The sequence below is a fragment of the Acidobacteriota bacterium genome (assembly GCA_035529075.1).
Taxonomy (GTDB): domain Bacteria; phylum Zixibacteria; class MSB-5A5; order GN15; family FEB-12; genus DATKXK01.
In genome coordinates this window covers 1-44,422 of sequence record DATKXK010000017.1, presented here as the reverse complement: position 1 = coordinate 44,422, position 44,422 = coordinate 1, and the positions used below count along the sequence as shown (strand labels likewise).

34 protein-coding genes are annotated in these 44,422 nt (G+C 59.2%); 8 read left to right on the top strand and 26 right to left on the bottom strand.

Features of this window, described 5'->3' with window-relative positions; translation table 11 throughout:
- The 5 genes from VMY05_11685 to VMY05_11665 form a co-directional block, all read right to left on the bottom strand.
- On the bottom strand, positions 1-1,176 hold a 1,176-nt coding region (locus VMY05_11685), incomplete at its 3' end, for a putative Ig domain-containing protein (protein HUV31733.1).
- A 21-nt stretch (positions 1,177-1,197) separates the two neighbouring features.
- Positions 1,198-3,900 carry a T9SS type A sorting domain-containing protein gene (locus tag VMY05_11680; protein ID HUV31732.1) on the bottom strand — a complete coding sequence of 901 codons (2,703 nt, stop codon included), beginning with the start codon at positions 3,898-3,900 and terminating at the stop codon, positions 1,198-1,200.
- A 61-nt stretch (positions 3,901-3,961) separates the two neighbouring features.
- The gene (locus VMY05_11675; GenBank protein HUV31731.1) at positions 3,962-6,397 is read right to left on the bottom strand and encodes a cohesin domain-containing protein; all 2,436 of its coding nucleotides are present in this window, start codon (positions 6,395-6,397) and stop codon (positions 3,962-3,964) included.
- A 550-nt stretch (positions 6,398-6,947) separates the two neighbouring features.
- Positions 6,948-9,602: a T9SS type A sorting domain-containing protein gene (locus VMY05_11670; protein ID HUV31730.1), complete on the bottom strand. Its 2,655-nt coding sequence runs from the start codon at positions 9,600-9,602 to the stop codon at positions 6,948-6,950.
- A 331-nt stretch (positions 9,603-9,933) separates the two neighbouring features.
- The gene (locus VMY05_11665) at positions 9,934-11,169 is read right to left on the bottom strand and encodes a hypothetical protein (protein ID HUV31729.1); all 1,236 of its coding nucleotides are present in this window, start codon (positions 11,167-11,169) and stop codon (positions 9,934-9,936) included.
- Between the two features lie 1,354 nt (positions 11,170-12,523).
- On the opposite strand from VMY05_11665, the gene VMY05_11660 reads away from it, so the two are divergent.
- Together VMY05_11660 and VMY05_11655 are read left to right on the top strand one after the other, a co-directional pair.
- Entirely contained in the window at positions 12,524-13,432 is a 909-nt protein-coding gene (locus tag VMY05_11660; GenBank protein ID HUV31728.1) for an alpha/beta fold hydrolase, read from the top strand.
- A 109-nt stretch (positions 13,433-13,541) separates the two neighbouring features.
- Positions 13,542-14,732, top strand: coding sequence for an FprA family A-type flavoprotein (locus tag VMY05_11655; protein ID HUV31727.1), 1,191 nt, complete (start codon positions 13,542-13,544; stop codon positions 14,730-14,732).
- Between the two features lie 47 nt (positions 14,733-14,779).
- On the opposite strand, the gene VMY05_11650 is transcribed toward VMY05_11655, so the two are convergent.
- From VMY05_11650 to VMY05_11570, 17 genes are all read right to left on the bottom strand, one after another.
- Positions 14,780-15,679: a DUF58 domain-containing protein gene (locus tag VMY05_11650; protein HUV31726.1), complete on the bottom strand. Its 900-nt coding sequence runs from the start codon at positions 15,677-15,679 to the stop codon at positions 14,780-14,782.
- Between the two features lie 2 nt (positions 15,680-15,681).
- Complete coding sequence (locus VMY05_11645; protein ID HUV31725.1) at positions 15,682-16,320, bottom strand: hypothetical protein; 639 nt, start codon at positions 16,318-16,320, stop codon at positions 15,682-15,684.
- Positions 16,321-16,374: 54 nt separating this feature from the next.
- The gene (locus VMY05_11640; GenBank protein HUV31724.1) at positions 16,375-17,388 is read right to left on the bottom strand and encodes a MoxR family ATPase; all 1,014 of its coding nucleotides are present in this window, start codon (positions 17,386-17,388) and stop codon (positions 16,375-16,377) included.
- Between the two features lie 431 nt (positions 17,389-17,819).
- Positions 17,820-18,245, bottom strand: coding sequence for a polymer-forming cytoskeletal protein (locus tag VMY05_11635; GenBank protein HUV31723.1), 426 nt, complete (start codon positions 18,243-18,245; stop codon positions 17,820-17,822).
- Positions 18,232-19,011, bottom strand: coding sequence for a M23 family metallopeptidase (locus tag VMY05_11630; GenBank protein ID HUV31722.1), 780 nt, complete (start codon positions 19,009-19,011; stop codon positions 18,232-18,234). The genes VMY05_11635 and VMY05_11630 overlap by 14 nt, the downstream gene beginning before the upstream one ends.
- Before the next feature lie 2 nt (positions 19,012-19,013).
- Positions 19,014-19,862, bottom strand: coding sequence for a ParB/RepB/Spo0J family partition protein (locus VMY05_11625; GenBank protein HUV31721.1), 849 nt, complete (start codon positions 19,860-19,862; stop codon positions 19,014-19,016).
- Positions 19,859-20,617: an AAA family ATPase gene (locus tag VMY05_11620; protein HUV31720.1), complete on the bottom strand. Its 759-nt coding sequence runs from the start codon at positions 20,615-20,617 to the stop codon at positions 19,859-19,861. Before VMY05_11620 ends, VMY05_11625 begins: the two co-directional genes overlap by 4 nt.
- Positions 20,618-20,701: 84 nt before the next feature.
- On the bottom strand, positions 20,702-21,307 hold the full coding sequence (locus tag VMY05_11615; protein HUV31719.1) for an RsmG family class I SAM-dependent methyltransferase: 606 nt from the start codon (positions 21,305-21,307) through the stop codon (positions 20,702-20,704).
- The gene (gene mnmG / locus VMY05_11610) at positions 21,304-23,175 is read right to left on the bottom strand and encodes a tRNA uridine-5-carboxymethylaminomethyl(34) synthesis enzyme MnmG (GenBank protein HUV31718.1); all 1,872 of its coding nucleotides are present in this window, start codon (positions 23,173-23,175) and stop codon (positions 21,304-21,306) included. The genes VMY05_11615 and mnmG overlap by 4 nt, the downstream gene beginning before the upstream one ends.
- 178 nt (positions 23,176-23,353) lie before the next feature.
- Positions 23,354-24,748, bottom strand: coding sequence for a tRNA uridine-5-carboxymethylaminomethyl(34) synthesis GTPase MnmE (mnmE, locus tag VMY05_11605; protein HUV31717.1), 1,395 nt, complete (start codon positions 24,746-24,748; stop codon positions 23,354-23,356).
- 3 nt (positions 24,749-24,751) lie between these two features.
- Positions 24,752-26,482 (bottom strand): membrane protein insertase YidC, encoded by a 1,731-nt coding sequence (yidC, locus tag VMY05_11600; GenBank protein ID HUV31716.1) that lies wholly within the window; start codon positions 26,480-26,482, stop codon positions 24,752-24,754.
- A gap of 51 nt (positions 26,483-26,533) precedes the next feature.
- Positions 26,534-26,800, bottom strand: coding sequence for a membrane protein insertion efficiency factor YidD (gene yidD, locus VMY05_11595; GenBank protein ID HUV31715.1), 267 nt, complete (start codon positions 26,798-26,800; stop codon positions 26,534-26,536).
- A gap of 290 nt (positions 26,801-27,090) precedes the next feature.
- Positions 27,091-27,243 (bottom strand): 50S ribosomal protein L34, encoded by a 153-nt coding sequence (gene rpmH / locus VMY05_11590; GenBank protein ID HUV31714.1) that lies wholly within the window; start codon positions 27,241-27,243, stop codon positions 27,091-27,093.
- Between the two features lie 183 nt (positions 27,244-27,426).
- Positions 27,427-28,515, bottom strand: coding sequence for a glycosyltransferase family 4 protein (locus VMY05_11585; GenBank protein ID HUV31713.1), 1,089 nt, complete (start codon positions 28,513-28,515; stop codon positions 27,427-27,429).
- Complete coding sequence (locus tag VMY05_11580; GenBank protein HUV31712.1) at positions 28,512-30,086, bottom strand: lipid II flippase MurJ; 1,575 nt, start codon at positions 30,084-30,086, stop codon at positions 28,512-28,514. Before VMY05_11580 ends, VMY05_11585 begins: the two co-directional genes overlap by 4 nt.
- The gene (locus tag VMY05_11575) at positions 30,083-30,619 is read right to left on the bottom strand and encodes an NUDIX hydrolase (protein HUV31711.1); all 537 of its coding nucleotides are present in this window, start codon (positions 30,617-30,619) and stop codon (positions 30,083-30,085) included. The genes VMY05_11580 and VMY05_11575 overlap by 4 nt, the downstream gene beginning before the upstream one ends.
- 31 nt (positions 30,620-30,650) lie before the next feature.
- Entirely contained in the window at positions 30,651-31,823 is a 1,173-nt protein-coding gene (locus VMY05_11570) for a M24 family metallopeptidase (protein HUV31710.1), read from the bottom strand.
- A gap of 102 nt (positions 31,824-31,925) precedes the next feature.
- Here VMY05_11570 and VMY05_11565 point away from each other — a divergent pair, with 102 nt between their 5' ends.
- Both VMY05_11565 and VMY05_11560 read left to right on the top strand, forming a co-directional pair.
- Positions 31,926-32,471: an ATP-binding protein gene (locus VMY05_11565; GenBank protein ID HUV31709.1), complete on the top strand. Its 546-nt coding sequence runs from the start codon at positions 31,926-31,928 to the stop codon at positions 32,469-32,471.
- Positions 32,472-32,534: 63 nt separating this feature from the next.
- Positions 32,535-34,748, top strand: a complete 2,214-nt coding sequence (locus tag VMY05_11560; GenBank protein ID HUV31708.1) for a hypothetical protein — start codon at positions 32,535-32,537, stop codon at positions 34,746-34,748.
- Positions 34,749-34,790: 42 nt separating this feature from the next.
- Here the strand turns inward: VMY05_11560 and VMY05_11555 are convergent, their stop codons facing one another.
- Positions 34,791-35,999 (bottom strand): TIGR00300 family protein, encoded by a 1,209-nt coding sequence (locus tag VMY05_11555; protein HUV31707.1) that lies wholly within the window; start codon positions 35,997-35,999, stop codon positions 34,791-34,793.
- Between the two features lie 107 nt (positions 36,000-36,106).
- On the opposite strand from VMY05_11555, the gene hflX reads away from it, so the two are divergent.
- The 3 genes from hflX to VMY05_11540 all read left to right on the top strand — a co-directional run bounded on the left by hflX (position 36,107) and on the right by VMY05_11540 (position 38,011).
- Entirely contained in the window at positions 36,107-37,213 is a 1,107-nt protein-coding gene (gene hflX / locus VMY05_11550) for a GTPase HflX (GenBank protein ID HUV31706.1), read from the top strand.
- A 47-nt stretch (positions 37,214-37,260) separates the two neighbouring features.
- Complete coding sequence (locus VMY05_11545) at positions 37,261-37,617, top strand: response regulator (GenBank protein HUV31705.1); 357 nt, start codon at positions 37,261-37,263, stop codon at positions 37,615-37,617.
- 199 nt (positions 37,618-37,816) lie between these two features.
- Positions 37,817-38,011: a CDGSH iron-sulfur domain-containing protein gene (locus tag VMY05_11540; GenBank protein HUV31704.1), complete on the top strand. Its 195-nt coding sequence runs from the start codon at positions 37,817-37,819 to the stop codon at positions 38,009-38,011.
- A 58-nt stretch (positions 38,012-38,069) separates the two neighbouring features.
- On the opposite strand, the gene VMY05_11535 is transcribed toward VMY05_11540, so the two are convergent.
- On the bottom strand, positions 38,070-38,603 hold the full coding sequence (locus VMY05_11535) for an ECF transporter S component (GenBank protein ID HUV31703.1): 534 nt from the start codon (positions 38,601-38,603) through the stop codon (positions 38,070-38,072).
- A 23-nt stretch (positions 38,604-38,626) separates the two neighbouring features.
- Positions 38,627-39,232, bottom strand: a complete 606-nt coding sequence (locus tag VMY05_11530; protein HUV31702.1) for a methyltransferase domain-containing protein — start codon at positions 39,230-39,232, stop codon at positions 38,627-38,629.
- Positions 39,233-39,418: 186 nt separating this feature from the next.
- On the opposite strand from VMY05_11530, the gene uvrA reads away from it, so the two are divergent.
- Positions 39,419-42,277: an excinuclease ABC subunit UvrA gene (gene uvrA, locus VMY05_11525; GenBank protein HUV31701.1), complete on the top strand. Its 2,859-nt coding sequence runs from the start codon at positions 39,419-39,421 to the stop codon at positions 42,275-42,277.
- A 113-nt stretch (positions 42,278-42,390) separates the two neighbouring features.
- On the opposite strand, the gene VMY05_11520 is transcribed toward uvrA, so the two are convergent.
- Positions 42,391-44,422: hypothetical protein (locus tag VMY05_11520; GenBank protein ID HUV31700.1), on the bottom strand; the 2,032-nt coding region annotated here is incomplete at its 5' end.

Sequence of the window (44,422 nt, the reverse complement as noted above, 5' to 3'; positions counted from 1 at the left end):
AATTTCAGAGTCAACCGCCGCGCTATCGTCGGTGGCGTAGAACGTGACAAAATGGTCACCGGCCTGAGTGAAATCAGGCGTCCAACTAAACGTCCCTGTGCCATTAAGGTTATCTATAAATGAGGCTCCGGTCGGCAATGCCGAGGTCGTAAGCACCGGGATTGTCAGGTCGGCATCAGTCGCCGAGACGCCAAATGTCAGTAACTGCCCTTCATCTATTGACCTGGCGCCTATCGAAGCCAGCACTGGCGGCAGATTCACCTGGCCGACCGCGATCGTAACAATTTCAGAATCAACCGCGGCGCTGTCGTCAGTGGCGTAGAACGTGACAAAGTGGTCGCCGGCCTGGGTATAGTCAGGCGTCCAGCTGAATGTCCCGGTACCGTCAAGGTTGTCTATAAATGAGGCGCCGGTCGGCAATGTCGAAGTCGTGAGCACCGGGATTGTCACGTCGGCATCGGTCGCCGAGACACCGAACGTCAGTAACTGGTTCTCATCGGTTGACCTGGGACCGATAGCCGTCAGCACTGGCGCAAGGTTCACTTGGCCGACCGTGATCGTCACGATCTCCGAGTCAACAGCAGCGCTATCGTCGGTGGCGTAGAACGTGACAAAATGGTCCCCGGCCTGAGTGAAATCAGGCGTCCAACTAAACGTCCCTGTGCCATTAAGGTTATCTATAAATGAGGCTCCGGTCGGCAGAGTCGAGGTCGTAAGCACCGGGATTGTCGCGTCGGCATCAGTCGCCGAGACACCGAATGTCAGCAACTGCCCTTCATCTCTTGACCTGGCACCTATCGAAGCCAGCACCGGCGGCAGGTTGACCTGATTGACCGTGATGGTCACGAGTTCCGAATCCACATCGGGCGTCACAGCGTCGCTTGCATAGAAGGTGACGGGGTGGTCGCCGGCCTGAGTGAAATCAGGCGTCCAGCTAAACGTACCGGTACCGTCAAGATTGTCTATGAATGAGGCCCCGGTCGGAAGAGTCGAAGTCGTGAGCACCGGGATTGTCTCGTCGCCATCACTGGCCGAGACACCGAATGTCAGCAGTTGGTTCTCATCGGTTGACTTGTTGCCGATGGGATCGAGTTCCGGAAGGGCTATCTGCGCCGAAACCGCGGCAGACATCAGCAGCAACCCGAAGGTGAGGATTATCCGTTTCGTCCATGTCATTGTCATATTCCTCCCGGTGCCCTACTTAAGGAACAGCATCTTCTTGGTCTGGTTCTCGTCACCCACCTTCAGCCGGTACAGGTAGATGCCACTGGCGACTCGTCGGCCGAGATCATCGGTGGCATCCCAGACAACCTCGTGTTCTTCGCCGGTGTCCATCGGACCGTCAATGAGTGACCTGACATGCTGGCCAAGAACGTTAAAGATCGTCAGCTTGACGTGTGCCGCGTGCGACAGGGAGAAGGCGATCCTGGTTTCGGGATTGAACGGGTTCGGGTAGTTTTGCTCCAGGACAAAGGTGCCGGGCAGGCCGGATATGCCCGAGCGGTCAACGCCGCTAACATTGACGGACGCCGCCGAAGCCGTGGAGAGCATGGCGTCCGTAACGCGAATCCTGGTTCTGTCGCCGGACTTGATATCAGTGCGCGCGATTGCCGGTATGTACACCAGATCAGCCCCGCCCGCCTGGATCAACTCGTCTGTTTTCAGCGGGGCCATGTGGTACAGGACGATTGTCATCCTGCCGTTGCCGTTGTCCTTGTAACTGAGGGCGAACCTTTCGTTGTCCCGAGTCAGACTCGGCGCCCCCAGGCTGACCGCCGATGGATCGTAACTCACTTCAAGCTGGACACCGGCTAACTGTTCCGGGATCCCCTCCGAGGCGACCGTGACAATGTCCGAGGAGCCCCGGGCCATGTCTTCAAAAGCGAGCAGAATAAGAGCCGTGTCACCCGGGAAGGACGGTGTCGGCGACGGGGCCAGGGGTATACCATATATAAGGTTCACGACACCGACCAGGTCAAAGACGTTGACCGAGTCGTTCTCGATGACATCAGCCACGTCAAACTGACGCCTCGTGAGCAAGAACGTCTCAATGATGGAGGAGACTATGCCCACGGCGTCGTCGACGTCGATAAATTTATCCAGGTTCACGTCACCCGGGTTGTCTATCTCGACAACCCCCGAATCCGTCACCAGGGGCAGCGATCCGATATTCGGGTCAGGACTGACCGATTCCCGGCCGTTCTGGAGGTATATGGTGTGCGTCGACCACGGGACGGCGTCTTCGTCGAGGGTCATCACCGCCCACAGGATGGCGGTGGTGGTGTCGGAGCCGACCGGCTCGTTGGCAAGGCCGAAGGCGAGCACCCGCACTTCTCCCGGCACCTGGCCGATGTTGTCATAGACGACGTACTCGGGGATTCGGCCGGTCGTGACAAACGAATCGACGGTCACGATGGTCGAAGGGTACAGCATGTCAAACTGCACGCCGTAGACCGTCTTCGAGGTGACCAGGTTGATCGGGAAATAGATGCCGCCCGTTCCGCGCAGGCCGCCGACGGGTTTCTGCCCCGGCGCCGAGGTGGAGAACAGGCGGTCAACCTGCAGCTTGTCGACCATAATAGTCACCGACCGGGTGGTCGAGCCGTCCTTGTCCTCGGCCGTGAAACTGACGACAAACGATCCCTCCTGGTTGAAATCGGGCGTGAAACTGAACGTCCCCGAAACGGACCCGATCCCGATCACCGGGTTGGTTGGAGCAAACGCGGCGTTGTTCGGCAGCGAACTGGCCGTCAGAGTCACCTGATCACCGTCGCCCTCCGCTGCCTCGACCGTGAACGAAACGGTCTCGCCCTGGTTAATCCGGTAGGAGACATCCGCCGGAACGAACGTAATCACCGGGCCGTCTCCACCGCCCCCCGCGGATACCGTGACGGTGGCGTAGCTCGTCGCCGTCTTCCCCGTGTTCTGCTTGGCCGTGGCGGAGTACTGGTAGCTGCCCTCGGTCGTCGGCAGGGTGACCGGGAACGTGCCGCTCATCGTTGGCGTAGCGAGAAGAACCGCGCTGGACGGACCGTACAGGATAACCGTATCGGCGTTGGTCGCCAGCCAGTTGAGATTGGACTGGCCGCCGGGTGACACCGTGGTCGGGAAAGCCGTAAGCGAGATCGTCGGATCGTCCGTCGGGACAAAGCCCGTGTCGGCGCGGAAGAACATCGGCGTGCTCGTATTGGTGGTCGGAAACACCTGGAACGTCTGCGTCTCCACCCCGGTGAACCACGCCGTGGTCAGCTGGGTGGAATTGCACCCGTCAAAGTACGTTGTGTCGGGGATGCCCAGGGGGCTATCGACAACAAAGATATCGATTTCGAAGAGTATGAATTCCGCCAGCGCATGATGCGGCATGTTCTCGTCCACCATGAACCTGAGCGAGAAGATGGCGTCAGCCCCGCCCGCCAACGAGTCAATCTTGGTAAACTGCGGCAGGAAGTTGCACGCTATTACATCCTCCTTGCCCTGGAAGAAGCTAGCCGTGAAATTCGTGACCGTGTCTATTATGTCATTGAACGGACCGGACGTGTCGGTCTTCAGAAAACGGGGATCGTGAATAACGTAGTCGACAAAATTGCTGTCGACACTCCAGACAATGCAGTTGCCCAGCGTATCAGCTTCCGAGCAGGTTGAGTCCCGGATGAACACCGGCGTCAGCCAGGTCGTGTCAAACTGTATCAGAATCTGGAAAGCCGTACAGATGGAGTCGTTTTTCATTCTGATCGGCATGTCAACTATCTCACCCGGCTTGCCCTCCGTGGAGACCACACGGACCGTATCGATAGTCGATTTGGTCAGATCATCACAGCCCAGGTGGTCCTGTGCTCGGGACAGACCGGTAAACGCCAGAAGTATCAAAGCCGTCAGGATAGGAATTTTCAAACGTCTCATCGTCTCGCTACCTCGGTATATTAATCGTACATCTTTCTCATTTCATCAGGCACATTGCGGATCATTTCAAAAGCACCATCTTCCGCGAGAGCGATACGTCCGCGGACTCCAGGCGATACAGGTACACGCCCGAGGCCGCGGGCCGGCCGGACTCATCAGTGCCGTCCCAGGTCACCGTGTAGGTGCCCCGCGGAAATTCCTTGTCCAGAAGTGTCTTTACACTGCGGCCCAGGACGTTGTACACGACGAGCCGCACGTTGCTCGGCGCGGGCACCTGGAAGCCGATACTCGTTGTCGGATTGAAGGGATTGGGGTAGTTCTGGCGCAAGGCGAAGTCCACCGGGAGGTCGCCGGTCTCCTTCTGGACAGCCACCGACACGTGCCGGCCGTCCGCCGAGGCCAGGTCGACTACTGAAATCTGCACTTCGCCGGCCCCCTCGAGCGCGAAGAGGTCGTGCGATCCCGCCGGCAGCACGTCGCCGTTCAGGCTGTACATGATAAACCTGATTTCGCCGCCTTCCTCCCGGAAATCCAGCGTCATGTTGTCCTTGACAACGTCGAGTGCTTCGACTTCCGTGCCTTCGCCGGCCTCCAGTGAGATAAACAGCCCGCCAACCGCAAAATCGGTTTCATACGCCAGCACCGTGCGGTCACTATCCTTGCGGATCATCACCGTACCGTCAAGGTCCTCTGTCGATGCAGGCTTGCCGGCCTGGCCGGCTATCAACATGTTGATCAGCGCCACCAGATCGGAGACGCTGGCAACGATATTGTCACGATTGACGTCGGAATTCGCATACTGCAACGCATTGAAGCTATAGGTCTGCGGGTCAATGAAGTAATTCGTAAAGTAAATAACGTCGCTGATCTCCGCCGCCAGCCCATTGAGGTTGATGTCACCGATCCGAACGTGATCCAGGCCGGCAATGGCGATCCAGCCGTCCTCGTAAATAATGTCATCCTGCTCGATCTTCTCGCCGGACGAATCGGCCAGCGTGTTGTCGTCCCTGGTATAGATGTCGAGAAAACGGAAACGGATCGGGATGGTCATCCCGGCGTAGGCCAGGTTGCCCGTCACCCGGATCTTCGCCAGAGCGATCGCTCCATCACCGGCCGCAAGCGGCGGCGTGCCGCCGCCCTGATCGGCAACGCCGATGATACGAACGTTGCCGGCGATACCGTTGTCATCATAGGTGATCGAGTAGTACTCCAAGCCGTCCGCCCGGGTACCTTCCTTGGTCAGGTCCAGAAGCGTCAGCGTGGCCGGATCGTAGTTAAACAGAACGTTGAAGCCGCTGACCGGCAGCATATTGCCCAACTGCACGTGATAGTCAACAATGTCGCCCGGGTAGACCTCCATGGTGTCCAGCCGCAGCGAATAGACGGGCGCCGCGTGCACCGTTACCGTAACGAGGGCGGTATCCGAAAAGCCGTGCGCATCGCTGGCGATAAACGTGACGACGGACGTCCCGGAATCGGTAATGGGCGCCGTCCAGCTGAACTGGCCGGGATTGTCGCCGTCAAATGCGGCACCGGACAGGGAACTCGCCCAGGCCCAGGAGACCGTCTCAAAATCGGGATCGGCGGCGCTGACGGTGAAGAAAAGGCTGCCGCCGGCGGTGATCTCAACCTCGGCCGGAGCACTTATCACGGGAGCACGATTCCGGTTAACTACCTCCACGACAGCCTGCTGTTGAGCCGAAAGGTTACCGTCGCTGGCCCAGAAGGCCAGTTCGAACGGGGAGCCGTCTGCGGAATTCGGGCCTACAAAACCGGGTGACCAGATCAGCCAGCCGCTGCCGTCGCCGTGATCGACAAAAGCGGCTCCGGCGGGCTTGGACGTAACGGCTATAATCAGCTTGTCGCCATCCGGATCCGCCGCTGCCACTTCAAGGTCCAGCGTATCTCCTTCCAGAACATAGTGCTTTTCAATAGCGTCAAAGACAGGAGCCCGATTGGGGCCGCCCACGACCACCTTGCCGGGCACAAAAGCAGGGTGGATGATGGTGGCATCATCGAACCCTACCAGCACCAGATCGCCTCCCGGGGGATAGTACAGCGAGTCTATTGTCGTGACCGTCCCGGGAACAGCGGAGTCAGCCACCTTGAAAGTCGCGGTGAAAACGGCACCGTCGCCGGCGCCAATCGGATCTTCGAGAATCTGGATGACGGCCACAACGAAATGGCCGTCGATATCCTTGATTTCCTCCGGCTTGGTAATTTTGTTTTCGATGTAATCGACGCGAGAGCCGGAAAAGTCGATGCTGCGGAGGGTGAGCAGCGAGGGATTGTAAGTGATTGGTATGGAGAGAGATCCGAGCTTTTCGTCGTTTCGGACCAGGAACCGGACCGAAACGTCCTCTCCCGGACCGGCCTCAGCCGAATCAATGTAGACCAGATCGGTGGTACCGAAAGGGTCATATTGGGCTGAGGCCGAACCGGCAAAAAGGATCAGCAGAATAGTGCCCAGTAATGCTTTATAGTACCTCGAATTCATAAACTCCCAAACACTGCTTAGCAGATTTCTCCGCTTCCGGTCGAGCAATAATCAGACCGGAATATCTTTCCTATTCCGACAATCTGAGTCCATCCTGGAGTCGGTTTTTGTCGGTCGGCTTCGGGCCGAATCGGTTCTGACTATGTCCTTATAAGCGTCAGAACTCCAAAGGGTTATCGGAATTCACCCGCTATTTGCATCGACTCTTAACAACCTGACGATACAGTTCCCCTTGCAGCGACCTGTGAGAAGTAAGGTGAGGTAACCATAAAGCGTGTATCCCGGCCCGGGCTGGTGCGCAACAGTGCAATGGAATGCACATCGGCTGCGAACCGGACGGTACACGAACTCAAACAACAAAAAGGATGACCTGACGAAAGCGTATCAGTACGCTGGCGGCTAGTACTCTGGTCATCCATCACTAGATCCTACGGTCAAACTCTCCAACTACGGTCGTTAGCAAATCCTAAGGTCAGTCGTCCTCCCTCCGGTTATGAATCCCCGGAGAGGAATTCACCTCTCCAGGGATATCGTTAGTCAAATCAATGACTTACTTCAGCAGAACCGCCTTCTTCGTGGCGCTGAAGTCACCTGCTTCGAGTTTGTAGAAGTAGATGCCAGAAGCCAGTGAGGAGGCATCCCACTCAACTGTTACAGTACCAGCTTCATCGTAGCCGGAAAGGACATTGACGACCTGACCGGTCACGTTGTAGATGGTGACTGACCACTCGCCGGCATTCTTCAGATCGAAGGCCAGCATGGTGGTCGGGTTGAACGGGTTCGGATAGTTCTGCGCCAGGCTGTAGTCAGCCGGAACCGGCTTGGCCGAGACCGGCGTGCCATCGTACCTGGCCATTTCCGCGGTGATGATGTCGCCCTCAACGGCAATCACGCCACCCGCAAAGGTCTCACCGATTTCGGTGCTGAAGACCAGGATACGGGTGTTGGTGCCGTCAAAGCGGTAGCTCATCTCCATGTTCTGTGCCAGCAGATCAGGCGTCACCTGACCGGCCACCTGGAAGAACGCAGCGCCCATCTCGGAGTCAACCGAGACAACGCCCGTGGCAGGATTATGCATGTAGGTGGCAGCCTCAGGATTCACCTTCGGATACGGCATGGCGTCTCCGACCACGACACGGATCAGGTACACCAGGTCGGCGATCGAAAGCGGAAGGCCGTCAGCATTGACGTCAGAAGCTGCAATCGAGGCTTCCGGGTGACCAGCAAAGGCACCCAGACCATTGACGAAGTAGTTACTGAACATCACCGCATCGGCGATTTCATTCGCCCAGCCGTTTGCGTTAATGTCACCACGAGCGTCAATGTCCACGCTGCAGATAATGTCAACGCCGCCGTTGTAGAAGTCTACATTCGGAATCGGCGCAACCTTGTCGCCAACCAGGCACTCTTCCTGGGCACCGAGGTAGGTGGGGAACTCCACTGCGAAGCTGTTGATGGGATCCGCGTTGTCGAAATCGTACACCTTCGCAGAGATGTACAGCTCGGTACCATCAAAGTTCGACAGGGTGTTGTCACCGCACTCGATCCAGAAGAACCGGATCGGCACGTACATGCACTCATAAAGCCTGTCGTTGCTGACCAGGAAGATCAGCTGGGTCAGCGTAACCGGCAGCCCGTTGACGAACGGGGTCGGGACAGCGCAGCCGGGATGATACGGGCCATTGTTGGTCTCGGCAATGCCGACCACACGGAGCAGACCGGATGGGCAGCCGTTGCCGCAGTTGCCGTCAGGACCGTAACGGTAGGTGAAATACTCCCAACCGCAATCTACATAGATCTGACCCTCTTTCGCCTGCTGGAAGGACAACGCCGTAGCGTCGTACGCAATCAGCAGGTTGAAGCCGCCGATACCCTGGTTGATGTCGATGCCCTCAAGCGTCACGTCGACAGTGGTGAACTGACCCTGGGGCACACCATCGCCCGTCGGGCCTTCTTCCTTCTCGATCTTGACGATATAAGGAGCACCGGCAATCACGTTCCAGCTGATGGTGCAGTCATCGGTGAGCAGACCATCAGAAACCTGGACCGTGAAGACGATCGGCTGAGCCAGCAAGGCATCCGCGTCATCCGGGGTGTACGACACCAGGCCGTCCACAACAGAGACAACGCCGATAGCGCCGCCCGTGCTGGGGACAGTCCAAACCTTGCCGTCGCAGTCATCATCGGCCGTCAACAGGACCGACTTGAGCTCACCAGTCTGGACAGTGGTGTTGACACCACATCCGCCGGTGATGGTCGGGCCTGCATTAGTGGCCTCGATGTTGATCTCACAGTCCGGACCCCAGTCAGTGTTAGGCCCAAGCGTGTTTTTAGCATGGACCGTAATAGTGCCGATGTACGTCTGCGGAGCAGTGTTCCAGCTCCACACACCAGTGACCGGGTCGATACCGCCGGGGCCGTCAGCAAGCTCGTACTCGATGTTAGCGGGATCTGAATCCGGATCCACAGCAACGAAGGTACGGGTAAGCACCTCGCAATGAGACTCTTCATAGTTGTCGAGATCATTGCAGTTGACGATCTCCGGAGGGAGATCCGGCACTTCGTAGATGACCCAGCACTTGATACCGGACCAGCCCGGAAGGATATCCGGGAAGCCCGGAGTCAGGGCCGCCCATTTCCAGGTGCCACCTGGCGGGGTCCAGGTTGAATCGATGCAAATGTGCTTGCCGTGGTCCGCGATACGACTCTGGATGATGACTTCGAAGGACGTAGCGTCCCAGCCATCATAGATACCTTTGTTCTTGTCCAGACCGACACCGGCATATGCGGTGCTGTCGGCAAGCAGTCCATCAACACCATACTCGTTGATGAAGAACTTGTCATACAGCGCCACAAGGGCCGGGTCCGCCTTGGAGTGCATCACAAACGTATCCACGACCGTCTCAAACACCGGCGGCGGACCCACGTCAATCAGGTTGAACGTAGAATCGAACGTGGTGTCAACATACGGTAGCAGCCACTCGGCGCCGTCCTCGGAATACACCTTGAAGCCATTGGTGATGTTGTAGTGGCAGTAGCTTCCGATGTTGGTCGTCTTCATGAAGATGTGATGCTCCAGACCAGCTTGCAGAGTGTCGACATTCCACTCGCCAGTCACGGACTCAAAACTAACTTCGGTCTGACCGTATGCAAGCCCAAAGCAAAGAACAAGAGCGAGAGCTACGAAGACTGAAAGTCGATTCATTTTAGTCTCCTGTTACTTTGTTAGTAATAATACTTGTACCATCTTTAACAATCCTTCTGGCCCCCCTCGGACCACCGAGCCTGACTGGCTGAAAAGGAGAGCCACCACCTTTCTCCAGCACCGACTCATGAGCAAAGATTGCCAAAGCCTTTGACTTTGAGCGCGTGCAATATACCTCTTTTTGCCGTCCTCCTTTCCTTTCCATTAAGTTGTTTATTACCGGGATTGCCTTTTGGGGCAATCTTTTCTTCGTGTGTGTCCTCCGGCCGGCCCCGGGCGGGTCGGCCGCGCTATGTTTACAGTCTCGAATACGTCAATCCTTACCCCGGCGTCACTGGCACTCCGGGCACGCCGGGTCACCTCCGGGCGGGTCCCCCTCCATAAAGAGGTACCGTATGAAGTACGTGAGGTCACCGACGTCGACGACGCCGTCCGCGCTGCAATCCATATTGGCGATACCCATCGGCTCCGGCGCCTCACCGTCAAGAAACAGGTACGCGATCATAAACGTCAGGTCGCCGATATCGATCTCGTACGCAAGATCACCGTCGAGCTGGCCGCAGACGCCGGAAAGCACGTTGATTGAGCCGTTGAACAGCCAGGTCTTTTCAAAATCGATGTAAAAGACGGTGTCGGTATTGATCGCCATGGAATCGTATTCCTCCCAGGGGAAGACCTTTACCCACTGGGAGCAGGTCGTATAGTCCGGCGGAACCCAGGATTCACAATGATAGTAATCGGTGTCAACGACCAGGGAATCCGACTCGCCCAGCCCGTTGCCGTCGGGGTCCGAGAAGCTGAAATGCTGTTTCCAGGGATCGGGGATGATGGCCGACGTCCGGAGCGTATCCTCAGGGTCGAGATTCTTGATGTCGGCCAGCAGGCGGAACAGGACACCGCCCTGCTGGGGCGGAATCCCGGGAGTCGTGCCGGGAATCGTCAGTCGATCGGCCTGCGCCGTGACCTTGATGTCCTCTCCCTCGCGAATAACCGAGCGGGAAGATACTTCCTCCCAACCCTCAATAAGGGTACCTTCGGTCTCGATACTGCCCACGACCACCTCGACGGTATCGACGAGCATGGAGTCGGCAACCCAGAACCACTCCCAGGCGCTGTCCACCGGCACTTGTGAGGAGTCCACGCAGATCTCGGCCTCGACGGAGTCGCATACCCAGTAGGTGGTTTCGTAGTCGGACGCCACGTAGGAGGTGCAGGTGGGTCCGTCCCACCCCGAGCAGAGCCACCACGTCGTGTCATACACTGTAGCCGAGTCGGATTGGAACTCGCAGATCTCACGATTGCCTATCCTGAGCAGAAGCTCGAAGGCAACGACGCTGTCAAAGGTGTTGGTCATAAAGACGGTGATGACGGAATTCTTCTGACCGGAATGCCCGATCGTATCCCCGACCTCAATAATCAGTTCAGGAGGCGCATCAAGCCCCTCGATCGAAAATTCGGGAGCCTGGGCAAGCGCCTGGGGGCCAAACGCCGCCGTGGATACAAGCAATACCGTCAGCAGTACTTCGATGGCAACGCGATACGGCGTAAACTTCGAGCCGCTCGGCATAGGTACCTCCTTCTTCGCATTAAGACGTCGCTGGTCACTGTCCCTTGCTCCGACGCTCAGAACGGTTCAAGGCAAACCACACATTCAGCCGGCTGACATCCAGCCAACGCGGACGTTGGACAAGATGCCCTGGCACCGGAATCAAACTATGGTCTTACACCGTTAACAATTGTACGTCAGAAAGTAACCTGCTAGTACACCTCAAGCGGCCCCCTCTGCCAACCCGAGATCGAAGTACTCACACTGACTATCTAAAGTCTGTCGGAAAGTGGCTAGTAACGAAAAAGTCGTAACACGCCTTGTCTGAGGTTCTCGACTACTCTGCAGAAGTTCCACCTACCATCCGAGAGTCAATATAGTCCCGACACCCGGTATTGTCAATACCAAAAATCGAGATTTCTCAAAGAATTTAGAGATTCCCCGGCTGCCGAGCAGTTATAAGTTACTAGCAGGTTGCTCTTGTCTCGATCACCTTTCCTCGACTGAAGGATCTTCCAGGGCAATCGTCGGCCGGGCGTCGGGCCAGTCTCCAGGGAAACGTGGATTTTCACGCCCATGTCGGGACCGGCGCGGTCCGAACTCTTGCCAGAAACGATTCGCAAGACCTCCAGAGCAACACCCGTGCCGCTGAACGATTGCGGCACCTCAAAGCGTCGGGCTGACGTGTCGGCGACGCGTTTGCTCGCAACCGTGCCGCAGAGTGCAACGGATTGTACAAATTGTGAACAGGGGGGCCGGCGACAGCCGCCGTTGCCGGTGCACCGGCGTTCACAAAATCGGCACCCGATTATGCCCCGCCGGCCCTGGATGCGCAAACCGCCCGCCAGGGCCCAAAGCCGCCAGACCGCATGCAGTTGGTTGTCCCCTCTGGCAGCCTTTGCCCGGCTGACCGCTGCGGCAGCTCCCGGCTGCGTGCTCCCGGAATTGATCTTAAAAATCGGGAGCACGGCACCCAATTACCGGCAAATCCAGCTCCGTGTCGACCGCTGGAACTTGTTAAAATGTCTACCTTCAGGCAGTTGCGCTGCTCTGGCGGTTCCTTGCTCTCGTGCTCCCGTGTCCCGATTTCGACATGGGAGCACGCGAACCTACAGCTAACCGAACAGGACGGCCATATGCGCGTATCGGGTCTCGAGCCAGGGGAGCTGAATCGGAAGATCGGTCTGTAGATTCGGAGTCTTCCTGCCGACGCGCGTGGGGCGGTCTCCTGCGACACGCCGGACCGAAACGCTGCTCAAAAGTGCCGGCGGCCGGTGATTTGGGCTGCCCGACTTGTCGACCGGTGCATTTTGAGGTTGACTTGACGTTGCGACTACGTAATATGACCGCTTGACTCACGGAGTCGGATGAGCCGATGGCCAAGAAATCCCAGACCGTAAAGGACATTGTTCAGGTTGTTGTGTTCCTGCTCGTGGTAGGTATCCTGCTGACTGGCCTTGTCATCTACCCGCTGAACCGAACCAAGGTGGTGATGGGGCGCGACAACATCGGCGATTTCAACCCGGACTCACTGGCCGTCAACGACGCCGAACCGTTTCTCGCGGCCGGGCTTCGGGTCGACACGTTTCACGTGGAGGCCGACGGGCTGACGAAACTTGCCTGTGTCTACCTGACCGGCGGGGCCTTTACCGGCGACTCCGTTCGCGGTACGGTTATTTTGCTGCATGACGAGCGCACGGATCGGACGGCCGGGCTTCCCCTGGCCAGTTCTCTTGTGGACTCGGGCTTTGCAGTAATGACCTTCGATCTGCGGGCATCCGGCCTGTCCGGGGGAAAGTACCACGGCGACGGCCAGTTGGAGGCCAGCGACCTCGAGGAGATCATCGCGTACCTTGATATCCGCGACCGAGCCGTGCGCCCGATTTGCGCCGTGGGCTGGTCGCTGGGAGGGGATGCCGCCCTGCTGGCGGCACTCGAGGAAGAAAGAATCGACCGCGTGGTGGCGGTCAATCCTTACCTGACCACCGGGCGGATGATCGATGTCTATAGAAGCGAGCGCAATATGCTCTGGCTGCCCTTCTTCCGCTCCATCTTCTGGTGGTGGTACGAAATCCGCTCCAGCTACGCGGTGCCGTACCGCAAGCTGGACGATATCAGGCCGGCCGCCAGCATCTCACTCGTCCTGGCCGACGCGCAATTCCTCGAGGACCGGACGTACGAGCGGCTGATCGAGCTTTCCAGCCCCGAGAAGCTTCGGGTTATCCCCCTGCCCGACGACGAGTCCGCCGCGACTGATCTGATCGTTCAGTTCCTGACGCAGTGATGCCAGGGGCGAACCCGGCCGGTCCGAAAGACGTTACACTCTCCGACTGCCTGTCTCACTGACACTATTGGCTATACTTGCCGTACTTTTGACATGGAGGCTGACGACAATGAGCGCCATACAGATTGCGGACGACGTTTACTGGGTGGGGGTGAAGGATCCCGACCTCAGGACGTTTGACATCGTCATGGAAACGAAACACGGCACGACTTACAACGCGTACCTGGTAAAGGGCCGGCGGGTCGCCCTCATTGACACGGTCAAGCAGCAGTTTGCCGACGACTTTCTTGCCAACGTGCGGCAGATCGTGCCGGTTGAAGAGATCGACTACCTGGTGGTCAATCACACGGAGCCGGACCATTCCGGGGCCGTCTTGGCGCTGCTGGGGGAAAACCCGGACATCAAGCTCATCTGCGCGGCGCCGGCCGTACCGTTTGTGCAAAACATCATTAACGCCGAGGCCGACGTCACGGGCGTGAAGGACGATCACGTCATCGACCTCGAGGGCAAGACGCTTCGTTTCAAGACCATGCCGTACATGCACTGGCCGGATACGATGATGGAATTCCTGGCCGAAGACGGCGTCCTGTTTTCCAACGACGGCTTTGCGGCGCACGTCGCGGCCGATTCAATTTTCGCCGACGAGCTCTCGGTCGACCTCGATCACGAGGTACACTACTACTGGGACGTCATCATGCGGCCGTTCTCCGGCTTCGTGCGCCGGAACCTGGCCAAGCTCGACGGGCTGGACGCAGGCATCCTGGCCGCGTCGCACGGCCCGGTGTACCGCACGGACGCGCGCCGGTACATCGAGAAGTACCGCCAGTGGAGCGCGGACAGAGCCTCGGGAGGCAACCGCGTGGCGGTGTTCTACGCCTCCAATTATGGTAATACCGGGCGGCTGGCCGAGACCATGGCCGACCATCTGCAAAAGCACGGGTTTGAGATCTCGCTGGCGGACCTGACGACCTGCCCGGCCGATGATGCCCGCGACATGATTGAAGCGAGCAGGGCGGTCGTGATCGGCACGCCGACGTTCAACGGCGACGCCGTCAAACCGACCTGGGACCTGCTTAACCTGTTCTCGACGGTTGACCGCACCGGCAAGAAGGCCGCCGTCATCGGCTCGTACGGCTGGGGAGGCGAGGGAATAAAGCTCGTCGCCGAGCGGCTGGCCGGGCTGAAACTAAAGGTGTTCGAAGAGAACTACCGGGCGCGCCTGGTCCCCTCGGAAGACGACATGGCGGCACTGTCCGAGTATGCTTCCAGGGTGGCGCAGTTCTTCACGGAAGGCAAGTAGACACAGCGTTCATTGATCACGTACCGTAGTCGCGGGAGAACGGGGCCTCAGTACAACCGCTCCCGTTTGGCCAGAAACGCATACAGCGCCTTGTCGAACGGCGTGCCCGTGTCGATGGGGTGAAAGTCGATGTTCGACTGCCGGCAGGCGCCGGCGATTTCGTCCGTGAACTCCCTGACCCGACGGGCGTAGTGTTTCCTGATCTGGTACGGCGAGGTCGACAGTTCCTCACCGGTTTCCATGTCCCTGAAGACGGCTTCGCCGCCGAACCTGAAATCGCGTTCACGAGGATCGAGGATGTGAAAAACGATGACCTCGTGCCGGTTGTACCGGAAATGCCTGAGCCCCGAGATGATCTCCCCGGCGTCGTCAAGCAGATCAGACAGGACAATCACGAGCCCGCGCCGCTTGATGCGTTCAGCCATTTCGTGCAGGGCGGCGGCCACGTTCGTCCGATCGGTCGGCCGCTGGTTGGCCACTTCGCTCAGCAGCACGTGCAGGTGGCCGGATTTCGACCGGGGAGGGATGTAGCGACGGATGCGCTCATCAAACGTGACCAGCCCCACCGCGTCGCGCTGGCGAAGCATCATGTACGACAGGGCGCCGCAAACCAGACCGGCGTAGTCGAGCTTGGCCATGCGATCCCCCGAACGGTAGGCCATCGACGCCGAACAATCCAGCAGCAGGTAGGCTTTCAGATTGGTCTCTTCCTCGTACTGCTTGATGTAGTGGCGGTCCGTTTTCGCGTAGACCTTCCAGTCGATATCCCGGATGTTGTCGCCCGGCATGTACTGGCGGTAGTCGGCAAACTCGACGGAAAACCCGTGGTACGGTGACTTGTGCAGACCGGCGATGAAGCCTTCCACGACCATCCGGGCGCGCAGTTCCATCCCCTTGAGTTTGGAAACCGTCTCCGGCTGCAGGTATTGGCGGTAATCGGCCGGCATGGCTACATCGCGCCCTTTGAGGCGAGATCCCTGAAGATGCGCACTGCCATATACAGAATGACCAGGAGAATCGCGGCGCCGCTCACCGCGAGCGCGGCGTCGAATATCCAGTGAACCTGCCGGGCGCTCAGTCCTGCGGCGTACACCGGGATGGACAGGCCGAAAACCCAGTACACGACTTTCTTGGTCCCGGCGCCGGCCGATGAAAACAGATAGACCAGGCCAACACCGAAAAACAGCAGGGTCAGACGACCGGCACGCGCGTGAGCAAGGCGGACATCGTCCATCACTGCGTTTTCTCCGCCTTCGTCCGACTCATCGGCCTCGGGTAAGGTCGCATATTCAAGCACGGCCTGAAGTTCAGAGCTGTCGAACGGCTGGTCCTCACCGGCATGTTCCGTATCCCAGATCGGCGCCCGCACGGAGGCACTGTCGGACTCGATCTCGTCTATGTCGTCGGCGATCTCCGCCTCATCTACTTCGGTCGTGTCAGCCCGATAACAATTCCATCCCTCCCGTCCCTCGTCGGCCATGAACAGCCACACCGCCGAAAGTACAACACACAACACAAGGGCCGTGAACAAGGCTACGAACAACCTGGCGTAGCCGGGAAGAGCTGCAAGACGTAACCCGTTAATCATGGCCTCGCTTTCCATCCTGAACTTGAATGCCGCTTCTGAATGCCTTGCCTCGACTCATGCGGCGGTCGGCACGCTGATGGCATCAAGGATGCGGCGAATTAACTCCATGCTGTCCACACCGTCGGCCTCGGCGTTAAACGAAGTGACGATGCGGTGGCGAAGAACGGGGTAAGCGGCAAAACGGACGTCGTCAGGGCCCGGCGTCGGGCGGCCGTCGAGGATAGCGCGCGTCTTGGCGGCAAGGATAAGATACTGAGAGGCTCTCGGGCCGGCACCCCAGTTGACCCAGTTCTTTACGAATTCAGGGGCGGCCGGATCGTGGGGTCGGGTGGTGCGAACGAGATTGACCGCGTACTCCACCAGGTGATCCGAAACGGGCACCCGTCGAACAAGCTCCTGAAACCGCACGATCTGATCCGCCGAGAGCACCCGGTCCAGGTCATAGGACTGCACGGCGGTTGTCGTCTTGACAATCTCGCGCTCTTCATTCGGAGCCGGATAGTCAACCATGACATCAAACATGAAGCGATCCAGTTGCGCCTCCGGCAAGGGGTAGGTACCTTCCTGCTCGATCGGATTCTGCGTTGCCAGCACAAAAAACGGTTCGTCCAGCTTGTACGTCTGGCCCGCCGCGGTTACCTCGTGCTCCTGCATAGCCTGAAGGAGCGCCGCCTGCGTCTTGGGAGGCGTTCGGTTGATCTCGTCGGCCAGAATAATGTTGGCGAAAACCGGACCCTTGACAAAGCGAAAGTGACGCTTGCCGCTGGCGTGGTCCTCCTCGATGATTTCCGTGCCGGTGATATCCGACGGCATCAGATCCGGCGTAAACTGTATGCGATTGAACTCGAGATTGAGAATCCGGGCCAGGGTCGATATCAGCAACGTCTTGGCCAGACCCGGGACTCCGATCAGGAGACAGTGACCGGACGACAACAGGGAGATGAGCAATTGCTCGATGACCTTCTCCTGGCCGATTATGACCTTGGCGATTTCCTGCTTGATTTGGCGATACACCTCGTGCAGCTCTTCGACGGCACTCAGGTCAGACCTGGAATCGACAGATGACATCAAATCCTCCGATGAATCACTCGCCGGCTGTTCGGGCGCAGTAAATGTTATCAGGATCCGTTGACGCCCCGAGACAGCCTGCTATCTCATTGACTGTAAATATATTAACGCAGGCCGTCCGAGCGCAAGCTCCAAAGCCGAGCATCAGCCGTGACCGCTAAAAAGCCCCCGAGGACGAGCGACCACCGCCGAACAGCCATCCGGCTGTCGTATTTGTCTGTAAGACAGCAACTTAGGGGGCAGCACGGAATTCAACAATCAACACAGCCTTGCTAACGTTTTTCAGAACAAAAAGTTAACCAGGACGAGAGAATGTGGATAAGCGACCCGGTCAGTCTTGGATGCGAATCACGTAAGATTTGACCGCACAAACAGTTGTGCTATTATCCACAATGGCCCGGGTTTTTCCACAGAGCGGCAAAGACTGTGGATTACTCCAGATTCTTCTTGCTCGTCACAAGCGGCTCGGGCTGCTCGGCCGGCTTGGGAAGGAACCCCAGGTCCGGCTTTGAGTCCTTCATGTTGCAGGCGCCGCAAAAGACCGCCCCCTGTTCGATCACCAGTGACTTGGTCTGAATGTCGCCATCCATTTCGCACTTGGCCTGCAACTCGATCTTCTCGGACGTCTGGATATTCCCGACCATGTGTCCGGCCACAATGGCGGTATTAGCCTCGATGTCAGCCTCGACGTGACCGGTCGCACCCAACGTCACGCAGTCGGAGCAAATAATCTTGCCCTTGACCGTGCCGTCGACGCGCAAGGCTCCCTTGATATCAAGGGTACCGGTTATGATCGTATCCTTTCCGACAATCGTGTTCATATGAAGGTCTACCTCACTGTTGTTATTTTTTTTCATACAGGTTTTCCAGCGGATTTAGAGGTTCATCATTTACCCTGATTTCATAGTGCAGGTGCGGTGCCGTCGATTTACCCGTGCTTCCGGACAGCGCGATCCGGCTTCCCACCAGGATTGCCTGGCCGGGTAAAACGAGCAGCTCGCTGTTATGACCATAGATCGTGACCACGCTGTCACTGTGTTTCAGGACCACCATGTGGCCATATGTGGAATCGTAGTCGGCGTACGCAACCACCCCGCTGGCCGTGGCCAGCACGGGCGTGCCGACGGCGCAAACGATGTCCACTCCGGGATGAAAGTGATCCTGATCCTCAACCTCGAACTCCTGGGTGATGAATCCTTGTATCGGCAATCCTTCGGGCAACGTCCAGTCGCGGGTGGTCGATCGTGCCACGATAGCTTTTCCGGTCTTGTCCAGCTGGGCGAAAATCGTGGAATCACTCGGCAGCTCGGGAAACTCGTAGTCGATCCCCGCCATGCCGGCCAGCCTGCTGACCACTTCCCGCGCCTGCTCTAGGTTCTGTTCCAGCAAGCCTACCTTGTATCGGTATCGGCGCAAGTCCTCGTTTTCTTTCATCACGGCTTCGGTTATGGCGGCACGCGTCAGAACCTTACCGTAGAAAAGGAAGAAGACAACGATACCGGCCAGTATAGCGCCGATGGTAATCAATATCGTCTTGAGCAGCCAGCGGCGGATGCGGAACCCCGTGCGGGCGTCGGTGCCGTCGGGCACAAGCATGACTGTAACGTATTTGCCGCGCGCCATGATTATGGGCTGATCCTCCGCAACAACTCCCACAGGCGGCCAAGATCATCCTCGCCGTAGTATTCAATCTCGATACGGCCCCGCTTGCTTCCGGGAATGATCCTGACCGAAGTAGCCAGCATCTGTTTGAGTCGGGACTCGATCTCAGCCACCGCCGGGCTGGGCCGACGCGGCAGACGACGGCCGCGTTTCTTCCTGCGCGTTTGCCGCTCCACCTCCCGCACGCTGAGCCGGTCAGCCACGATCTGCCGCGCCAGTTCGAGCATCTTAGCTTCGCCTTCGACAGCCAGGATGGCGCGGGCATGACCCTCGGTGAGTTCCTCCGAGCAGATCATCCGCTGGATGGGCACCGGCAGCGACAGGAGCCTCATCTGGTTGGCGATAGCCGCGCGGCTCTTGCCGACACGAACCGCCAGTTCGTTCTGCGTCAGGCCGCATTGAGTGATCAACCGCCGGTAGGCCTGCGCCGTTTCTATGGGGTTAAGATCTTTGCGATGGATGTTTTCGATCAAGGCCAGCTCCAGCATGCGATGGTCCTCGACGTCGTTCATTACGAGCACGGGGACCTCTGTCATATCGGCCATGCGAGCCGCACGGTAGCGACGCTCCCCGGCGATGATGACGTAGCCCGAAGCGTTCTTCTTGACAATGAGCGGCTGGAGTATGCCGTTCTGCCTGAACGATTCGGCGAGTTCGGCGAGGCGTTCTTCATCGAAATCGTGTCTGGGCTGCATGGGATTCGGGGCGATCTCATCAACGGTAACCATTCTGTATTTCGCCTGCTCGCCCGAGGCCGGGCCGCCGCCCGGAATCAACGCGTCGAGCCCCTTGCCGAGTACAACTTTGCTCACGAAGCCATCACCTCCTTTGTCAGGGCCAGGTAGTTCTCCGCCCCCGTGGACAGGATATCGTACAGGATAATCGGCTTGCCGAACGACGGCGCTTCGGAGAGACGCACGTTGCGTGCGATCACCGTCTCGTACACTCTGTCATCGAAGTGCCTGCGCACCTCCGCCGACACCTGCCTGGAAAGGTTCAGTCTGCCGTCATACATGGTAAGAAGGACGCCCTCGATCGTCAGTTTGGCGTTCAGATGCCTCTGCACCAGTCGTATGGTGTTCATTAACTGACCCAGCCCTTCCAGGGCGTAGTATTCACACTGAATGGGTATGATGACAGAGTCTGCCGCCGTCAGCGTGTTGACGGTAAGCAGCCCCAGTGACGGCGGGGAATCGATGATGATGTACTGGTACTCCTGGACGATGCTGCCAAGAGCCTTCTTCAGCCGCATCTCACGGGACATCAGGTTGATCATCTCGACCTCGGCGCCCACCAGCGAGATCGATGACGGCACAATGTTGAGATACTGGAGCTCTGTTGTCCTTACTGCGTCCCGGATACCCTTGTGCCCGATCAGCACATCATAGACTGATATGTCTATGTTGTTCTTGTCCAGGCCGACGCCGCTGGTTGAATTGGCCTGGGGATCCATGTCAACCAGTAGCGTGCGCTGTTCTGCGGCCGCCAGACAGGAACTGAGGTTGACGGCCGTGGTTGTTTTTCCCACCCCACCCTTCTGGTTGGCAATGGCCATGATCTTATTCAAATAACGCTCCTTGCTATTCGACGTGACCGTGAGCACATAGTATCCCGGGAGCACCGGTGAAGCAACAAAAACTTCGCGGTCTCCCTATGCCTTGCTAAACACCGTGAAGCTCTTGACTGTGTGGGCGTTACCTGCGGAATAGGTGAACGTCTGAACAAGGTCGTCGTCACATTCAAACTTGGGAGTGGCATAGTACACGAGCCGTCCGCCTGAGCTGAGGACCGTGCGGATACGAGCCAGAAGGGCCGGCGTAAGCCTGACCAGGCGCACCGTCACCAGGTCGAACCGGTCGGCGAAGTCGGTCTGCTCAAATGAGGAAGCCATGATGTGGGCCTTAAGGTCCAGGGCAAGCATGATGCGCCGCAGAGCGGCGGCTTTCTTTTGCGTTCGTTCCACAAGCACGGCCTGGGGACCCACGACACCGCACATGAGAAACGGGACAGCCGGGAAACCCCCGCCGGAGCCAATGTCAAGATACCGCTGTACCGGGCTCGACAGAACAGCCAGTGGAAGAAGCGATTCGGCCATCAGCCGGTCCAGATCGCGCGGCGATGTTTCACGTGAAACAAGGTTCAGCCGCTCGTTCTCTTTCATGAGCTCGGCAAAGTAGCGATGACGGGCACAGGCGGGGTCGTGCTGCCGGAGTACGGCTTCGATATCGAACGTAAGCTGGCTGCTCCGCAGGATCATGAGCGAAGCGCCTTGTGTTTTTTCAGGTGTACCGAGAGAACGGCAAGGTCGCCAGCCGTGACACCCTCTATGCGTCCGGCCTGTCCCAGTGAACGCGGGCGGTAACGATCGAGCTTCTCCAGCGCTTCCCGCTTCAGACCACCCAGCGACTTCCAGCCAAAATCTTCCGGAATAGTCTCGGCTTCAAGCCTCTTGAACTTGTCTATCTCACGTTGCTGCTTGTCGATATACCCCTTAAAGCGGATCCGGACCGCGGCACGTTCGAGAACCTCCCGGTCGCGGGAAAACCGGCCGTCATGAGCGATCAGTAAAGGCAGCAACTCGGGAATGCCCACTCCGGGCTGCTTGAGAAGAGCTTCGAAGGTGACCTTTTCCTTCCTGGTGAACCTTCGGCCGACTTCCCCCAGATCACTGACGCTCACGGTGGTTTTTCTCAGGGTGGTCATTTCTCTTTCCGTAAGCTCCTGCAGGCGGCGGAAACCGAGATATTCCTTCCTGTCGATCAGGTCGAGACGCTCCGCATGCTCGAACAACCTGTCACGGGCATTATCTTCACGCAGGGCAAGACGATACTCCGCCCTCGAAGTGAACATTCTGTAAGGCTCTGTAATAGAGTGCGTTACAAGATCATCTACCAGAACCCCGATATAGGCTTCAGAGCGGTCCAGGATGAAGGGCGGTTCCTTATTAATGTATAGCACAGCGTTACAGCCAGCCATGAGTCCCTGGGCGGCAGCCTCTTCGTATCCCGAGGTGCCGTTTATCTGGCCGGCCAGAAACAGCCCGCCGACGGGTCGGCTCTCCAGCGAGGGCTTGATCTGGTAAGTCGGGCAGTAGTCATACTCTATGGCATACCCCGGTCTTGTGATCTCAGCCCGATCGAGGCCCACCACCGTCCTGATAGCCCGCCGCTGGATTTCCTCGGGCAGAGCGGTCGAAAAGCCGTTGGGATAGATCTCGCTGGTGCCGTTACCCTCAGGCTCGAGGAAGATGTGATGCTTGAGCTTGTCAGCGAATCGGTAGAACTTGTCTTCGATGGAAGGGCAGTATCTGGGCCCAATCGATCTTATCTGACCGGAGAAGATGGGCGACCGATGGAAGTTCGCAGATATTATCTCTTTTGTCCGCAACGAAGTATAAGTCAAATGACACGGCGTCTGGGCAAAACTGCGGCGTTTTGAACGACAGGAAAAAAACGGAATGGGCACCTCGCCCGGCTGGATCTGACATCGGGACCAGTCGATAGTGTCACCGTCAAGGCGCGGCGGCGTGCCGGTCTTGAGTCGGCCCAATCGGAAACCGTGTTCTTGCAGCGACTCTGACAGCCTGTACGCGGCTCTTTCTCCGTTGCGACCAGACCGGATTTTCTTCTTTCCGATATGAATGAGCCCGCCCAGGAAGGTCCCGGTGGCTATGATCGCCGCCCGGCAACTTACTATCGTACCTTCCGCGGTTCGGACGCCTGTGAATTGGCCGTCCGCGACGATCAGGTCGGTGACCTCGCCCTCGAGCACGTCAAGGTTCTTTTGCCGGGCGCAGTACTCGACCACGTACCGACTATACGCCAGACGGTCAGCCTGCGCTCTTGTTGACCAGACTGCCGGCCCGCGCGAGAGATTCAGGCGACGGAACTGGATGCCGGTAGCATCAATGGCCTGGCCCATCAACCCGCCCAGGGCGTCGATCTCCTTAACCAGCTGAGACTTGCCTATGCCCCCGACAGCCGGGTTACAGGACATCAGGGCCAGTTTTCGTGCGTCCATCGTAACGATAGCCGCAGTGCTGCCCATGCGGACGGCCGCAAGAGCGGCCTCGACTCCGGCGTGACCGCCACCAATGACCACAATGTCGAAATCCGTCACTCTCATCTGCTCAGAACTGCTCTCGCCTGGCCGGTGAACTGCATCGAATCTGTCCCAATCTCACGCTTCCACCGGCCTGTTTCACGTGAAACGGAGGTTAAATATACACAATCGCTGGCTGAAGCTAAACGCTTTTTCCCGTTGAACTGCCCGATCCGATCAGCGCTCGGGTGAGAAGTGCGGATCACTTGCCGATGCAGAATCGCGAGAATATACTGTCGAGAACCTGTTCCGTATATACCCGTCCGGTTATCTCGTCAAGGTCCGAAATCGCCTGCCGAAGGTCAAAGGCAGTCAGCTCCGGTGTCTCGTTTCCGGCCAGCTTCCTGCGAGCGCTCTTGAGGTTCTTCAGCGACCGGGAGAGCTTTCGCTGGTGACGAGCCGACGTCACCACCAGCCCCGATGTCAGATCCGGCATAATGACATCAATGCGGTCGGCCAGCCCGGCTTTCAGATGATCAACGCCGTCAGCCGTCAGGCAGGAGAGAGCAACGGCATCCCTCATGGCGCGAAAGGTTTCCGTAGAGGCAGGCGGTGATATGTCTATCTTGTTTCCCACTAACAAGATAGGTATTTTGGGCAGACTCTTTAGATCCACTTGCAGCAGTTTTCTCCAGTTCCGTTTGGCAAGATCGACTACCCAGAGTGCCAGATGCGCTCCTTTCATCAGTTCCCGCGCTCGCGTTTGACCCTGCATCTCCAGTGCGGCTCCGGCCTGTCTCAGGCCGGCCGTGTCAATCAGGTTCACGGCCACGCCGTCCACGTCGATCCACTCCGAGAGGTAGTCTCTGGTCGTTCCCGCGGTCGGATAAACCAGTGCTCTCTCGTGTCTTAATAGCATATTAAATAGGGATGATTTACCTACGTTCGGACGACCCCCGATCACCACGCGTAATCCTTCGTTGATGATGCGACCGCCCTTGTATGTGTCCAACAGCCTGCTGACTCTCTCACGAACGGCGTCAACTTCAGCCACGAGGTCGGTCGGGTCAGCCGGTTCGATATCATCCTCTATAAAGTCAATGCCGGCCTCGACCTCGGCAAGCAGGCCAACCAGTCGGCTGCGGATTTCCTCGATATGTTGCGAATATCCCCCGAGAAGATGCTCCCGGCCGGCTCGAAACGAGGTTTCGGTGTTTGCGGCGATAATCTCGGCCACCGCCTCGGCCCTGGCCAGGTCGATGCGTCCGCTAAGAAAAGCCAGGCGTGTAAACTCGCCCGGTTCGGCCGGCCGGGCACCGGCCTCGATCAGGACCCTGAGTATCATCCGCACGATCTGGCGGCCTCCGTGGCAGAAAATCTCGACCTGTTCCCGACCGGTGTACGACTTGCCGGCCGGCATATACACGGCCGTAACCTCGTCAAGCGTCTCACCCTCGGCCGTGACGAACGTGCCGTAGCGCATGGTAAACGGCTTGAAGGTCACGGGCCCGCGGGAACCGACAAAGAACTTTTCAAGAAGCGCCCTGCTTTTCCTCCCGGCCAGGCGCAGTGCGGCGACGCCCCCCTCTCCGGGAGGAGTTATAACGGCTGCGATCGTGTCATTATCAGGGAAGGACTTCTTTTTTCTCGGGCACATCGTTCACGCCGCGCGAACCGCAGTGGCCTTCCTGCGCTTGAACACCACATAGTCGAGCAGGGAAAAGAAGGAAAAGCACGTCCAGTACAGCACTAGACCGGCGGCAAACCGGTAGAAAATGAAACCCATGAACACGGGCATGATATAGAGAAACATCTTGTTCTGCTGATTCGTGGCCATCGTCAGCTTCTGCGAAATAAACTGCGTCGCGACCATCAGTACGACCAGAATGATATAGGGATCCGTCGGGCCGGTGGCTCCTCTGGACAGGTCGCTGATGAACCAGACAAAAGGAGCGTCCCGCAAGAGAATCGTCGAACGGAACACGGAGAACAGAGCGAAAAAGAGCGGCATCTGGGGCAGGATCGGCAGGCAACCGGAGACCGGATTCACACCGTGCTTCTTGTACAGCGACATCATTTCCTTGTTCAGGGCCTGCGGGTTCTTCTTGTACTTCTCCTTGAGCTGCTCAATCTTCGGTTGCAGTTCTTTCATGGCGTTCATCGACTTGAACGACTTCATGGAAAGGGGCAGTGTAATTATTTTGACGAGGAGCGCGAAGAGGATGATCACGAACCCGTAGTTGGCGACAACCGAGTACATTCTCGGAAGCAGCCAGATGATGGCGATGGCGAACGGCTTGATGATCCACCCGACGACCGGCGTGGTCCCGATCCCCAGCATGTCCTCCAGCCCCACTCCGTAGCGTGACATGAGAGTGTAATCAAGCGGCCCGACAAACACCCTGAAGTTATCGTCGATGCTGGTGGCCGCTCCGACCTGCATTCTCATGCCGGCGATAATCTCCCGTCCCTCGACCTGACCGTTGCGAGTCTCGACCTGCAGTTTTCTGCCCTGGGCCACGACCGCCTCAGCTTCCCTGTCCTGCGGAATCATGACGGCGGCGAAGTACTTCGCTCTCAGGCCTGCCCAGGCGGCACTGCCGTCGGCGCGCTGGTTGAGAAGTCCGTCGTCGAAGTCATCAAGTTTCACGCGCGAACCGGACTGCATAGCCACCGCTTCCATCGCACCGTAGTCCGTCTCTGTGTCCGGCTCCGTGACGCCCAGGGACGTGTTCCACATCAGCGTATAGAAGCGTTCAAAGCCGAATGTCTCATTGTGGTTCACCTGGAGACGCAGGTCGAAATGGTACTGATCCGGATAGAATACGTACGTTTTGACTATCTCTCCACCCTCGGCCGAGCGGTAGGTATAGGCAAGTTCCAGGGGCGCGCCGGCGACGTCGTAGGTGCGCGGCTCGAGGCTTGACCGGTAGTGCAGCGACGAAGTGCTAAAGGAGTCATCGGAGAACCTCGCGTCCGGGGTTGCCTCCACTGCGCCGGGAAGCATTTCTATCGGGCGGCCGTCTCGATATGCATACTCACGCAGCTCAATGGACAACGGTCCGCCGCCCGAAGTCGAGAGTGCCGCCGTGTACTTCGCCGTTTTAATGATGACGATGTCCGCAGAAACTGTATTGGCAGTGGGCGTGACCGCCTGTTCAGCCTGTGCCGGCGGCCGTGCTAAGGCGTCGGGCGTTTCTACCTGCGGCTTGGCGGTGCTTTCCGGACTCCCTTCCAGAGCGGGGGCCTGCTGCGAGGTGGTGTCGAGCTCCGCGGGAGGTTCGGCCGCTTCCTTGGCAGGCTCGACGAAGCCGAAGAACTGCAGGATCTGCCAGTAGAAGAGGATAATGATCACCAGCAGTATGACAATGGGTAGAGTCTTTTTGTCCAACGCAGGCTTCCTTGTCAGTTCGGAGATTCCCGTCCCTCGGTGCAACCACGCTTACTCAACCGGATCGTACCCACCTTCATGCCACGGGTGGCACCGCAGCAGACGCTTGACGGTCATCAGGCTGCCGCGAAATGCCCCGTGTTTTCGAAGAGCCTGCTGGGCGTAGAGAGAGCAGGTGGGCCAGAAACGGCAACTGTTACCGATCAGCGGCGAAAACGTCCAGCGATAGACGTAGATTGCAGCGATAAGCGGATAGGCCACAAGCAGCGAGACTGATCTGTCACTCAGCGCTAAGCTCTTGAAAAACCCGGCAGACATCGGTTCTGATCCGGTTCAGTTCCGGTTCCTCGTCGGTCACTTCAGGGAAAACCACCATCTTCACGGACCGCGTCAGCCGCGTCCTAGACAGGCGAATTGCCTCGCGAAACAGCCGTTTAATCCGGTTTCGGCGGATGGCCGGCCCGTGACGGCGGGAAAGCAGAACCGCAAACTTAAAGCGGTCCGAGGGCTGCCACACAACTGCAAAACAATTCCCCGGTAAGCGACGGCCGTTTTTCAAAATCTCGGAGATTTCCGACCGACTTTTCAGGCTGCAGCTTCGGGGGAGTTTACCGCTTTCGGGCAATAACTACCGCCAGTCTCTTCCTTCCCTTGGCTCGACGTCGCGCCAGCACCCGACGACCACCCTTGGTCGCCATGCGCTTGCGAAAACCGTGGTCATTTAACCGCTTGCGGTTTGACGGCTGAAACGTTCTCTTCATCGTTTTCCCTGTTGCTAAATTAGCCCGACAATATACCCAAATAAACCATACGGTCAAGGGAATTATAGACATCCCCGTGCCCGATCGCCTGCCGGAGCGCCAGGACCATAACAACGCACATGACCCGGTTCGTTCCCGGCTTTTCAAACGCTTGTCCGGCCTCGCCGCAGTCTCGTCGCGCCCCTACGTCCGAGCGCCACCTAAGATCGGGTCCACGTGCGGCAGGAGTTCCTGTTCCAGCGTAGAGGAAAAGTCTGCCCACGTGGACAGGCTTTGCGCCCGCTTCTGACCAGCCTGGCTGATCGTCCGGTAAAGCTCCGGGTCGTTCAGAAGTGTGTCAATGGCTCCGGCCAGAGCCGGCGCGTCGGCGGGAGGCACCACGATCGCCGTCAGGCCGTCGGTCACCATCTCCGGGACGGCTCCGACCCTTGTGACTACCGCCGGCAGGCCGAAACAAAGTGCCTCAGCCAGCGCCATGCCGTAGCCCTCGGACAGCGACGGCATCACGAGCAGGGAACTCCGCCGGTAGAGATCATGGAGCCGCTCGCGGTCGACAAAGCCTTGGAAAGTAACCCGTTGCCGGAGTCCGAGACGGTCGATGAGGGCCTGGATCGCGCGCATATGATACGGTTCCTGCTCCGTGCCGCCCGCAACGTCGAGGACAACGTCCACACGGCCTAACTGCGGCATCGCGCGGATCAGGTAAATGAGTCCCTTAATACGTGAGCATTCTCCGACGTACAGGAGGCGGACAACGCCGTCCCGGTCGGCGGTCCGAGGCCCGGAATCGCACGACCGGCTTACCTCCAGGCCGGGACTGGCCACAATAACCGGTATGTCGGGGCGCCCGGCCTTCCGCACCAAGCCGGCAGTGAAGCGACTGTTGGTGACGGCAATATCGGCGTTTCTGAGAAGGTAGTTCTCGGCCCGGCGGACCAGCCGTCGCTTCAGCCAGGTGCGGCTGGACAGTGACGGCCGCGCGCTCTGGACAACCAGCAGCAGCTTCCCGGAGCCGCGCTTGAGCTGACGAACCGCCGGTAGATTCACCACGGCAGACGAGATGTCACTGACCACAAGCCGTGGGGCATTTCGTCGCACCAGTTCCCGGGCATACCGGGCCCGCGTCAGCCGGGACGATGTTTCCACGGGGGGAGGGCCAAGTTCCCCGGGTACCAGATCGGGGTATCCGGAGGCCAGGAAGGAGTGGAGGTGACGATGGTACAATTCTCCCCCGCGACGTCCGGCAGAGAGGAATTCAAGATAGAGGATCATCGCCCCGGCCCCCCGGCGCCGCCGAAGCGCGACCTGACGAAGCTGACAATCCGCTGCGATTCAGGTATTCCCAGTGCGACTCCCAGCCCGAAGTATATACCGGCGCCCGCAGCGGCAATGACTGCCAGGCGGAGAAACTGCCACAGCAACGGCGCCATATCGTTCGCGGGCCACGCGCGGCCAACTGCTGCCCAGAAAACAACAACCAGCGCGATAATCGGAACCAGCCTAGCCAGCAGTCGGGTATCCTCTCGAGCCACCTTAAGCCCGAACGTGCGGGCCAGGTCTACGCTCATGACCAGGAACCCGACAAGCCAGGCCACGGACGTGGCCAGGGCCAGGCCGTCGTGCTCGAGGGGGCGGACCAGGAGCATGCTTGCCCCCACTTTCACCAGGAGCATGAACAAGAGTATCATCCCCAAACGCACCATAGCCCGGCGGGCGTAGTAAAACCGCATCTGGTAAATGTACACTGAATACAGAAGGATCCCGAGGGCATAGTAGCGGAAGGCAGTGGCCGTCAGGTGCGATGATGCCGCGTCAAACGCGCCGCGCTGAAATGCGATTCTGACAATGTCTTGAGAGAACAGAACCATCGCGGCCGCCACGAGAACCATGACGGACAATATCGCCCGCACGGAGTGCCGGTACAATTCCCGCAACCTGTCCTGCTGCGAGGGTGCGGACATCTCGGTTATCCACGGAAAAGCGGCCAGCGAGAACGTAACCACGAGTATTCCCGGGGCCAGTTGAGTGAGAAACACCGCGTATCTCAGGGCGGCAATCTGACCCTCTCCGAGATACCTGGCCGCAAGGAACCGATCCACCGCCGGATAGGCCAGAGAGACCGACTCGATGACGGCTACGGCCAGGGCGAGCCTCAGCAACGCAGAAACGTGAACTCCGGCACGGCTCGCCGGCTGGGACGGCCCGAGCAGGGTCAGCACGAAGGCGCCGTTGACGCAAAACAACATCACCGCTCCGGCCAGCCAGCCGATGGCCAGAGCCTGGATGTCCAGTCTGCCGTACAGCAGCAGAACGCAACCCACGACGGCCGCGTTCATTACAAACGGGGAGATCGAGGGAATGACAAAGTGCTTCTTGCCGTAAAGCCAGCCCCGGAAGTAGGCCTCGAGCCCGCGAAAGAACACTGTCCAGGCCAGAATCCCCATCAGGGACACGCCCAGAGCCGTTTGATCCGCTCCGAGAAAGGGCGCCAGCCACTGAAGGATCAGCGCCCGGAAGATGAAGATAAGAACAGCGAGCGAGCCGAAGACAATCCCGAACACGGCCAGCCCCCGCCGGAAGAGTGACGCTTCCTGTTCGGGCGACGATTTGCAGACGGAATTCAGCCACGGGACGACGGCGGTCGGTATCGCGGCGAACAGAATGCCGGCCACGAATTCCGGCACCGTGGAGGCCAGAATGAAGGTGTCGAACGTCCCGCTGGTGCCGAAATAACCCGCCACGATCGCCTCGCGGGTGTAGCCGAACAGCCGGCCGAGTATGCCCGCAACGATGGTAACGGCCGACGCCGCCAGCAGAGACTGCTTGAGAAGCCGGGAGCTCACTTGCGGTCCCCGCAAACGAGTCTTTCAACCTCTTCGTGCAGCGCCGCCCGGTAGTGCAAGCCGCCTACGTCGCTTTGACGCATGATCCTGCCGAAGGTGTCAAAGTCAGCCCAGCGTGCAAGCCGGACTTCTGCGATCTCGCGGGTGTCCGTGAACCGAAAGTCACCCCGGACGTAATCAGCCGTGAACACGAATGACCTCCAGTCAATGTGCTCGTCACCGTGAGTGAACGTCGCCGCAGTGCGCAGCACAAAGCGGTCAAGCCGGATTTCGCAGCCCACCTCTTCGGTGACCTCGCGGCGAATGCCGTCATGGAAATCTTCTCCCGGTTCCAGGCCGCCGGACGGCGCCCGGTAGAGCCCCGGGGGATAAAACGGCTTTGCATTCACAGCCAGCCTGTCGCCCTTTCTTATGTAGAGAGTGACGTCATGATTGCGGCCGTTGCGTTGCGAAAACCGGATGCGGTCGAACTCCCGCCGGGAGACCTCGAAAGCGAACGAGGCACGGCCGGGGACCCCATAGAGGCGCTCCATGCGCCTGATCATCTCGTCGGTGACGTACATCTCAGAGCAGGGGAAGGATGTCGTGCTGCAGGGGCAGCGTTGTCACCTCGCAGCCCTCGTGACTGACGAGCACGTTTATCTCCGTCCGGAACCCGCAGTCCGTCATGTAAATGCCGGGCTCGATCGAAAAGAGATGCCCCCGCTGGAGTTTTCGTCGATCCTCCGTTTCGAGGTTGTCAATGTTCGGACCCGAACCATGCTCGGAAGTGGTGATCGAGTGGCCGGTGCGGTGCGTGAAGTACCGGCCGTAGCCGGCGGCCTCGATCACGCCCCGGCAAACGTCATCCACTTCGCAGCCGAGGACGGGCCGCGCGACGAGATTTTTGCTCAGGAACGCCACCGCGGCGTCGCGCGCGCGCCTGAGGACGGAGAAGATGTCCTGGAACTTCGACGGCACGTCCTGCCGTGCACCCGTATAGGCCATCCACGTGATGTCCGCATAGACCGACAGTTCGGTATTGATTCGTGCCCACATGTCGATAAGCACGAGCTGCCCGGGGCCGATGCCGGCGCAATGTTCTGCGGTCGGCTCGTAGTGCGGATCGCCGGCGTGTCCGTCCACGGCACAGATCGGCCCGGAGGCAGTATGCATGTCATACTCGGCGAAACGTTCCTTGATGAAGGAGCAAACGTCGTGCTCGGTAATGGACTTTCCGGCGCGCACGGCCTCGGCAACGTACGAGAAGGCCGTGTCCTTGATCTCTACCAGGTTGCGGGCGGCGATGCGGTGAGCCGCCACCTGCTCGGGGGTGAGGCGCGCCTGGAACGAGGCTACCAGATCGGCTGACGACTCTATCTGTACGCCCAGCCGACGGACCAGTTCCACGGTGCCGGCGTCGACCAAACCGACGTAGGGAAGACGACCGCTCGGAGAATACTCCATGGCGATTCTCGCCTTCCGGTCAAGGATGGATTGCAACTCGTGTTCAAGTTGCCCGTACCCCGAGTAGATGATAACACGGCCGGACAGGCCGCGAAACTTCCCCGTTTCGACCGCATGGACCAGCGCAACCGGTTCACCCCGGTCAGGGATGAAATAGAAAGAACGCCGCGTCAGGACACCGCCGAGCCGCAGCATGCTCACGGCGATGTCATTGCGGCCGTGGAAATCGGCCATCAGCCAGCCGTCCAGGTCGTGTTCCACCAGGTATGCTTGGATCGCTTCGATGTCCACTGCCGTGCTCCGGACGTTTATGATACTCAAAAAACGGCACCAACTCAACCTATTCGTAACTTGACACTCCGGCAGGGCCAAAATAGATTGTTGTGAACACTTATGCCCATACGCATAGTCATAACCGGGGCTCCCGGATCCGGGAAGACTGAACTCATGAACCGGCTTCAGGCCGATCCTCGTTTCGGTGATTTTGTCTTCCTGGAGGAGCTTGCGAGGAAGTTGCTTCGGGAAAACCCGGCTTATCGGGCCGACCGGGCCGCGTTCCATGTCGCTATCTACCACCGGCAGGTCGCCCGGGAGTCGGCCCTCAAGGATAAACCGTTCATCACCGACCGCGGTACCGCCGACGCGTTTGCGTTCCATCCCGAGACGCGGGACGACGTCGGCACCACTCTCGCCGCCGAGTACGCGCGATACACCTCGGTCATTCAGCTGGAAAGTTCGGCGGCCCTGGGCGAAGAGTACTACTCGGGGGACGAAGTTCGACGGGAACCGATCGACGATGCGCTGGCGATCGAGCAGGCGATTCGAGAGGTTTGGAAGGGTCACCCGGATTATCACTTCATCCGTGCGAACCGCGACATGGAGGCCAAACTCAAACGGATCATCGAGGTCCTGGACGGCTGCGTGGAGCGCACGACGTAATGCACGAAACCCCTGTAGGTGCGTCTTTTTGAGAACATTGCTGCTGATTACTGAGGAGACATTATGAAAAGGCAGATTTGGATCGTATGCGGGCTGACGCTCGCCTGGGCAGCGCTGGCCGCGGCCGTCAACGGCCAGTCAGGCTTCTTCGAGGAGTTCACGGCGAACTACGACCGGCTGTTGACGGATCTGCAGCGGAAACCGCCGGCTGAACTGGCCGAAATCAGTGATTTCGTATACCAAAAGGACATTGCCACGTTCACCTTCACCAAGGGCAAGCTGTATCTTCTTCGGCACGTCCAGGGCCGGCCGACGACCGCCATCTTCGTGGGTGAAGGAAACGCCCGCATGGACGTGCCGGTCCACACCGAACGGCAATCGTTGCTTTTCTGCTCGGGCGACAGCGCCGTCAACCAGGACTTCAGCGTCTGCTTCATACACATGGCCGACGATTTCGACCTAAAGGTGCGCGAGCGATTCGCGTTCGAGCCGACGGGACTTCCGTGGCGTGATTTTGAGAATTCCAAGCAGGGGGAATTCTTCTTCAAGCCGGTGGTTATGCACGCCTACGACAACCTCTTCCAACTCCTTCGATCACATTACGAGCGCGGCGAGGACGGCTACTTCTGGGCCGACTTCGACCGCTACGTTTTTTCATACGATCCCAATCGCCCGGAGCAGGTCATCATAGCCTACGAACACGAGGGCGGTGACGTAGTCCTGACCGATGGTGCCGTCCTGCAACGCATGGAACGCGGGATTACCGAGGACTCCCGGGTTTCGGACGTTCAGTTTCCAACGACCATGCTGCGCCGCGAGGCGAGGCTGACCATGGCCGGGCTCGACGGCAAGCTGGTTGATGAAGCGGAGGCGGACATCGAACTCAGTGTCACTGCCGACAGCCTGCGCTTTGTTTCCCTGTTTCTGCATTACAATTTGAAGCTTGACTCCATGCACTACCAGGGCCGGCCGGTGGATTACCACCGGCGCGGCGATTTCACGTTTATCGGTGTCATTCTGCCGCAGTACGTTTTCAAGGGAGACACCATTGTCTTTCGGTTGTGGTATCATGGAAAGGACTACGGCATTCCGTTGCCGTTCGTCGCGGACCAGTCTCCGGCGCCCGTCCATCTGACTTTCAACGTGCCCAAGGGATACAACTACATCATGCCGGCAATGGGGGAACTGACCGACGTCGGCGGGGGACGCATGGAGTTCGAGGTAGCCCCGGCAGAGCCGTACACCAACTTCCAGTTCCAGCCGTACGCCGCCGGTTTTGATACTATCCCGGAGGTCAGCGACATAGGCATCTCGGTCAACTTCGTCAAGTCGGGCCACCTCAGCAAGAGTCGCAACCGGTGCTTCATACCCGACGAGATCTATCGTCCCGCCGTTCTCGGCGCGTTCAATTTCGTGACCGGACGTCTCGGCATGCCGCCGGCCACCTTCCAGGTATTCGTCTACCCTGAAAGCACCCTGGCCATGCCGGGCCTGATGGAGGTATCTCAGGTACAGTGCCTGCAGGACGAAACCGGGGGGATACACATGGTAGCCGGTAAGGCCGCTGCCCGGCAATGGTTCGGACCCCTGGCCCGTCCGGTGACCGACCGGGAGTACTGGGTTCTTGATGCCGTACCGGATTACCTGAGCCTGATGTATGTCGGCGACGCGATGGGCTACGACGTGTTTTTCGGCGAGATGGGCAGGCGCCGCAACTACGTTTACACTGAGGTCGAGAACAACGACGACCTTCCCCTCGCTTCCGGCAGGCGCATGCATTCCAACAACCGCACGGCCAAGGGCGCCTGGATCCTGCACATGCTCCGGTATCTCATGTACGACCTCGAGACGCGCTCCGACCGTACCTTCCTGGAGTTCATCCGTACCCTCTCCGGTCTGGCCAACGGCCGGGACTTTACGAATCGCGACGTCGTTGACCTCGCCGAGCAAGCCTACGGCGGATCCCTCGACTGGTTCTTCCATCACTGGCTGTACGGGCGAAACCTCCCCGAGTACAAGGTCGAGTACAGCATCGACGGGGGAGAGGACGGGTACGGAATCAGTGTGGACGTCGCCACCGACGGCGTCGGCCCCGAGTTCAGGATGCCGATTATCATGCGCGTCCAGGACGTCGACGGCGGGTCGAGCTACGTTCGCCGTGAGGTGTCCGGCCCGACCGACCGGTTCACGCTGGGACCGTTCCCGACCGAGCCGAAGGAGCTGATCTTCAACGAATTCTTCAGCGTGCTGTCAAAGGACAAGGTGAAGAAGAGATAAAGCCGCTTGTCGCCGGGCCGCGCCAGGCTCTTCTGGCCGGCCTCAGCTTTTCAGCAGCCGATCGGCGAGCAGGTGCAGGAACAGGCCGACGTCGGTGACAACGCCGATGGTCTGGTGGGAACCGCGATCCCTCAGCTTAGTGACGACGGCAGGATTGATGTCGACGCAGATGGTCAGGACCTCCGCCGGGATCATGTTGCCGACGGCAATCGAATGCAGCATAGATGAGAGCATCAGCACGATGCCGGCGCCCTCGAGAATGCGGGCGTGCCGGTCCTGCGCCTCGTTCATGTCAGTGACGGTATCCGGCAGCGGACCGTCGTCCCGAAGCGACCCCGCCAGGCAGAAAGGGATTCCGGTTTGAATGACCGCGTGCATGACGCCGCTTTGCAGTGTTCCCTGCCTGACCATCTCCGCCAGTGATCCGGCACGGCACACCTCGTTGATCGCGCGCAGGTGGTTGCGGTGGCCCGTCTCGACCGGGCTGCCGGTGGCCAGATCGATGCCCAAGGAAGTGCCGTACAGGGCCAGCTCGACGTCGTGCACCGCGATGGCGTTACCGGCCAGCAGCGCGTGGATGTACCCGTGGCGGATGAGGTCGGCGAGGTTGCCGGAACCGCCCGTGTGCACGGCGACCGGTCCGGCCACGCAAACCACCTTGCCGGCTCCGTCCCTGATCAGTTCGGCCACGCGGTCGACCACCAGGCGCACTTTGCGCTCAGACGAAACTTCACCCGACATGAAGGCAAAGCCGGCACGGTCGCGCTCCACGTAGTCCGGTCTCACCCTGACGCCCGACAGCCCGCAGACGATCCGGTCACCCCGGCGCACGTCGCGGAACTTCTTCACCACCGCGCCGGAGTCACCGACGACAACGACACCGTCCATCCGGATACCCTGCACCGGCACCCAGCGGCCGTCAACCCTGACGGAAGTCTGGTAGTTCGTAGTGCTGTAAAAATCGGGCGGGACGACGCCGTCGACAGGGGCCTCCCTGAGAGCCACCTCTTCATCGACGTCGATCTGGCAGCCGAGAGCAGACAGCTTGAGAAGGATGGTGTTCATGGCCAACGGATCATCGTTGCTCACTCTCAGTGACGCCCGCGAGAACTCCTGGTTGTTTCGGCCTATCTGGAAATCGAGAACCTCGAAGTTGCCGCCGTCCGCTATGATGGCATCGAATATCCGGCTCATCAGGCCGGAGTCGATCAGATGCCCCTCGGTATTTATGGTCTTCTCAATCTGTGGCATACACCGGTTATCGGCATGTCTCAAGGCAAGCTGACTGCGGGTCCGCCCCCCCCCGCCGACGCACTATCGGATTGGAAAAGCCGCCAGATGGGCTTATCTTTAGAGAGATGAGTATCGAATACGGCAAGCCCGAATCGGAACGGGCAATCCTGGTAGGTCTGGCGCGCAATTCCAGGAAACGCAGCGAAGTAGCGGATTCCCTGCAGGAGCTCGCTCTGTTGACCCTGTCAGCCGGCGGAACTGTCGCTGCCACGCGCGTCCAGACAAGGCCGAGACCGGACGCGGCTTTCTACATCGGGAAGGGGTTGGTACGGGAGCTCAGGGAGCAACTTGAGGATATCGGAGGCAACTGCGTTGTTTTCGATGATCCGCTGTCGCCTGCTCAGCAGCGCAACCTCGAGCGTGAACTCGAGGCCAAAGTGATCGACCGGCCGATTCTCATCCTGGACATATTCGCGACGCGGGCCAGAACCGCCGAGGCCAGACTACAGGTAGAGCTGGCGCAACTGGAATACACGCTGCCGCGACTGACGGGCGCCTGGGTTCACTTCTCCCGGCAATACGGTGGTATCGGAGCGAAGGGACCCGGTGAGACGCAGTTGGAGATCGACCGCCGCCGGGTCAGAAAGAAGATCGCCTACCTCAAGGATAAGCTCGTCCGGCTTAACACCCAGCGGGCGATCCAGCGCAAAAGGCGACAGGAGTTGTTCAAGGTGGCCCTGGTCGGCTACACGAACGCAGGCAAATCGACGCTGTTCAATCTGCTTACCCGGGCCAACGTCCGAATCGAAGACAAGCTGTTTACGACCCTTGACTCCACGACTCGGATTATGTCGTCGGGTTACCCCTGCCGGGTCGTGTTCTCGGACACGGTCGGCTTCATCAAGAAACTGCCGCACCAACTGGTCGAATCCTTCAAGTCGACGCTGGAGGAAGTGAACCTGGCCAACCTGCTGTTGCATTGCGTCGACTGCTCTGACGAACGATTCGAAGACCAAATCAGGCAAACTCACGAGGTACTCGAAGAGATCGGGGCCAGTGCCATCCCGTACATCATGATCTACAATAAGATAGACGTTACTCCCGATTTTCTCCCGCCGCCGCTTGACGGGGCCAGGCAGTTCGCCGTATCCGCAACGGAACGTACCGGAATCGACGAGCTGAAAGCCGAGATCATCGCGGCCTCCAACCTGTACCTCCGGGGCAGGAAGTAGTTCAGTTTCGCCGATTTTCTGCCGATACCCGGACTGGAGGTACAGTTGTGGGCAAGAAGATTCTCATCGTTGACGACAATCCAAACATGTCCTCTTTGCTATCGGAAATGCTCGAGGTCTTTGATTACGAATCCGTTCGCGCCTCTGGAGGAGCCCAGGCACTCCAAGAGCTTGAAAAGGGGGCCTTTTCAATGGTAATCACGGATATGCGCATGCCCAACATGAGCGGAATGGAGCTTGTCCAGGAGGTCAAGAACCGGTACCCGAAACTACCCGTGGTACTCATATCGGGGTACTCCGTCAACGAATTGCAGTCCCAGGCAGGATATCTGAAACCGGACGGCTTCCTGGGCAAACCGTTGATGATGTCCGATATCGAGAAGCTGCTCAACACGTTGCTCTGATCGCCCGGTCCTTCGCAGGACTGAAACCCCCAATACTGTCTCAGCCACGGCGGCAGGTTCCGCGCAATCTCGCGGGCCGGTCCGCATGTCGGTAAGGCAGGGCCAACCACAGACGCCACCATCGGACTTTGAGATCCTCCTTGCCGGTTGACGGCGCTGTTGGGAAGACATATACTGCCGCCGACACAAGAGGATTCTCATGGACCCAGGAAAAATCAAAATCAAACTGATCCGGAACGGCCCGGCGTTTGTGGAGTGCGAAGAGGCGGAGATTTCCAGGCCTGACGAAAGCACGGAAACGAAGAAGGGCAAGTTCGCCCTGTGCCGTTGCGGACACTCGAAAAACAAACCGTACTGCGACGGCTCTCATCAGGCGGCCGGCTTTCAGGGGTAGGACAACCGCACGCGGGACGTCACCGTCAGCTGATCCCGCCCCAGAACGGCCCCGCCCTTCACCGGTCGGAGCGGCGCCGCCTTACGGCCGCCACCAGCACCGGGACAATAACGATTTGAATAGCCAGCCCGGGCAGTCCGGTGACGATCGGACCGGCGGACGAAAAGAAGAAGGCCACGCTGTAAGGTAATTCCATAAACAGCCCCAACAGGAGCATCCCGATCCCGAACATTACGCGCCCGAAGACGATGGCAATCAGGAGCGCGATGTAGACATTCAGCCCCAGGCGGATGTAGGCCAGGCCTGCTATGAGACCGTACACCGGCAGTTCCAGTGACATCAGGGGCACGGCATACGACGGCGGCATGCCGGTAACAAGATGGGAGAGACCGGGGGCAAGGAGACCCACGACCAGACCGCTCGCAGGGCCGGCCAGGAAGCCGGCCAACAGGACCGTTATGTGCATGGGCAGGAATATGCGACCTCCCAGGCCAAGGGCGTGGAATCCGACCGGCAGCACCAACGCCAGGGCCAGGTACAGAGCACTGTGGGTGAGCCACAGAGCGCGCGAGGATGTTGAATATGGAGACACGGTTGTGCTGCGGGCCGTCAGAATCAGACCTGGCCAACCATGGCTGAGGCCAGATAAAGCCCGGGGTGGTCCTCTATCCTGACATCGGTGAAGCTGCTGGCGTTGAACATTCGGTCCATCTCTTCCCGTTCCGGCAGGGCGTCATGCGCAACGGCCCCACCGATCTGTCGATGCAGATCGGAAAGCTCCTTTGACGAAATCAGGTGGATGATATGAAACCTGGCGCCGGGTTTGAGGACCCGCCTGGCTTCAAGCAGCGCCCTCTGCTGATTGGCGAAATGCGCAAAAGCTGAAAAAGAAATACTCAGGTCAAACGTGGAATCTCCGAAAGGCAACGCCGAAGCATCGGCATCAACTACGTTGACATTGGCAAACGAGAAGTTGCGATGGGCCACCCTGGCCATCTGAATCGAGAAGTCTACACCGGTAACGGTACCGTCGGCTCCGATCCGGCGGCGCACCAGGTCAAAAAGAACACCGGTCCCGCAACCCAGGTCCAGAACGTCCATCCCCTCCTCAAGGTCAAGCATGCCAACAATGTGGGACAATCGTTCGAGATCCTCGGCAGTGAACTGGAGATCCCACTCGGCCGCCAGACCGTCGAAGAATTCCTGGTGAGGGTCACGCATGGTGCCCACAATGTAGGGGGGCGAAAAACCCTGTCAAGCGCTTTCACCGGCCCGCGCCGTTCCCGGGAACGGCGCCTGAACGGTACCCTGCCTGCCGCCAAGAAAGCGACCCTCCATCACCGATTTGCCCTTTATCTGTGAGCCGGTCTTGGCTATACTACGGGTTACCGTTTTGGCGGGGAAACCATGAAACACGCCGGCCGCAACGAAACCAACGAACTGTGCCTGTACATAAAGGGGGCCCGCGAGCATAATCTCAAGAACATCGACGTCACGATTCCGCGCAACTCGCTCACCGTGATTACGGGGCTGTCCGGTTCAGGAAAAAGCTCCCTGGCTTTTGACACCATCTACGCCGAAGGTCAGCGCCGGTACGTGGAATCCCTCTCGGCCTACGCCCGCCAGTTTCTCGGCCTGATGGAGAAACCGGACGTGGACCTCATTGAAGGGCTGTCGCCGGCGATTTCGATTGAGCAGAAGGGCACCCCGAAAAATCCGCGGTCGACGGTGGGGACCATTACTGAGATCTACGATTACCTCCGGCTGCTGTTTGCCCGTATCGGCGTTCCCCATTGCGCCAAGTGCGGCCAGCCGATCACACAGCAGACGGTGGAGCAGATTGTCGACTCGGTATTGACGTTCGAGGAAGGCACGCGCCTGATGGTTCTGGCCCCGCTCGTGCGCGGCAAGAAAGGGGAACACCGGGAAGTCATCGAGCAGGCCCGGCGGGAGGGTTTTGTCCGGCTCCGCGTGGACGGACAGGTTGTGGATTCCGACTCCGAGATCAGCCTGGACAAGAAGAAGAAACACACCGTCGAGGCCGTCGTGGATCGGCTGGTGGTAAAGGTCAAGTCGAAACGGCGTCTGGCCGACTCCGTTGAGACGGCGCTCAAGATGGCCCAGGGAACGGTTCTGGTCAACATCAAGGGCAAGGACCTGTTGTTTTCGGAGCAGTTCGCCTGCCTGAACTGCAATATCAGCTACGAGGAGCCCAGCCCGCGCCTGTTCTCGTTCAACTCCCCCTACGGCGCGTGCCGGACCTGCGACGGGCTGGGGCAGAGGATGGAGATCATGCCGGAACTGGTGGTCCCGAACCGGTCGCTGTCGATCAGCGAGGGAGCCATCCAGCCCTGGGGGGGCGCGGAAATGGCCAACTGGTACCGCTACATGATCAGAGGCGTGGCCAACCATTACGGATTCAAACTTTCCACGCCGTTCAAGAAGCTCCCCGGTGAAGTGCAGAAGGTCCTCCTGTACGGTTCCGCTAAGGACGAAATCCAGTTTGCCTACGAACATACTTCGGGCAAGACGAAGGGTTCCGGGACTTACCGGGCAAGATTCGAAGGAGTCATCCCTCACCTGGAGCGCCGTTACCGGCAGACGGAATCGAGCGGTGTTCGCCTGTGGATCGAGAACTACATGTCGATTACCAACTGCCCGGCCTGCCACGGCGCCCGGCTGCGCCCCGAAGCGCTGTCGGTGATTATCGACCGCGAGACAATCGATTCCGTCGCCGACATGTCCATCAAGCAGGCGGCGACCTTTTTCAGGAAGGTAAACCTTTCCAAGAGGCAGCAGACAATCGCACGCCAGATACTCAAGGAGATCCGAGGACGCCTGGGGTTCCTGTGCGACGTCGGCCTGGACTACCTGACGCTCAGCCGCGCTGCGTCCACTCTGTCCGGGGGCGAGGCCCAGCGTATCCGCCTGGCCACGCAGATCGGGTCCCGCCTGGTCGGCGTTCTGTACATTCTCGACGAGCCGTCGGTCGGGTTGCACCAGCGCGACAACCGGAAGCTGCTGAACACGCTGACCGAGTTGCGGGATATCGGCAATACCGTCCTGGTCGTCGAGCATGACCGGGAAACGATCGAGAGCGCCGACTGGGTCATCGACCTCGGGCCGGGGGCGGGACTGCACGGCGGCCGGGTCGTGGCCACGGGCAAGCCCAGGGACATCAAGGCCTGCCGCGCTTCGATCACCGGCCAGTACCTGGCCGGCACCAGACGCATCGAAACGCCGGCCTCGCGGCGTACCTCCAACGGGTTCTCAATCGGCCTGCGGGGTGCGGCCGGCAATAACCTCAAGAAAGTCGACATAGACGTACCTCTGGGCCTGCTCGTCGCCGTCACCGGCGTTTCCGGCTCCGGGAAGTCAACGCTGATAAACGAGACTTTGTACCGGATCCTGGCGCGGCACTTTTACAGCAGCCGGACGATGCCCCTGCCCTACGGGAAGATCCTCGGCATGCAGCACGTTGACAAGGTGATCGATATCGATCAGTCGCCGATCGGCCGCACGCCGCGTTCCAATCCGGCCACCTACACGGGAGTTTTCACGCCTATCCGCGAACTGTTCTCGTCGCTGCCGGAGTCCAGGGCCCGGGGCTACCTGCCGGGACGCTTCTCATTCAACGTCAAGGGAGGCCGCTGCGAGGCCTGCGAAGGCGACGGCATTATAAAGATCGAGATGCATTTCCTTCCGGACGTCTACATCCCCTGCGAAGTCTGCAAGGGCAAACGCTACAGCCGGGAAACTCTGGAAGTGACGTTTAAGGGCAAGACGATTGCCGACGTTCTCGACATGACGGTCGAGGAAGCGCTCACCTTTTTCGAGAATGTCCCGCGCATCAAGAAGAAGCTGCTTACGCTGGCCAATGTCGGGCTCGGCTACATTCACCTCGGGCAGCAGGCGACGACCCTGTCCGGAGGTGAAGCCCAGCGCGTAAAACTGGCCGCCGAACTCTCCAAGGTCGCCACCGGCAAGACGCTGTACATCCTCGACGAGCCCACGACCGGGCTGCACTTCGAGGACATCAAGATGCTCCTTAAAGTGCTCGCCGAACTGGTCGACCGCGGCAACAGTGTGCTCGTGATCGAACACAACATGGACGTAATCAAGACGGCCGACTGGATTATCGACATCGGCCCGGAGGGAGGCGACGACGGCGGCCGAATTGTGGCCACGGGGACACCGGAAGCAATTGCCGAGACGAAGAGTTCATACACCGGGCAGTTTCTCAAAGGGGTGCTCCAGAACTGGTAGCTACGCGCCGGCCGGCCCGGGCGTGAAAGAACGTTAAACAGAACCGGCCGCCCTGCACCACGGCGGGGCGGCCGGTTTTTATCACCTCTCGAACAAGAGCGAGGTTGAACAGCCTACTGTCTTGTCCTCCCCGCGGGCTGCCGGACCTCCGGCACGGGCGGGCGGGATTCCTTCACCGCCGCCTGGCCGTCGGGGCTGCCCAAATCTCCCGGTGCGCATTGCAGCGTAGAGTCGATGCGGTAGCAGCGCGGGCCGTCCCATTCGGGTCCGATTATTCCGCCGACCGCGGGAGCCCACATCCATGAGTTGGTTCCTTCCGGATACCAGCAGGAATCGAGGCAGATCGTACGGCCGTGCGACTCCGGAGGGATCGGGCCGATGGTCACGGAGTACGTGAGAGCATTGAATCCGGGCGTCAGGCCGGCACCGCCGTCAGGCTGAAAGAAGAAGCTGAGGCCGGCTACACGCACCGTGTCAGCATCAGCGCCGGTAACGTTCCAGTACTGGACCTGATTTACGAAGTCGAAGCGCTCGGGCCAGTCGGCCTGCAACGCCTCTATCGCCACCGTATCCCATTGCGCTCCGTCGGTGGAGTATATGGTAAACCCGTGATCGAAGGCAACCATTGTGTCCGCGGTCGCATTGATGAATCGCAGGTAGAACGTAATGGGCACACCGGTCTGCATTGCGTCAATGCGCGTCCCGTTCACGTGGTCAACCTTGACCCATTGCTCGCCCACGGCACCGCACGGCACCGGCGGCTCCTGGGAGATGAACAGGTAGTCGATCAGGGCGGTAAGGTCACCGATGTCAATAGCGTCAAGACCGTCCGTGTTCGCTTCGTCCAGACACACCGGCTCATAACTGGGATCTATGAACAGGTATATGACCAGCATCGTGACATCAGCAATGCTTACTCCCCCCTCCTCGTCTCCGGTAACGTTTCCAGTAAGCCCACGACAGCAGGTCTGGCATATGTCACCGACCCCGTTGCCGTCGCTGTCGGTCTGGTCGGGGTTGTAATCATCGGGACAGTTGTCACAGGCATCACCATAACCGTCGCCGTCCCCGTCGTGCTGGTTCGTGTTCACCGAATCACGACAGTTGTCACACAAATCGCCTACCAAATCGCCGTCCGCGTCATCCTGATCGGGATTGTAGTCGCCCGGACAGTTGTCCACCTCGCACGTGTTCGCCGGATACCCCGGATTGCCAAACCCGTCCCCGTCCTTGTCCGTGCACGGATCACACGCGTCACCGGCTCCGTCACCGTCCGCGTCCGACTGGTTCGGATTGGACACATCGACACAGTTGTCGCACGCGTCTCCTGCGTCATCCCCGTCCAGGTCCTCCTGAAGAGGATTGTAGTCAGATGAACAATTGTCGCAGGCGTTGCCGAAGCCGTCACCGTCACCGTCCTCCTGGCCCGGGTTGTAAGCGGCCTCACAGTTGTCACAGGCGTCTCCTATGTCATCCCCGTCTACGTCCTCCTGAAGAGGGTTGTAATCAACCTCACAGTTGTCGCAGGCGTTGCCAATACCATCACTATCTCCGTCTTCCTGGCCCGGGTTGTAAGCGGCCTCACAGTTGTCACAGGCGTTGCCGAGGCCGTCCCCGTCACTGTCCGCCTGATCCGGATTGTACTCCCCGGGACAGTTGTCCTGGGCGCACGTATTGGCCCCGTACCCCGGATCACCATACCCGTCCCCGTCCAGGTCCGTGCAGGCGTCACACAAGTCTCCTATACCGTCACCGTCCGCGTCCGCCTGATCCGGATTGTAGTCGCCCGGACAGTTGTCCAACTCGCACGTGTTCGCCGGATACCCCGGATTGCCGTACCCGTCTCCATCCGTATCCGTGCACGGATCACACGCGTCACCGGCTCCGTCACCGTCATAATCCGACTGGTTCGGATTGGGCGCATCAACACAGTTGTCGCAGGCGTCGCCTGCGTCATCCCCGTCCAGGTCCTCCTGAAGAGGATTGTAGTCAGATGAACAATTATCGCATGCGTTGCCGACACCATCACCGTCGCCGTCCTCCTGGCCCGGATTGTAGTCAACCTCGCAGTTGTCGCAGGCGTTGCCGAAGCCGTCACTATCGCCGTCCTCCTGACCCGGATTGTAGGCCGTCTCACAGTTGTCA

Excerpts from the sequence above, each read along its gene's own strand:
- VMY05_11530 (HUV31702.1), bottom strand. The coding sequence starts at position 39,232 with ATGCGTGACCCTCACCAGGAATTCTTCGACGGTCTGGCGGCCGAGTGG.
- VMY05_11540 (HUV31704.1), top strand. The coding sequence starts at position 37,817 with ATGGACCCAGGAAAAATCAAAATCAAACTGATCCGGAACGGCCCGGCG.
- VMY05_11615 (HUV31719.1), bottom strand. The coding sequence starts at position 21,307 with ATGATCCTGCGGAGCAGCCAGCTTACGTTCGATATCGAAGCCGTACTC.
- VMY05_11670 (HUV31730.1), bottom strand. The coding sequence starts at position 9,602 with ATGAATCGACTTTCAGTCTTCGTAGCTCTCGCTCTTGTTCTTTGCTTT.
- uvrA (HUV31701.1), top strand. The coding sequence starts at position 39,419 with ATGAAACACGCCGGCCGCAACGAAACCAACGAACTGTGCCTGTACATA.
- hflX (HUV31706.1), top strand. The coding sequence starts at position 36,107 with ATGAGTATCGAATACGGCAAGCCCGAATCGGAACGGGCAATCCTGGTA.
- VMY05_11645 (HUV31725.1), bottom strand. The coding sequence starts at position 16,320 with ATGATTAACGGGTTACGTCTTGCAGCTCTTCCCGGCTACGCCAGGTTG.
- rpmH (HUV31714.1), bottom strand. The coding sequence starts at position 27,243 with ATGAAGAGAACGTTTCAGCCGTCAAACCGCAAGCGGTTAAATGACCAC.
- VMY05_11635 (HUV31723.1), bottom strand. The coding sequence starts at position 18,245 with ATGAAAAAAAATAACAACAGTGAGGTAGACCTTCATATGAACACGATT.
- VMY05_11660 (HUV31728.1), top strand. The coding sequence starts at position 12,524 with ATGGCCAAGAAATCCCAGACCGTAAAGGACATTGTTCAGGTTGTTGTG.
- mnmG (HUV31718.1), bottom strand. The coding sequence starts at position 23,175 with ATGAGAGTGACGGATTTCGACATTGTGGTCATTGGTGGCGGTCACGCC.
- VMY05_11585 (HUV31713.1), bottom strand. The coding sequence starts at position 28,515 with ATGATCCTCTATCTTGAATTCCTCTCTGCCGGACGTCGCGGGGGAGAA.
- VMY05_11665 (HUV31729.1), bottom strand. The coding sequence starts at position 11,169 with ATGCCGAGCGGCTCGAAGTTTACGCCGTATCGCGTTGCCATCGAAGTA.
- VMY05_11565 (HUV31709.1), top strand. The coding sequence starts at position 31,926 with ATGCCCATACGCATAGTCATAACCGGGGCTCCCGGATCCGGGAAGACT.
- VMY05_11655 (HUV31727.1), top strand. The coding sequence starts at position 13,542 with ATGAGCGCCATACAGATTGCGGACGACGTTTACTGGGTGGGGGTGAAG.
- mnmE (HUV31717.1), bottom strand. The coding sequence starts at position 24,748 with ATGTGCCCGAGAAAAAAGAAGTCCTTCCCTGATAATGACACGATCGCA.
- VMY05_11555 (HUV31707.1), bottom strand. The coding sequence starts at position 35,999 with ATGCCACAGATTGAGAAGACCATAAATACCGAGGGGCATCTGATCGAC.
- VMY05_11650 (HUV31726.1), bottom strand. The coding sequence starts at position 15,679 with ATGCCGGCCGATTACCGCCAATACCTGCAGCCGGAGACGGTTTCCAAA.
- VMY05_11675 (HUV31731.1), bottom strand. The coding sequence starts at position 6,397 with ATGAATTCGAGGTACTATAAAGCATTACTGGGCACTATTCTGCTGATC.
- VMY05_11680 (HUV31732.1), bottom strand. The coding sequence starts at position 3,900 with ATGAGACGTTTGAAAATTCCTATCCTGACGGCTTTGATACTTCTGGCG.
- VMY05_11630 (HUV31722.1), bottom strand. The coding sequence starts at position 19,011 with ATGGCGCGCGGCAAATACGTTACAGTCATGCTTGTGCCCGACGGCACC.
- VMY05_11640 (HUV31724.1), bottom strand. The coding sequence starts at position 17,388 with ATGTCATCTGTCGATTCCAGGTCTGACCTGAGTGCCGTCGAAGAGCTG.
- VMY05_11560 (HUV31708.1), top strand. The coding sequence starts at position 32,535 with ATGAAAAGGCAGATTTGGATCGTATGCGGGCTGACGCTCGCCTGGGCA.
- VMY05_11575 (HUV31711.1), bottom strand. The coding sequence starts at position 30,619 with ATGGAGCGCCTCTATGGGGTCCCCGGCCGTGCCTCGTTCGCTTTCGAG.
- yidD (HUV31715.1), bottom strand. The coding sequence starts at position 26,800 with ATGTCTGCCGGGTTTTTCAAGAGCTTAGCGCTGAGTGACAGATCAGTC.